Source organism: Pseudomonas kitaguniensis (assembly GCF_009296165.1).
Classification (GTDB): domain Bacteria; phylum Pseudomonadota; class Gammaproteobacteria; order Pseudomonadales; family Pseudomonadaceae; genus Aquipseudomonas; species Aquipseudomonas kitaguniensis.
In genome coordinates this window covers 1-45,754 of sequence record NZ_VUAZ01000138.1, presented here as the reverse complement: position 1 = coordinate 45,754, position 45,754 = coordinate 1, and the positions used below count along the sequence as shown (strand labels likewise).

The following is a 45,754-nucleotide window of genomic DNA, read 5'->3' as shown; positions in this document are numbered from 1 at the left end:
GTGGGGCGAGAGCGTTTTGGTCACTTTTGACTGGGCCGGCTTCCGGATCTATCAAAAGTGACTCGCTGTAAGAGCGAAACCGATATAAGCCATAACCCCAATACCGGATATATACCCAACCTGAAGAACATCCCAAGCCCGTTTGCCGCGCGACAGCGCGACATCAAAGATCCAGTAGGACCTCCCACAGACTTTGACCATAGTCGGGTGTATCGGCTACCGCACCGGGTTATACTGCCGCGCCTTTTTAGCGTCGCGCCTGCACCACTTTGGCGTGCCTTGGAAAGGTGGCTTCAGCCGACCGATGCAACACTGAAGCCACCTTTATTGAATGTTCCCTTATAGAGGAGCGCGACTCATGACCGTGATCAAACAAGACGACCTGATTCAGAGCGTTGCCGACGCCCTGCAATTCATTTCCTATTACCACCCCGTTGACTTCATCCAGGCGATGCACGAAGCCTACCTGCGCGAAGAATCGCCGGCAGCGCGTGACTCCATTGCGCAAATTTTGATCAACTCGCGCATGTGCGCCACCGGCCATCGTCCGATCTGCCAGGACACCGGTATCGTCACCGTGTTCGTGCGCGTGGGCATGGACGTACGTTGGGACGGCGCCACCATGGGCCTGGACGACATGATCAACCAAGGCGTGCGCCAGGCGTACAACCTGCCGGAAAACGTGCTGCGTGCATCGATCCTCGCCGACCCGGCAGGCGCGCGTAAAAACACCAAGGACAACACCCCGGCGGTGATCCACTACTCCATCGTCCCGGGTAACACCGTGGAAGTGGACGTGGCGGCCAAGGGCGGCGGTTCCGAGAACAAGTCGAAAATGGCCATGCTCAACCCGTCCGACTCGATCGTCGACTGGGTACTCAAGACTGTTCCGACCATGGGCGCCGGCTGGTGCCCACCGGGCATGCTCGGCATCGGCATTGGCGGCACCGCCGAGAAAGCGGCGGTGATGGCCAAGGAAGTGTTGATGGAGTCCATCGACATTCATGAGCTGAAAAAGCGCGGCCCCTCCAACCGTATCGAAGAGATGCGCCTGGAGCTGTTCGAGAAGGTCAACCAACTGGGCATCGGCGCCCAGGGCCTGGGTGGCCTGACCACCGTGCTCGACGTCAAAATCATGGACTACCCGACCCACGCCGCCTCGCTGCCGGTGTGCATGATCCCCAACTGCGCCGCCACCCGCCACGCGCACTTCGTGCTGGATGGTTCCGGCCCGGCCTCGCTGGAAGCGCCATCGTTGGACGCCTACCCGGAAATCGTTTGGGAGGCTGGCCCGTCGGCCCGCCGTGTCAACCTCGACACCCTGACCCCGGAAGACGTGCAGAGCTGGAAGCCGGGCGAAACCGTGTTGCTCAACGGCAAAATGCTCACCGGTCGCGACGCGGCGCACAAGCGCATGGTCGAGATGCTGAACAAGGGCGAAACCCTGCCGGTAGACCTCAAGGGCCGCTTCATCTACTACGTCGGCCCGGTTGATCCGGTGCGCGAAGAAGTGGTTGGCCCTGCTGGCCCGACCACCGCGACGCGGATGGACAAGTTCACCCGTCAGATCCTTGAGCAAACCGGCCTGCTGGGCATGATCGGCAAATCCGAGCGCGGCCCAACCGCCATCGAAGCGATCAAAGACCACAAAGCGGTGTACTTGATGGCCGTCGGCGGCGCGGCTTACCTGGTGGCGCAAGCTATCAAGAAGTCGCGCGTCGTCGCGTTCGCCGAACTGGGCATGGAAGCGATCTACGAGTTCGACGTGAAAGACATGCCGGTCACCGTTGCGGTGGACAGCAAAGGCGAATCCGTACACATCACCGGTCCTGCCATCTGGCAGAAAAAAATCAGTGAAAGCCTGGCGGTAGAAGTGCAGTAAGCACCTCACCCGCTAGGACAAACGCTGAACGCAGTAAATGTGGGAGGGGGCTTGCTGCCGATGAGTGAGTGTCAGTCAGCCTGTGCGCAGCTGACACACTGCCATCGGGAGCAAGCCCCTTTCCACATAAGCCCCCACACAAGCCCCCACACAAAAGCCAGGCCCCACAAGATCCAGGCCGCGCATGCTATGGTGCCCACCCCTTACCGTGCCTGCCCATCACCGTATGATCGTGATCCCTCGCCCGCTGCGCCTGACCTTCTACTCGCTGCTGATCATCGCCGGCGCGGTGCTGGCCGCTGCCTTGGCCACGCGCCATGCCGAGCGCCAGGCGTTGGTCGACGACGCCGCCCGCGCCCATCAACAGCTCACGCTGTACGGCAACTCGCTGCACACCCTGATCGAACGCTACCGCGCCCTCCCCGCCGTATTGGCGCTGGACTCGGAAATGATCAGCGCGTTGAAAAGCCCGCTGGATGCCACCACCCAAGACGTGCTCAACCGCAAACTGGCGCGCATCAATGGCGCCGCGCAATCTTCTACCCTCGAACTGATGGACCGTACCGGCCTGGCCGTGGCGGCGAGTAACTGGAACCTGCCGAGCAGCTACGTCGGGCACAACTACGCGTTTCGGCCTTATTTCAGCCAGACCTTGAGCCAGGGCACCGGGCGCTTTTATGCGGTGGGGGTGACCACCGGCATTCCGGGTTACTTCCTCTCAAGCGCCGTGGTCGATGAACATGAACAGTTCCTCGGCGCCATGGTAGTCAAGCTGGAATTCCCCGAACTTGAACGCGAGTGGGCTCAAGGCAACGACCTGCTACTGATCAGCGATGCGCGCGGCATTGTGTTTATCGCCACCCAGCCCGGCTGGCGTTATCGCAACCTGCGTGCGTTGACGGCCGACGACCTCGCCGACCTTGCGGCCACCCGCCAATACGACAAAAAACACCTGCAACCGCTGGAGGCTCAAACGTTGCAGCGTTTTGACGAAAACAGCCACCTGATGCGCGTCAACGGCCCGGACGGCAGCGCCAATTATCTCTGGCAATCTTTGCCCTTGAAGGCCGAGGGCTGGACCTTGCACCTGCTGCGCAAACCGCAGTTCGCCTTTGAAGACCAGCGCAACGCCGGCCTCGCCGCTGCGGGTTCCTGGCTGGCACTGGTGTTTCTGGCGCTGCTCCTGACCCAACGCTGGCGCCTCGGCCGTTTACGCCAACGCAGCCGCGAAGAGCTTGAACAGCTTGTCGAAGAGCGCACTCAAGCGCTGCGCACCGCCCAGGATGGCCTGGTGCAATCGGCCAAGCTGGCGGCATTGGGGCAGATGTCGGCCGCCCTCGCCCACGAAATCAACCAGCCGCTGACCGCCCAACGCATGCAGTTAGCAACTCTGCGGCTGCTGCTCGACCACGGCCGCGTGGAAGACGCCTACAAGGCGCTGACGCCACTGGACGAGATGCTCACGCGCATGGCCGCACTCACCGGCCACCTCAAGACGTTCGCGCGCAAGAGCCCGAGCGGCCTGCGCGAACGTCTTGACCTGGCGACCGTGGTCGACCAGTCCCTGCACTTGCTCGACGCGCGCCTGCGCGATGAAGCCATCGGCGTGGTGCTGGACCTGACTCGCCCGGCCTGGGTACGTGGTGATGCAATCCGCCTGGAACAGGTGTTGATCAACCTGCTGCGCAACGCCCTTGATGCAATGGCCGGCAAGCCGCGCAAACGCCTGGAAATCCGCCTGCACGGCGATGAGCAACTGTGGCAGCTTAGCGTCAGCGACAGCGGCGGCGGGATTGCCGAGGCACACCTGAACAACGTGTTCGACCCGTTCTTTACGACCAAACCCGTGGGTGATGGGCTCGGCCTCGGGTTGGCGGTGTCCTACGCCATCGTGCACGAACTGGGCGGGCGCTTGGTCGCCGGCAACCATGGCGACGGCGCCGTATTTACCCTGACCTTGCCTATTGCGCTGGAGACGCCCGAACCATGTTGAACGCAGTGATTGTGGTGGATGACGAAGCCAGCATTCGCACGGCCGTCGAACAATGGTTGAGCCTGTCAGGGTTTGACGTGCAGCTGTTCAGCCGCGCCGAGGAATGCCTGGCGCAACTGCCCAAGGATTTCCCCGGCGTGATTCTGAGCGACGTGCGCATGCCGGGGCTAAGCGGCCAGGACCTGCTGGCCGAAGTTCAGCGCCGTGATGCCGGCTTGCCGGTGATATTGCTCACCGGGCACGGCGATGTGCCAATGGCCGTCGAAGCCATGCGCGACGGTGCCTACGACTTTTTGGAAAAGCCCTTCAGCCCGCAGGACTTGCTCAACAGCCTGCGCCGCGCCCTCGACAAACGCGGGCTGATTCTGGAAAACCGCCGCCTGCATCAACAGGCCGACCACCGCGCGCAACTGGAGTGCAGCCTGTTGGGTGTGTCGCGCAGCGTGCAAAACCTGCGACGCCAGGTGCTGGACCTGGCGACCTTGCCCGTCAACGTGTTGATTCGTGGCGAGACCGGCAGCGGCAAGGAATTGGTCGCGCGCTGCCTGCATGACTTTGGCCCACGCGCCAAAAAGCCCTTTGTGGCGCTCAATTGCGCCGCCATCCCGGAGCAACTGTTTGAAGCCGAGCTGTTCGGCCACGAAAGTGGCGCGTTCACCGGCGCGCAAGGCAAGCGCATCGGCAAACTCGAATATGCGCATGGCGGCACACTGTTCCTCGATGAAATCGAAAGCATGCCGCTGGCCCAGCAGGTCAAACTACTGCGCGTGTTGCAAGAGCAGAAACTTGAACGGCTGGGCTCCAACCAAAGTATTCAGGTGGATTTACGCATTATTGCGGCCACCAAGCCCGACCTGCTGGAAGAAGCCCGCGCCGGGCGTTTTCGCGAAGACCTGGCCTATCGCCTGAATGTCGCGCAACTGCGCCTGCCGCCGCTGCGCGAGCGTCGCGAAGATATTCCGCTGTTGTTCGAGCACTTTGCACACAGCGCCGCCGAACGCCTGGGCCGCAGCGTCGAGCCGTTGAGCGGCGCGCAACTCGGGCGGCTGCTCAGCCATGACTGGCCGGGCAATGTGCGCGAGCTGGCGAATGTCGCTGAACGCCAGGTGCTGGGCCTCGGCGAGCCGGAGCCGGAAGGCATTGAGGCAGGGCAATCGTTGGCGGCGCAGCAGGAAGCCTTCGAAGCCCACTGCCTGAAAGCGGCGCTGATGCGGCACAAGGGCGACATCAAGGCGGTGCTGGCCGAACTGCAACTGCCGCGTCGCACCCTCAATGAAAAAATGCAGCGGCATGGGTTGGTGCGCGAGAGGTTTATCTAGGCTGGTTTGTGTGTTGCCTGGCAGGACGCCATCGTGAGCAAGCCCACTCCCACATTTTGGCCTGTGAATACGTTCCAGTGTGGGAGCGGGCTTGCTCGCGATGAGGCCCTCAACCATAAGCGGATTTCCGCTCACACCCCCAAAACCATCAGCGACTTTCCGCTCAAAAATATTCTGCAACCCTTCCAAACCGGGCCTTCATCTACTTGGCACAGCTCCTGCTATAGCCCGAACCAGGCAGCGTTCGCGCCGCTCCACAAAAACAATTAGATGAAGGATCCTTCAATGGATAACTCCAACACCTTGCCTTTGGGGTCGGCGGCTGCGCCGGCAAAAGAACGCACGACGTCCAGCCGGATCAAATCGATCTTCAGCGGCTCCGTCGGCAACATGGTCGAGTGGTATGACTGGTACGTCTACGCGGCCTTCTCGCTGTACTTCGCCAAAGCCTTCTTCCCCGCCGGCTCCTCCACTGCTCAGTTGATGAACACCGCCGCGATCTTCGCCGTGGGTTTTATCATGCGCCCGATCGGCGGCTGGCTGATGGGCCTCTATGCTGACTACAAAGGCCGCAAGGCCGCGCTGATGGCCTCGGTATTGCTGATGTGCTTCGGCTCGCTGCTGATCGCGTTAACGCCGGGTTACGACACCATCGGCATCGGCGCACCGATCCTGCTGGTGTTCGCACGCTTGCTGCAAGGCCTGTCGGTCGGCGGCGAGTACGGCACCTCGGCCACCTACCTGAGTGAAATGGCGACCAAGGAACGTCGCGGGTTCTTCTCCAGCTTCCAGTACGTGACCCTGATCTCCGGCCAACTCATAGCGCTGGCGGTACTGATCGTGCTGCAACAAACGCTGACCACCGAGCAGTTGTATGCCTGGGGCTGGCGCATCCCGTTTGCCATCGGCGCGTTGTGCGCAGTGGTCGCGCTGTTCCTGCGGCGCGGCATGGAAGAAACCGAGTCGTTCACCAAAAAGGAAAAATCCAGGGAAAGCGCCATGCGCACCTTGATGCGCCACCCCAAGGAAGTGTTGACCGTGGTCGGCCTGACGATGGGCGGCACGCTGGCGTTCTACACTTACACCACTTACATGCAGAAATACCTGGTGAACACTGTCGGCATGAGCATCTCCGACTCCACCACCATTTCGGCGGCCACGCTGTTTCTGTTCATGTGCCTGCAACCACTGGTCGGCGGGCTGTCGGATAAAGTCGGGCGGCGGCCGATCCTGATCGCTTTCGGCATCCTCGGTACGCTGTTTACCGTGCCGATCCTCACCACGCTGCACACCATTCAAAGCTGGTGGGGCGCGTTCTTCCTGATCATGGCAGCGCTGATCATCGTCAGCGGCTACACCTCGATCAACGCGGTGGTGAAAGCCGAGCTGTTCCCGACCGAAATTCGCGCCTTGGGCGTAGGCCTGCCGTATGCGCTGACCGTATCGATCTTCGGCGGTACGGCTGAATACATCGCGCTGTGGTTCAAGAGCATTGGCATGGAAACCGGTTATTACTGGTATGTGACGGCGTGTATCGCGGTGTCGCTGGTGGTTTATGTGACCATGAAAGACACCCGCAAACATTCTCGGATCACCACGGACTAACGCTGCGACGCGGTAAAAAGTGGGAGCGGGCTTGCTCGCGATGAGGGTGTGACAGCCAACACATCAATTGACTGTTACACCGCCATCGCGAGCAAGCCCGCTCCCACATTTCGGGCAGTTCAGTACAGCTCTACAGAGCTCAGTCTTTCAGTGGGCCGACTTATACGGGGCTGTCGACCTGGCGGGCAGACTGAACGTGGCGCTGTGAAAAATAGGTGGGCAATCAATGAAAATTCCATACAGTCGATGGAAATTCGCCGCCATGGCTTGCAGTATGAGCCCCTCACCGAACTGACTAGCAGGAACCCCGGCCATGCCTGACGATATTCACTTTTACGAACCCGCCAACGGCCACGGCCTGCCGCACGACCCGTTCAACGCCATCGTCGGCCCACGGCCCATCGGTTGGATTTCGTCCCACGACAGCGAAGGCCGCCTGAACCTGGCGCCCTACAGCTTCTTCAATGCGTTTAACTACATTCCGCCGATCATTGGGTTTTCCAGCGTCGGGCGCAAAGACAGCCTGAACAATATCGAACAGACCGGCGAGTTTGTGTGGAACCTGGCCACCCGCCCGCTGGCCGAGCAGATGAACCAGAGTTGCGCGGCGGTAGCACCCCAAGTGAATGAATTCGAGTTGGCCGGCCTGACGCCGGTGGCCTCAAGAATTGTCGGCGTACCGCGCGTGGGCGAGAGCCCGGTGTCGTTCGAGTGCAAGGTGACGCAGATCATTCAGCTGCAACGTGCCGACCAACAGTTGGTGCCAAGTTGGCTGGTGCTCGGCGAGGTGGTCGCGGTGCACATCGCCAAGTGGCTGCTCAAGGATGGGGTGTACGACACCGCCGCGGCCGAGCCGATCTTGCGCGGCGGTGGCCCGGCGGATTACTTCCAGTTGGGGCCGGAGGCGTTGTTCAAGATGTATCGCCCTGGCGCCAGCAAAAGCTGACAGCAGAGCCATAAAAATCCTGGGGCGGCTTGCCGCCTCCAGGATTGGGTTAGTTGGCCGCTGTGGCCCAGGCCAACTGGCCTTCTTCATCCACATCCAGCAGCCGTTCAAGCTGCACGGCAGCCGCATCGTCAGCGTCGGAGGCGGTCTTGAAGGTCTGCCCTTCAAGGATTTTGTGAAAGCGTGGCGCGCCCATGCCATCCAGTGCCTTGACGGCGATGGCTGCGCTGTAGCCACCCTCTTCTTCACGCACCAAGGCGGAAACGGCTTCGTGGTGGGCAAACTCTTTACGTGCCATGTTGCAGGTCCTGGCCAATGGGAAAGCCGACCATTCTAAACCTTAACCGGCGAGTTGCAGGTACTCGCCGTACGCATTCGCGGCGGATGCATCGGTAAAGGTCTGGAAGTCGATGCTACGGACCACGCCGTCGTTCAACAGCTCGGTAAAGATCATCAGGGCCGGGGAATTGAAGTAGGCGCTCATCGCCTGCTCGCTGCTCCAGAAACCCGCGACCAGCCACACATCGGGGTCGACCTGGGAATGCTGCAACGAAAATTGCAGGCAGCCCTGCGCCTCGCGGCCAGGTTCAAGCAAGCTGCTCAAGCGTGCACCGAGTTCGGTGCTGCACCCGGTACGGGCGCGGACAAAGGCCATATGGCTCGCGGGAATGGGGGTTGGCATGTTCGACTCTCCCGTTGAGAAGTGATGCTCGGCAAACACTGTGAGGGCGTGTTGCCACAGGATCAAAGATAACGGCGCGGCGGTGGGCGCGGTTAGTCAATTCCTGCAGGCTTATTGCACAATCCTGCCGTACGCGTAGATAAGCCGTGCAGCCGGCTGTTTTTATTCCCGCCACAGGCTCAATGTTTCAGGCAGATGACAGGCGCCAAACTTGCCTGATTCACGCTTTATCGCAGGATCAGGCAAGCATTAGGCAGAATCGAAGTAACACCTTTTGAAACTCCGCCGCTAATCTGGGCGCATTAACGCAACTCGCAGAGGACGCCTCATGTCGTCGAATGCCCCTAACGCCATGCCCCTCGATACCGAGATGGAAAAACAGCGCGCCGAACTGGCCAGCATCGTGCAGCGCCACACGTGGGAAGATGGCTCTTACGGCACGGCGATTACCTCGCTGTTTCTGAATCGCCACAACGCGCCGCGCAACTTCATGCCGGTGCTGGTGGAGCCGGCCTTGTGCATCCTGGCCAGCGGCAGCAAGGAAGTGCGCCTGGCCGACGAGATTTTTGCCTACGACCCGCTCAACTATTTAGTCTTCTCGGTGGCGATGCCGGTGGCCGGCCGGATCATTGAGGCCACGCCAGAAGCGCCTAACCTCTCGGTGCGCATCAACATCGACACGGCGCAGCTCACTGCGCTGATCGCCGAAGCCGGGCCGATGGGCGTGCCTTCGCGCCCGACATCGCGCGGCATGTACGTCGACCGCATCGACAGCCAATTGCTCGATGCCGTGCTACGCCTGGCGCGCCTGCTCGACACACCGAAAGACGTGGCAATGCTCGCGCCGCTGATCAATCGTGAAATTCTTTACCGTTTACTGCGTGGCCCGCAGGGTTATCGGCTGTATGAAATCGCCGTGGCCAACAGTCAGAGCCATCGCGTGAGCCAGGCGATCAAGTGGTTGAACGGCAACTACGAGCAACCCCTGCGTATTGATGACTTGGCCAAGGAAGTGAACCTCAGCGTCTCGACGTTGCACCACCGCTTCAAGGCGATCACTGCCATGAGCCCGCTGCAATACCAGAAGCAACTGCGCTTGCAGGAAGCGCGACGGCTGATGATTGCCGAAGGGCTGGAAGCCTCGGCGGCGGGGTATCGGGTGGGGTATGAAAGCCCGTCGCAGTTCAGCCGCGAATACAGCCGGCTGTTTGGTGCACCGCCGTTAAGAGATTTGGCCAGAATGCGCCAGAGTATCTGACCAAAACAAGGTCAACAGATGGAAGGGTGTTTGCTCCCGAGGGTGGTGTGTCAGCTAGAGATGAGTTGGCTGGCCCAAGGCTATCGGGAGCAAGCCCCCTCCCACATTTGATCTCCAGAACTCTGGCGTGCAGCGTTTTTTTGCCCAGCGTTGTTTGGCGCTGCGGTTTAGCGCTGTTTAGTCCAGGGTTCGGGGCAGTTGCAGGGTGACGCGCAACCCACCCTCGCGCAAATTCTGCAAGCTCACTTCACCGCCGTGGCTGTGGGCGATGTTGCGCGCAATGCCCAGCCCCAAGCCGTAGCCTTGCTGCTGGCCGGAGAGGCGAAAGTGCGGCTCGAAGACTTGCTCAAGGCGCTGCTGCGGTACACCCGGACCTTCGTCGTCGACGTGCAGGATGAATTCTGCGCCGTCGTCCTCGATATACAAATGCGCGTTCTGCCCGTACTTCAACGCGTTGTCGATCAGGTTGCCGATGCAGCGTTTAAGCGCCAGTGGCTTGCCCGCGTACGGCGCCAACGCGCGGCCGTGCTGGGTGATGCGGCCATTGCCGTTGGGCGCCAGGTACGGTTCCACCAAGCAGTCGAGCACGTGATTAAGGTCGACCGGTTCAATGTTTTCGTGGATGTCGGTGTCTTTCACGCATTGCAGCGCGCCTTTCACCAGCAGCTCCAATTCGTCCAGGTCACGGCCGAATTTGGCTTGCAGGTTCTCGTCTTCAAGCAGCTCAACGCGCAGGCGCAGACGGGTAATGGGGGTGCGCAAATCGTGGGAAATCGCGCTGAACAATTGGCTGCGCTCCGTCAGGTAGCGGCTGATCCGTTCGCGCATCGCGTTGAACGCTCGGCCCACTTCGACCACTTCACTGCCACCGCCTTCGGCCACCGGCTCTACATCGGCGCCCAATGACAGGTCGCGCGCCGCCCGCGCGAGGCGTTTGAGCGGCCGGCTCTGCCAGTGCACCAACAGGCCGATAAACAACAACAGAAAACCACTGGTCAGCACGATGAACCACACCTGCTGCGACGGCAGGCCTTGTTCTTCAAGGCTGGTGTAGGGTTCGGGCAGCAGCGAGGCGATGTACAGCCACTCGCCCGCAGCAAGTTGAATCTGCGTGACCAGCACCGGCGGGTTGACCGGCTCAAGGGTCAGCGCGTAATGCGCCCACGAACGCGGCAGTTCATCAAGCTTCAAACCGGCGTTGAAAATGCGCAGGTCTTCTGCGCTGACGAACTCCACCGAAATATCCACGTCGCTGCCGAGGGTCTGGCGCAGCACTTCGTCCACCACGTTGAGCACCGCGAGTTTGCGCGGGGTCTGCGGCAGCAGCTGCATGTCCAGCGGGCGGTCATTGAGCGTCACCACAAAACGGGTGCCGCCCATGCTGCGCAACTGATCAAGGACTAACGGGCGATAGGCCACCGGCAGCGAGCGGAAGTAACTCACGCTGGCGGTCATCGAATGCGCCAGGCTGCGTGCGCTGGTGACCAGACCTTCAAGCTGGGTGGCGCGCAATTGCGAGACCCAGATCACGCTGGACAGCGTTTGCGCGAACAGCACCGCGAGCAAGGTCAGCAGCAACATCCGCCCCAGCAGCGAGCGCGGCACCGGGAAGCGTCGGCGGCGCTCGGTCAGATGCTCAGTGGGCATTGCCGGCAACCACGCTGGCTGCCAACTGATAACCGCTGCCGCGTACCGTGCGGATCAGCCTTGGAGGTTTTTCGGTATCGCGCAGGCGTTGACGCAAACGGCTGACGGCCATGTCGACGATACGGTCCAGCGGCATCAGATCGCGGCCACGGGTGGCGTTGCCGATGGTGTCGCGGTCGAGAATTTGTTGAGGGTGGTCAAGAAACAGTTTGAGCAGGGCAAAGTCGGCGCCGGAGAGAATCACCTCTTCGCCGTCAGCGTGAAACAGGCGATGGCTGATCATGTCCAGGCGCCACTCATCAAACACCCACACATCGCCGGCGCTGCTGCGTTCCTGGCCGAATTGGGCACGGCGCAACAAGGCCTTGATGCGCGCCTGCAACTCGCGGGGGCTGAACGGCTTGCCGATGTAGTCATCCGCGCCCAGCTCCAGGCCGATCACGCGGTCGGTTTCGTCGGAGCTGGCGGTGAGCATGATGATCGGCACCTGCGCCTGGCGCGGGTGCTGGCGAATCCAGCGGCAGAGGCTGAAGCCGTCTTCGTCCGGCAACATCACATCGAGGATGACCAGGTCGCACGGCGCCTCGTTCATTGCCTGGCGGAACCGCGCGCCATCCGGCACGCCACGCACCTGGAAACCGGCGCGACTGAGGTAGGTTTGCAGCAATTCGCGGATTTCCTGGTCGTCGTCGACCAGAAGAATCGATTTACTGATTACGCTCACGGGTCCCCCTTGTTGTTATGGCCAAACCTGAGTCATGTGTTGCTTTCAAGGACCCCTTCGCGAGCAAGCCCGCTCCCACATTTAAACTCATTCCAGCTGATGAATGCGGTTGAATGTGGGAGCGGGCTTGCTCGCGAAGAGGCCATCATTGCCTACGCAAAAGCCTGCTCAAGTGCCACACCCGCCCCGGTCAATCCCGAATACGGCGCGGTCACCAACCACACCGGAATGCCTTTGAAATAATCGCTCATGCAGCCTTTGTCGCTGAAGCTCTTGGCAAAACCGCTGTTGATAAAGAAGTCGGCGAACCGTGGGATGACCCCGCCGACGATATACACGCCACCGCGTCCACCGGTGGTCAACACGTTGTTGCCGGCCACGCGGCCCAGCCAGATGCTGAACTGGTTCAACACTTCGATCGCCACCGGGTCCCCTGCCAGGCCCGCCGCCGTAATGGCTTCAGGCGTGTCCAGCACCGGCGTGTGCCCATCAACCGCACAAATGGCGCGGTACACGCGTGGCAGCCCGCCGCCGCTCAAGGCGGTCTCGGCGCTGACGTGGCCGATTTCTGCGTGAATATGCTGCCACAACTGGGTTTCACGCGGGCTGCTCAGCGGCAGGTCGACATGCCCGCCCTCCCCCGGCAGCGCCGCCCAACGGCCTTCACCCAGGTTCAGCAAGGTGCCGACACCGAGGCCGGTGCCTGGGCCGATCACCACCGCCGGGCGCAACGGTTCCGGCGTGCCCTCACAGACCACGCGGAATTCGTCGGGTTTGAGCCGGGTCATGCCCAAGGCCATGGCCGAGAAGTCATTGATCAGCAGCAACTCGTCGACCTGCAAGGTCTTGCAAAACGCCGCCTTGCTCAGCCGCCAGTGGTTGTTGGTGAATTTGAATTCATCGCCACTCACTGGCCCCGCGACCGACAGGCACACCGCGCCGATGTCGCCGATTGGCAGGCCTTCTTCCTTCAGGTAAGCCTTGATCGCTTCCTCAGGGCTGGTGTGATCCACCGTGGCATGCACACGAATCGAATGCAGTTGCTGGTCCCGCCACAACGCAAAACGCGCGTTGGTACCCCCGATGTCACCGACCAGCGCTAGCTTCACTTAAGCGTCTCCAAGGCACAGGTAAAGGCGCTGGCGCCTTGCTCTGCGGAGCTTGCGGCCAAGCGCATAAATGCAAACAGCTCGCGACCGGCACCCACGTTGTTGCCCAACAGGCCCGTGGCAGGAATGCGCGCTGCAAATTCTTCGGCGTCCACTTTAAGCTCCAGGGTGCCCTTCACGCCATCGACGCGAATAATATCGCCATCTTTGACGCGTGCCAGCGGCCCGCCACTTTGGGCTTCGGGGTTAACGTGAATCGCCGCAGGGATCTTACCCGAGGCGCCGGACATACGCCCGTCTGTCACCAACGCTACTTTGAAACCGCGGTCCTGCAACACCCCAAGAAACGGCGTCATCTTGTGCAGTTCCGGCATGCCGTTGGAGCGCGGGCCCTGGAAACGCATCACCGCGACGAAGTCTTTTTCCAGCTCGCCCGCTTTGAACGCATCGGCCAAATCCTGTTGATCCTGGAACACCACTGCCGGTGCTTCGACGATCTGGTGCTCCGGCGCCACGGCCGAGACCTTCATCACGCCGCGCCCGAGGTTGCCTTCCATCACACGCAGGCCACCTTCGGGCGAAAACGCACGGGCCACCGGGCGCAGGATGGTTTCGTCGAGGCTCTCAATCGGGCCATCGCGCCAGACCAACTCGCCGTCGACCAAAAACGGCTCTTGGGTGTAACGACTCAAGCCCTTGCCCGCCACGGTGTTGACGTCTTCGTGGAGCAGGCCGGCCTCAAGCAGTTCGCGGATCAGGAACGACATGCCGCCCGCCGCCTGGAAGTGGTTAATGTCGGCCTTGCCGTTGGGGTACACGTGGGACAGGGTCGGCACCACCTCGGAGAGGTCGGCCATGTCTTGCCAGGTGAGGATGATGCCCGCCGACATCGCGATGGCCGGCATGTGCAGGGTGTGGTTGGTGGAACCGCCGGTCGCGTTGAGGGCGACGATGGAGTTGACGATGGATTTTTCGTCGACTATTTCGCCAATCGGCGTGAAGTTGCCGTTGGCCTTGGTCAAGCGGGTGACCTGGTGCGCCGCTTCGCGGGTCAGCGCATCACGCAGCGGCGTGTACGGGTTGACGAACGAAGCGCCCGGCAAGTGCAGGCCCATCACTTCCATCAGCAATTGGTTGGTGTTGGCGGTGCCATAAAAAGTGCAAGTGCCGGGGCTGTGGTAGGACTTCATCTCCGATTCCAGCAGTTCTTCGCGGCTGGCTTTGCCTTCCGCATAGCGCTGGCGCACGTCGGCTTTCTGTTTGTTGGAGATGCCCGAGGGCATTGGGCCGCCGGGTACGAAAATCATCGGCAGGTGGCCGTAACGCAGGGCACCCATCATCAGGCCGGGGACGATTTTGTCGCAGATGCCCAGCATCAGCGCGGCGTCGAACATGTTGTGGGACAGCGCTACCGCCGTGGACATGGCAATCACTTCACGGCTGAGCAGGCTCAGCTCCATGCCGGGCTCGCCTTGGGTCACGCCGTCGCACATGGCGGGGGTGCCACCGGCAAACTGGCCGACCGAGCCGACTTCACGCAGGGCTTTTTTGATCTGTTCAGGAAAATGTTCGTACGGCTGATGCGCCGAGAGCATGTCGTTATATGAAGAAACAATTGCCACGTTGGCGGCATTCATCATGCGCAGGCTATTTTTATCTTCAGTGCCACAACCGGCCACGCCATGGGCAAAGTTGGCGCATTGCAGCTTACCGCGCATCGGACCGTCGCTGGCTGCGCCGCGAATGAGCGCAAGGTAAGCCTCGCGGGTTGCACGACTGCGGGCGATAAGCCGTTCGGTGACCTCAATAACGCGGGGATGCATGTGTAGAACTCCAGGCTAACGGATGTGGCGACCCTGGATCCTTTGCGGGTCAAAAGCGCGCGGCGCAGGTGCTGGCAGCGTTTCTTTTGACTCATCGGACCAGTTGATTCAGGTCACTAATTGTAGATTGAACAAAATATTGCCACTAAAAAGGCTTGTTTTCTATTTTTATGCGAATAATCTTGTAATTCTTACAACAAATCGACGATAGGCACTTTCCAATGACTCTTCGTATCGCAATCAACGGTTTTGGCCGTATCGGCCGTAATGTCCTGCGCGCACTGTATACCCAAGGCTACCGCCAGGATTTGCAGATCGTCGCCATCAATGACCTGGGCGACAGTTCGATCAATGCCCACTTGCTCAAATACGATACCGTGCACGGTACTTTCGATGCAGAGGTCGCCCACGATCAGGAAAGCCTGACCGTGAATGGTGACCGGATTGCTGTCAGTGCCATTCGCAACCCTGCCGACCTGCCGTGGGCTGCGCACAAGATCGACGTGGTGTTCGAATGCACCGGTCTGTTCACCGACCGTGACAAGGCCGCCGCGCATATTACCGCTGGCGCGCGCAAGGTGATCATCTCGGCCCCGGCCAAGGGCGCCGACGCCACCGTGGTGTACGGCGTCAACCATGACATCTTGCGTCAATCCCATCAGATCATCTCCAACGCCTCGTGCACCACCAACTGCCTGGCGCCGGTGGCCCAAGTGCTGCACCGCGAACTGGGGATCGAAAGCGGCTTGATGACCACCATTCACGCCTACACCAACGACCAGAACCTGACCGATGTTTACCACACCGACCCGTACCGCGCGCGCTCGGCCACCCAGAACATGATCCCGAGCAAGACCGGCGCGCCGAAGCGGTGGGCCTGGTGTTGCCGGAACTGGCGGGCAAGCTGACCGGCATGGCCGTGCGTGTGCCGGTGATCAACGTGTCGCTGGTCGACCTCACCGTGCAGCTGAAAAAAGAAGCCACGGCCGAGGAAGTCAACGCGCTGCTCAAAGAAGCCAGCCAGCACTCTAAAATTCTCGGCTACAACACCCTGCCGCTGGTTTCGAGTGACTTCAACCACAACCCGCTGTCGTCGATCTTCGACGCCAACCACACCAAGGCGAGCGGCAAGCTGCTCAAAGTGCTGGCGTGGTATGACAACGAGTGGGGTTTCTCCAACCGTATGCTGGATAACTGCCTGGCGCTCTGCAACGCAGAATAACCCTGTAGAAGGCGGCTTTTGTGGGAGCGGGCTTGCTCGCGAATGCGGTGGTTCAGTGGGCATATTCGTCGACTGACACGCCGCATTCGCGAGCAAGCCCGCTCCCACATGGGTTATGTGCATGCCCTTGCACCTGGGCAGGCTCAGAGGAATAGCCACTTGCCATTTGTGTTGATGATAAGCATTATCATTCACTGCAAATCGAGCTGGTATCACTGTGAGCCAATCCCGCTTTAACCAAGTCTTTCTCACCCAACGGGTGATTCTGCTACGCACCTTGCAGCGGATGGTGAACAACCACAGCACCGCCGAGGACCTCCTGCAAGAGACCTACCTGCGCGTCACCCGAGCGCTCAGCGAGCGGCCGATCGAGCACCTCGAACCCTTCGTCTACCAAACCGCGCGCAACCTGGCGCTGGATCACCTGCGCTCACGCAGGATTCAAGCCCGCACGCTGCAGGAAGATGTGCCGCTGGACATCCTGCAAAGCGTCGCCGCCCCCGTCAGCACCCCGGAAGATGCCACCCAGGCCGAGCAATTGCTTGAGCACCTGAGTGTCAGCCTCGGCCAGTTGAGCGCCCGCCAGCAGCAGATTTTTATCCTCAGCCGCCTGCACGGTTACAGCTACCAAGAGATCGCCGATCAACTGCAAGTGTCCCTGAGCACCGTGCAAAAGGAACTGAAATTGATCATGGCCATCTGTGTAGGTGTGGCCGAACGCCTGGATCGGCCTTAAGCTTCACCTGACAGCTATATCGATCCAGCCTGTAGGAAAGATCAATAAAACGTGGCGAAGACCCGAGGAACACCGTGACCGACCCGAATAAACTGCGCCCCCATGAGCTGGCTCATGAGGTGTTGCAAGACACGGCTATGGACCAGGCCCTCGACTGGCTGATCGTCTTGCAGTGCCCGCAACCCGGGCAGCAGGCCGAATTCGACGCGTGGCTGGCCAGCGACCCGGCGCACGTCCACGCGTTTAACAAAGCCCAGGCGGCTTGGGGTGGCGCGCCTGTGCACAGCGCCGCCGTGGCCCTGGCCGCGCCGCGCAAGCCTTCAGCCTGGCGCCGCATCAAGCCGCATTGGAAACCGCTGGCCACCGCCGCCGTGCTGGTGCTCGGCCTGTTCAGCTTCAGCAATTTGCCCGTGCGTTTGCAGGCCGACCACCTCACCGTGGTCGGCGAACGCCAGCGTGTGCAGTTGGACGATGGCGCAAAGGTGCTGTTGAACACCGACTCGGCGTTCTCCAGCAGCATCAAGGATCACCAACGCGTCGCGAAGCTGTACCAGGGCGAGGCTTTTTTTGAAATCACCCCTAACCGTGGCCTGCCGCTGGAGATCGACGCCGGCCCGGTGCGTGCCAGCGTGCGCGACACCGATTTTGCCGTGCGCTACCTCAACGGCGAGGCGCAAGTGCAGGTGCAGCGCGGCGATGTCGACCTGAGCAACACCTTCAACGATGCACGCGTGCGCCTGAGCGCGGGTGAGAGCATCCGCATCGGCCCCAAAGGCTTCGGGCCACCGGCCAAGCTGGACGCCGGCAAAGACCTCGCTTGGGTTCAGGGTCGGCTGGTGTTTGAAAACTGCCCAATGAGCGAAGTGCTCGCCGAGTTGCGCCGCTACTACCCCGGCTGGATCGTCAACACCAACGACACGCTCGCAAGCACCGCCGTCACCGGCAATTATCGCCTCGACCAGCCGCTGGACGTGGTGCGTTCGCTGGCGCACATCACCTCGGCCAAACTGTCGGAATACCCGGCACTGGTCATCTTGAACTAAATGAGAATTATTTTTACTCGATAGCTGTCGGTGGTACGTCTCGTCTTAGCCAATGCAACTGATTCCTATTTGATTCGGTTCGCACCTATAAGATTCGTATCCCCGGAGCGCTCTCGATGTCGTCTTGTTTCAACCCCCGGTCTTCTTCACCCGTGCTGTCCTTGCTGACCGCCGCCCTCCTGTTGGCCAGCGCGCCAGCCATGGCTGCCACCGCCGCCGAACCGGTCGCGCGCAGCCACGGCAATTACACCTTCAGCATCGAGCAGCAGCCGCTGGTCTCGGCACTCAATGCCTTTACCGCCGTGACCGGCTGGCAAGTCGGTTTGCCGGCGCAATTGGGCCAAGGTGTGTCGTCGCCTGGCGTGCGTGGTGCGTTGTCGCCGGAAAAAGCCCTGGACCGGCTGTTGGTGGGGACCAACCTGAGCTACCGCAAACTGGGCAATAACAACATCGTGCTGGAAAAACGCGCTGCAGGCAGCACCCTCAATCTGCAACAAGTCACGATCAGCGCGACGCGTAACGCGCAAGACGTCAGCAGCGTGCCGAGCACCGTCAGCGTGCATGACCGCGAGACGCTCGACCGCCAGACCGTCAGCACCACTCGCGAACTGGTGCGCTATGAGCCCGGCGTGTCCGTGGGCGGCGCCGGCACCCGCTCCGGCAACGCGGGCTACAACATTCGCGGCATAGACGGTGATCGCATTCTGACGCAGGTGGATGGCGTAGAAGTGCCCGACAATTTCTTCAACGGCCCTTATGCCAAGACGCGCCGCAACTACGTTGACCCGGAGATCGTCAAGCGCGTCGAAATCCTGCGCGGTCCGGCTTCGGCGTTGTATGGCAGCAGCGCCATCGGCGGTGCAGTGAGCTATTTCACCCTCGACCCGGACGACATCATCAAGCCCGGCGAGGACGTCGGCGCCCGCCTGAAAACCGGCTACAGCTCGGCCGATGAAAGTTGGCTGACCTCTGGCACCGTCGCCGGCCGTGTGCAGGATGTTGACGGTTTGCTGCACCTGAGCCAGCGCAACGGCCATGAAATGCAGGCCTACGACGGCAATAACGCCACGGGCCTGGCCCGCACCGGCGCCAACCCGGAAGATGCGCGCACCACCAACGTACTGGCCAAGTTGGGCTGGAATTACGGTGAAGATAATCGCTTGGGCTTGACCTATGAAAAGTACAAGGATGATCGCGACGTCAACTTGAAGAATGCGGTCGGCGGCCCGTTCGTCGGTGGTCAGGGCTTCAACCTTTATCGTGACCGTCGCGGTAACGACACCATCACCCGTGAGCGTTTCGGCCTGGAAAACACCTTGGCGCTTGAATCGCCGATCGCCGACCGCATCAAAACCAGCCTCAATTACCAGATCGCCAAGACCGACCAGACCACTGCCGAAATCTACCAGCCAGGCCGCCGTGTACTGCGCACCCGCGACACGCTTTACGAAGAAAAACAGTGGGTCTTCGACGCTCAGTTGGACAAGGCATTCAGCCTCGGCGAAACCGACCACCAAGTGACCTACGGCACCACCCTCAAGCAACAAAAAGTCACCGGGTCACGCGAAGGATCAGCCACCTGCCTCGCCGTCGGTGCCGGTTGCACCGCCATCGGCGCGCCCAGCCCATCAGCCAGCGACAGTGTGAAGAAGGTCAGCGATTTCCCGGACCCGACCATCAACACGTATTCGTTATTCGCGCAGGACCAAATCAGCTGGGGCAAATGGACCTTCCTGCCTGCCGTGCGCTACGACTACACCCAGCTCAAACCCAAGCTGACGCAGGAATTTCTCAGCGGCGTCGACCCGACCGGCCTGTTACCGGTCAGCGACAAGGAAAAAACCTGGCACCGCGTGACCCCAAAGTTCGGCCTGACCTATGCGCTGACCGATCAATACACGCTGTTTGGCCAATACGCCGAGGGTTTCCGCACGCCATCGGCCAAGGCGCTGTACGGGCGCTTTGAAAACCTCAACCAGGGCTACACCGTCGAGCCCAACCCCGACCTCAAGCCGGAAACCAGCAAAGGCATCGAAACCGGGATTCGCGGCAAGTTCGATGCGGGTTCCTTTGACATCGCGGTGTTTTACAACAAGTACCGCAACTTTATCGATGAAGACAACGCCGTGGTCGGCGGCACCGTCGAGCAGTTCCAGGCAGTCAATATCAAGCGTGCCACCATCAAGGGTGCAGAGGCCAAGGGCCGCTTGAACCTGGATGCATTCGGTGCGCCGCAAGGCCTGTATAGCCAAGGCGCGGTCTCGTACGCCTACGGCCGCAACGACGCCAACGGCAAGCCGCTGAACAGCGTCAACCCGCTCAAGGGTGTGTTCGGCCTGGGCTACGATCAGGACAATTACGGCGGCCTGCTGAGCTGGACCCTGGTGAAAAAGCAGAACCGCGTCGACAGCACGACCTTCCACGCGCCCGACGGCAGCACCGACGGCCCGTTCAAAACCCCAGGCTTCGGCATCCTCGACCTTACGGCGTTTTACAAAGTCACCCACGACATCACTGTCAACGGCGGCCTGTATAACCTCACCGACAAAAAGTACTGGAACTGGGATGACGTGCGCAGCTACGACAGCGTCGGCGAGGCGGCAGTGACCGGCCCGGCCAACCTGGACCGTTTGACCCAGCCCGGCCGTAACTTTGCGATCAACGTGATCTGGGACATCTGATAAAACCCACACTCACCTCGCCGACCTTTCAGCGGCGGGGTGAGGTTTTTTTACTGTGCCACGTCTCCTTGTTCGTCTAGTTGATAACCCCTCTGCACCCCGTCAGAGCATCAAGGCGCTCCCCTTCTAAAGGACTTTTCATGACCGCTTCCAATACCGCAGAACGCCCAAGCCTGCGCTCGCAGCGCCTGAACCAGATCACTCACGTGCCGCACACCAAGCTGGATGCGCTGGTCAAGGCCCACGCCCCGTTTGAAACACAAGCCAACTTCGCGCGTTTTGTGGTCGCGCAATACCTGTTCCAATCGGAGCTGGTGGCGCTGTACAACGACCCGGAGTTGATCAAAATCGTGCCTGACCTGGCCGAGCGCTGCCGCGCCGACGCCGCCAAGCTGGACCTCGCCGACCTGCACACCGACGTGCCAGCTCCGGTCGCCGGCGCCGTAAACAACCCCGGCAAGGCCGAAGCCCTGGGCTGGCTGTTCGTGTCCGAAGGCTCCAAGCTGGGCGCCGCCTTCCTGATCAAACGCGCCGTGGGCCTGGGTCTCAGCGAAACCTTCGGCGCGCGCCACCTGGGCGAGCCAGCCGGTGGTCGCGCCGAAGGCTGGAAGCGCTTCACGCGTACCCTCGACGGCCTGCACTTCAACGCCGAGGAAGAAGCCGCAGTAGAAAAAGGTGCAATCGACGCGTTCGTGCGCTTCACCGTGCTGCTGGAACAGGCGTACGCTAAGCGCCCAGAACTGGCCTGATTCCCGGATTGAAACGCGGCCACCTGTGGGAGCAAACCCTCCCACATTGGGCTACTCTTTCAAATTGATTTTTTGATCCCTTTACATTGCCTAAGCCCATGACCCGCAACACCCAATCCAGCTCAAAAATCGCACGGGTCCTCTTTGGCCTGCTGGCCTATGTCAGCCTGGGCATTGGGTTGGTCGCGATTGTGATACCGGGTTTGCCCACCACCGAATTCATCCTGCTCGCCGCCTGGGCGGCGACCAAGAGCTCGCCGCGCCTCAGCGCCTGGCTGGAAAACCACCGGTTGTTCGGGCCGATCCTGTGCAACTGGCGCAATGGCAAAATCATCGCGCGACGCGCCAAAATCAGCGCCACCGTAAGCATGCTGCTGTGTGCCGGGTTGATGCTGGTGATGCTCAATCACGGCTGGCCGATCTACTTGGCGATTGCCGGCATGAGCCTCGGCAACCTGTGGATATGGTCCCGCCCGGAACGGCTTGCGGCCCATCCATAGCGTTGCATGCAGGCATTTAGCTACCGCTCATCGCCTTCTCCTCACGAAACATATTGTTACGCCGATGTTTCAGACATAGCGCCGAATGGACTTGGCTCGCCCTGCTTGCCCTTTAGAAAAGTCCAATCGCGAGTGACTCTATGTTCGACACCCTCTCTATCCGCCTGAAAATCGTGCTGCTGTCCGGCCTGTGCCTGTTGGGGGTGATCGCACTGATTGTCGGCATCAACCTGCACGAGGCCGATAAAAATAACCGCCTGGTCAGCGATTCAAGCTCGCGAATGCTCACCACCAGTGTGCAAAACCTGTTGCAAGCCAAAGCCGGCGAACAAGCGGTACAACTGCAAAAAAACTTTGGCGAAAACCTCGTCGCACTCACCGCCTTGGCCGACCAGATCAAGGGGCTGCGCATTACGGCCGCCAAACGTGGGTTGGACGCTGGCGCGCTGCGTGAAGAACTTAACCAAAGCCTGAAGACCGCCTTTGAACGCAACAACAAGGTACTCGGCATCTGGCTGTCATTTGAGCCCAATGCCCTGGATGGCAAGGACAGCGAGTTCGTTGACGACAAAGCCCGCGTTTCGAATCAGAGCGGCCGCTTCGCCAGCTACTGGAGTCGTGCGGGCGGCGATGGCCTGAACACCGTGATGGTCGAAGAAGACCTGACCAAAACCGCGCCCACTCCCAGCGGTACGCCCTACAACATTTGGTACACCTGCCCACGCGACACCCGCGCTACGTGCCTGCTGGAACCGTACGAAGACACGGTAGCCGGCAAACCGGTATTGATGACCACGATTTCCGTGCCATTGCAGGTGGACGGTAAGGTTATCGGCGTGGTGGGTGTCGACATCGCCCTCAACGCGCTGCAAGCCACCACTGACAACGCACAAAATGACCTGTTCGACGGGGCCGCGCATTTGGAGATTCTCTCCAGCAGCGGCGTGATCGCGGCCTACAGTGGCGAACCGGCCAGAGTCGGCAAAAACCTCAGCGACATCATTGGCGCTGAAGGCAAAGAGATCGTGCAACTGTTAGCCAACGATACGCGCAAGGTCCGCGAGCAGGACGACACCATTCGCGCGGTGTACCCGGTCAAGCCGATTGCCGATGCCAAGTCGTGGGGTGTGGTGATCAAGCTGTCAAAAGCCGTGATGCTGGCTGATACCGTAAAGCTGCAAGCGGTACTCAACCAGGCCCAAGACGCCGCCACGCTCAAGGCATTGCTGGTCGGCGCCGCTGCTGCCCTGTTGGGTTTGCTGTTGATCTGGCTGACCGCTACCGGCGTGACCCGCCCTATCAACAACGTGGCCGCGATGCTGAAGAATATCGCCAGCGGCGAAGGCGACCTCACCCAGCGCCTGACTTACGCCAAAAAAGACGAATTGGGCGAGTTGGCGAACTGGTTCAACCGCTTCCTCGACAAGCTGCAACCGACCATCGCGCAGATCAAGCAAAGCATCACCGAAGCGCGCGCCACGGCAGATCAATCCTCAGCCATCGCACGCCAGACCAGCGAAGGCATGCAGGTGCAGTTCCGCGAAATCGACCAGGTGGCCACCGCCTCTAATGAAATGAGCGCCACCGCGCATGACGTCGCCAGCAGCGCGTCGAACGCCGCCAGCGCGGCACGCGGCGCGGACCAGTCGGCACGTGAAGGCATGTCGATCATTGAACAGAGCACCCGCGACATCACCACGCTGGCTGAAGAAGTCAGCAAAGCGGTCACCGAAGTCGAGGCGCTGGCGGTTAACAGCGAGCAAATTGGCTCGGTGCTGGAAGTGATCCGCAGCATTGCCGAACAGACCAACCTGTTGGCGCTCAACGCCGCCATCGAAGCTGCGCGCGCAGGCGAAAGCGGGCGTGGTTTTGCGGTCGTGGCCGACGAGGTGCGCAACCTCGCCAAACGCACACAGGACTCCGTGGAAGAGATTCGCCTGGTGATCGAACGCATCCAAAGCGGCACGCGTGGCGTGGTTGCGACCATGCATTCCAGCCAACAGCAGGCCCAAAGCAATGCCGGGCAGATTCATCAAGCGGTGCAGGCGTTGGGCAAGATCAGTGATGCGGTGACGGTGATCAGCGACATGAACCTGCAAATCGCCAGCGCCGCCGAAGAACAAAGCGCCGTGGCCGAAGAGGTCAACCGCAACGTCTCGGCGATCCGCACCGTGACCGAAACCCTCACCGGGCAGGCTACCGAGTCAGCGGCTGTCAGTAGCCAACTCAACGCGTTGGCCAGCCAGCAGATGAAGTTGATGGATCAATTCAAGGTGTAAACCGGACTGCTGTGGCGAGGGGGGCTTGCGCCCTCGCCACAATCCTTTTAGAGCCCGGTCCAGGCCTTAACAAACGGCGCCAGCTGTTCTTTCGGCGCAGTACGCGGCGGGTTCTGCGGCGTGCCCAAATAGAGGAAGCCAATCACTTGCTCCTCCGCCGTCAACCCCAAGCCGTTGGCGACGTGGGCCGAGTAGGACAGTTCGCCAGTTCGCCACACCGCACCAATCCCTTGCGCATAAGCGGCCAGCAGAATGCCGTGGGCTGCACAGGCGGCCGCGAGTAACTGCTCGGATTTGGGCACTTTGAAGTGCTCCTGCAAACGCGCAATCACCACCACCACCAGCGGGGCACGCAGCGGGCCGTTCTGGGCCTTGTCGATGGCGGCTTGCGGGGCTTGGGCGTCGTGCAGGCGCGCAGCCTCGGCCAGCAGCGTGCCCATTTGCTCACGCGCGGCGCCTTCCACGGTCAGGAACCGCCAAGGGCGCAACTGCCCGTGGTCGGGCGCACGCATGGCGGCGGCGAACAGCACATCGCGCTGCTCTTGGGTCGGCGCCGGTTCCAGCAAACGCGGCACGGAAACACGGTTGAGCAAAGCGTCGAGAGCCTGCATTGGCCACCTCCAGAAAAAAATGTGAGGTCATTCTAGCGGGAATGAATCGGATTCCACCAAACGATAATTGCTCTTATTCAATCTGGCCCGCCCTGTTAGACTTTGCGGCCTGATTTTTCGCCTCCGCTCGGGAAACTCGATGTTCCGTTCGCTTTTTCGCCTGTCCGCAGCGTTGATGGCCTTGTGCCTGACCGCCTGCGACGACGCCCCGCGCTTCACCAAGGCAGAGCCCGGTGAAGCGCGAGCCGGCGGCGCGACGACCGTGAACAAGCGCGACCAGAATGCGTTTTCCCTGCCCTCGGCCAACCTTGCGCCCACGCGCCGCCTGGATTTCAGCGTCGGCAACAGTTTTTTTCGCAGCCCGTGGGTGATCGCGCCCTCCACCACCACAGCGCGCGACGGCCTCGGCCCGCTGTTCAACACCAACGCCTGCCAGAACTGCCACATCAAGGACGGCCGCGGCCACCCGCCGCTGCCCGATGCGCCCAACGCGGTGTCGATGCTGGTGCGCCTGTCGATCCCGGCGCCAGCATCGGATCTGCCGCACTACGCCAAGCTTATCGAGCAGATCGGCGTAGTGCCCGAGCCGGTTTACGGCGGGCAGTTGCAAGACATGGGCGTGCCTGGCGTAGTGCCCGAAGGCAAAGTGCGGGTCGACTACACGCCCGTCACTGTGACCTTCAAAGACGGCACTGTGGTTGAGCTGCGCAAGCCGGACCTGCAAATCACCCAACTCGGCTACGGCCCGATGCACCCGGATACACTTTTTTCTGCGCGCATCGCCCCGCCGATGATCGGCCTCGGCCTGCTCGAAGCAATTGCCGATGCCGATGTGCTGCGTAATACCAACCCTGAAACCGCCGATAAAGACGCCATCATCGGCCGCGCCAACTGGGTCTGGGATGACGCGCAGCACAAAAGCGTACTCGGGCGTTTTGGCTGGAAAGCCGGGCAACCCAACCTCAATCAACAAAATGTTCACGCGTTCTCTGGTGATATGGGCCTCACCACGTCGCTGAGACCGTTTGATGACTGCACCGACGCCCAGCTGGCCTGCAAACAGGCGCCCAATGGCAATGGCCCCGAGGGCGAACCGGAAGTCAGCGATAACATCCTGCGCCTGGTGCTGTTCTACACGCGCAACCTGGCGGTGCCGGCACGCCGTGGCGTCGACACGCCGCAGGTGCTGGCCGGGAAAAACCTGTTCTACCAAGCCGGTTGTCAGGGCTGCCACAAGCCGACCTTCACCACGCGGCAAATGCCGCCGAACCCGAACTGGCCAATCAGGTGATTCGCCCCTACAGCGACCTGTTGTTGCACGACATGGGCGCCGGCCTGGCCGACAACCGCAGCGAATTCAAGGCCACTGGCCGCGACTGGCGCACCCCGCCGTTGTGGGGCATTGGCCTGACGCAAACCGTCAGTGGTCACACGCAGTTTTTGCATGACGGCCGCGCCCGCAACCTGTTGGAAGCCGTGCTGTGGCATGGCGGTGAAGCGCAAGCGGCGCAGCAACATGTGTTGTCTTTTAATGCCGAGCAGCGCGCTGCGTTGTTGGCGTTCCTGAATTCTTTATAAGCTGTGCCCCACTTACAGAAGGGAGCTCGACATGTTCCGTCCCAAGTTGTTGTTCACCAGCCTGGCGGCCCTCGCCCTCGGCGCCTGCTCGCCGCAGGACCCGCAAGCGGTGACCTCGGCGGCCATCGCCAAGCAAGTGATCCTGCCGACCTACAGCCGCTGGGTTGACGCCGACCGTCAACTGGCGGTCAGCGCCCTCGCCTACTGCCAGGGCACTCAGAGCCTGGACACCGCCCGCGCCGACTTCCTCCACGCGCAAAAGGCCTGGGCCGAGTTGCAACCCTTGCTGATTGGCCCGCTGGCCGAGGGCAACCGCTCGTGGCAAGTGCAGTTCTGGCCGGACAAGAAAAACCTCGTGGGCCGTCAAGTCGAGCAACTGGTCAGCGCCCAGCCGCAAATCGATGCCGCCGCCCTGGCCAAGTCCAGCGTGGTGGTGCAGGGCCTGTCGGCCTACGAATACATTCTGTACGACGCCAAGACCGACATCGCCGAGCCAACCCAAAAGGCCCGTTACTGCCCACTGTTGATGGCCATCGGCGAGCGTCAGAAAGCCCTGGCTGAAGAGATTCTGGCGAGTTGGAACAGCACCGACGGCATGCTCGCGCAGATGACCACGTTTCCCAACCAGCGCTACGCCGATTCCCACGAAGCCATCGCCGATCTGTTGCGCGTACAAGTGACGGCACTCGACACCCTGAAGAAAAAGCTCGGCACGCCGATGGGCCGCCAGACCAAGGGCATTCCGCAACCGTTCCAGGCCGATGCATGGCGCAGCCAATCGTCCCTGCAAAGCCTGCAAGCCAGCCTCGCGGCGGCCCAGACCGTGTGGGCCGGGGTCGACAACAAAGGCCTGCGCGGCCTGTTGCCGTCGGACCAGAAACCCTTGGCTGACAAGATCGACGCCGCGTATGCCGCCTCCCTGAAACTGTTCGCCAGCACCCAACGCACCCTCAACGAATTGTTGGCCGACGATGCCGGGCGCCAGCAACTCAACGACCTCTATGACAGCCTTAACGTCGTCCACCGCCTGCACGAAGGTGAGTTGGCCAAGGCGCTGGGCATCCAACTGGGCTTTAACGCCAACGACGGTGACTGATGATGCTCAGGCGACAGGCTTTGGCCGTTGGCAGCGTGCTGCTCAGTGCACTCACATTGGGTGGCTGGACGCTTTTCAAGCAAAAGGACAAAGGCCCGCTGCTGCTGTCGGCGCGCGATGACGCCGACGGCAAGCACTACGCCGTCGGCTTCCGCCTGGACGGCAAACGTGTGTTTGCCACCGAAGTTGGCCAGCGCTGTCATGACATCATCAACCACCCGACGCTGCCGATTGCGCTGTTCGTCGCCCGGCGCCCAGGCACCGAGAGTTACCTGATCAACCTGCGGGATGGCGCGCTGCTGCAAACCATCACCTCTAAGCCTAATCGCCATTTTTACGGGCACGCGGTCATTCACAAAAGCGGCGACTGGCTGTACGCCACCGAGAACGACACGTCTGACCCTGGTCGCGGCTTGCTCGGCGTATACCGGTTCGAGGGCGAACGGCTGGTGCACAGCGGCGAAATATCTACCCACGGCATTGGGCCACATCAAGTGTCGTGGATGCCCGATGGCGAAACCCTGGTGGTGGCCAACGGCGGCATTCGCACCGAGGCTGAAAGCCGTGTGGAGATGAACCTCAACGCCATGGAGCCAAGCCTGGTGCTGATGCAACGTGACGGCACGCTGATCAGCAAGGAGACGTTGGGCCAGCAGATGAACAGCGTGCGTCATATGGGAATCGCCAGCGATGGCACCATTCTTACCGGGCAGCAGTTCATGGGGCCGTCGCAGGAGCGTTCCGAGTTGCTTGCGATCAAGCGGCCGGGGCAGCCGTTTGTGGCGTTTGCGGTGGCGGACGCGCAGTTGCAGGCGATGGGGCACTACACCGCCAGCGTCGCGGTGCACAGTGAATTGCGGCTGGTGGCGTTGACTGCGCCACGCGGCAATCGTTTTTTTATCTGGGACATGGACAGTGGTGAGTTGCGGCTGGATGGGCCTTTGCCCGACTGTGCCGGCGTCGGCGCGGTCGAGGATGGGTTTGTGGTGACTTCAGGGCAAGGCCGTTGCCGCTTTTACGATTGTCGCCAGACAGCGCTGGTGGCGAAGCCATTGGAGTTGCCATCGGGGTTTTGGGATAACCATCTGCATCTGGTCTGACGGCATCCTTTACCCCAGCCAAAAAAAAGGCCTCGCATCGCAAGGCCTTTTCAGGGGGTTTGAATCTTCAACGCTTTAATCAACTCTGCGGCCGCATGCCTTGAGACATACCGAACATGAACAACAACAAGTCATGATCAGGCTGGGCCGCCACACTGGCCTTGGCGATGCGCGGCAGCAGGCATTGCCCACCACCCTGCGCCGCACTGAGCACTTGTGTGCGAGGTTGTTCCCACGCCGCCAGGGCGAGGGCTGCAACGCCCAACGCCCCGACCAGAAACAAACCTCGTGCTGTTTCTAGCTTCATCTGGTTAAACCCTTGATAGCGCTGCCAAACGCCGTCTCATAAAAGTAGCTCAGTTTTTTCCAGTCGGTATCATTCCACGACGAATGGCGGCGCAGTTGCAGCATGTCGTGGGAGGCCGCGCGATAAGCGGTCAAACGCTGACGGCACTTCTCGAAATCCAATAACGCGACTTCCACGTTGGCCGAATCGCGCTCGCCGGTTACGCGTACAAAAATATGCTTGATGTAGAGGCAGCCATGCTGCCAGCGGCCCTTGTGCATACGTGCAAGGGTGCCCGCCAACTCTTTCAGTACACGCTCGTGTACCTGCTCGCCATACTGCTCACGGCCACCTGCGGCGTACCAGTTTTCGATTTCGTCGAAACCGTCGAGGGACGCGGTTACCAACAGCGCTTTCCATTGGTGCTCAGGGTCGCGACGCGCCTCGCAAAACACCAATTCCGGCACACGTACATCCAGTGAACGCAGGCCTTTCAGGGCATCGCGTTCACGCAACACGGTCGGGCGACCAAACGGGTGCAGCCAACTGCGGTAGATATGGCCGGTCTGGCGCTTGCAATAGAGCAAACGACCATTTGGGCTCTTCACGCGTTGCACACCGCTTTCACCACCACGTCGACGATTGGGTTCTTCGACCCACTCGCCCTGCTGGCGCCAAAAAAAATCAAATCGTTCTTCGGGAGCTACATGACTGCCAACTGCGCACTCAATTGCCATCCTGTTACCTCTTGCGCAAGACATAAACTCGCCACATGGCGTAGAGCGGTATGAAGTCCAGGGATTCCTGAACACGGAAACCGGCCTGCTCAAACTCTGCCTCGACAGTAGCAGCCGGTAACACGAACCGGTTTTGGTAACCTTCCTGCTCACCTTTATTACGACGTTTCACTTCGGCACGCTTGCGTTTCCAGGCCTTGAAATTGCCATCTACCCACAGCGAAAGAATCACGCTGTCACGCGTAACTCGCTGAAATTCCCGCAATATCGTCAGTCTATGCGCCGGGTCACCAATATGGTGCATCAAGCGCATACAAAAAATGCTGTCGACCGAATTATCGGGCAAATCGATATCGAAGGCAGATGTTTGCAAAGGCCGTACCCGTTTCACCACATCGGCAGGCTGAGCGGTGGTTGCGACCTTTAACATCGATGCCGAATTATCGGCGCCGATAATCACACGGTTGGGCTTTTCAGCCAACAGCGGCCAAAAACGTCCGGCCCCGCAGGGCAGGTCCAACACCAGGCCAGGTTCGCCAGCCATGGCCAGCGCACCGCGTGCCAGTTGCTCGTCGCGCTTGTGGGACAACCGGCGAGCCAGATTGTCCTGATGTTTGAGCAAATAATTCTGCGCGTGCTGATCGTCGTACTTTTCAGAAAAATCGAGCTTGATCGGGGTAGGCATCAACGGATCTCCAGTAGCTGATGCCTACAACCTTAAGCAGCAAACTGTGATCAACAGGTCAACTCGTTGTGAAAATCTTGTCCTGTCCAATCTCATACATTTCAAGACTTTACAGACACAAGCGGTGGCATGGGGCCATCTTCGCCGAAAAACGCGGCATCTGCCACAGGGTAGTGGCAGGGTGTACGTTCAGGGGTTGACCTGGCTCAACTCGACGTGAAAACGGCAGCCGTTAGGCTCCATGTTACTCAGGCTGACGCTCCAGCCCTGGCTTTCGCAGATCCGTTGTACCAGCGACAGGCCAAGGCCCAGGCCTTCACCGCGTTTTTCGCTGCCGCGTACGAAAGGCTCGAACATCGCTTCACGCTTGTCTTCGGGAATACCCACGCCGGAGTCTTCCACCACAAAACCGCTGGGTTCGAGGGTCAAGCGGATAAACCCGTGTTCGGTGTAATGCAGGGCGTTGCGCAGCAAGTTGCCCATCACCGCGTGCAAGAAGGTGGTGTTGTAGCGGGTATCCAGCGGCGCACCCGGCTGGTAAATCAGTTCGAGGCCCTTTTGCTTAACAGGCTCGCGCCAGATGCCGAGTAAGTCCTCTGCCACCTGCGTCAACGTGACTTGGGCCGACATCGCCGAATCATCATGTTTGGCGCGGGCCAGCATCAGGAACGTTTGCACCAGTTCACGCATCTCTTCGCAGGCACGGGCAATCCGTTCGACTTGGTTACGGCCGCGCTGATCAATCGCCGGGTTTTCCAACAGCAGTTCGCATGAACTGGCCAGCACCATCAACGGCGTGCGCAATTCGTGGCTGACGTCACTGGTAAACAATTGCTCGCGAGACAACGCCTGGCGCAAGCGGCCCAGCGTGGCGTCGAAGGCCACCGCCAGCTCGCCGACTTCATCGGCCGCGTAATCCGGCGCCAGCGGCGGCGCCAACCCCAGCAACTGATCGCGATGACGCACCTGGCGGGCCAGGCGCACAACCGGAGCCATCACCTTGCGCGCAAGCACCCATCCGAGGAACACCGCCAGCGCCAAGCTGAGCACGAAGCCCACCAGCACCACGGCAAACAGAACGCGCTCGCGCTCTTCGAAATCACTTTGGTCCTGCAACAGCACATAGCGCCGACCATCCACCACTTCAACCATGGCGTGGTACGACAGCGCCTCGCGAAACACTTCATGAAAACCCGGTTCGAGGTGGCGCAGATCTTTGGGCAGCTCGAAATCGCCACGCCCGCCGCTGAAATAGAACAGTTGATCCGGCTCCGGGCGATGGCTCCAGTCCTCAACGCTGTCCATCAACAGCAGGCGTTGCAAGTCGCCACCGAGGCCCGCCGAGATCAGTTTTTCTTCCACCAGGTGCACGGTGGCAACGATGCCCATGGCGAACGCCCCCGCCACCAGCGCACTCATCAAGGCAAAGGCGATGATGATCCGCTGGGCAAGGCTTTGCTTAAACTCCATCTCGACCCTCGGCCAGGCGATAACCCACACCGTGCACGGTTTGCAGCAGTGGTTTGGCGAAAGGCTTATCGATGACCTGGCGCAATTGGTGAACATGGCTGCGCAGGCTGTCACTGTCCGGGCAGTCATCGCCCCACAGCGCTTCCTCAAGAATTTCGCGACGCAGCACGTGCGGGCTCTTCTGCATCAACACCGCGAGCAGTTTCAGGCCCACCGGGTTGAGCTTGAGCAGGCGCCCTTCGCGGGTGACTTCGAGCGTATCAAGGTCGTAGGTCAAGTCGCCAACTTGCAGGGCACGGCGCCCGCCGCCTTGGGCACGGCGCAGCACCGCTTCGATGCGGGCGGCCAGTTCCGACAAGGCAAACGGTTTCAGCAGGTAATCATCAGCGCCGGACTTGAAGCCCTGCAGCCGGTCGTCCAGTTGGTCGCGGGCGGTGAGCATGATCACCGGCGTGTCGCGGCGCGCGTCCTCACGCAGGCGTTTGCACAAGGTGTAGCCGTCAATGCCAGGCAGCATGATGTCGAGCACGATCAAGTCGTAATGCTCGGTGGCGGCCAGGTGCAGGCCCGACAAACCGTCCTGCGCACAGTCGACGGTGTAGCCTTTTAGCCCCAGGTAATCGGCCAGATTGGCCAGAATATCGCGGTTGTCTTCAACCAATAAAATTCGCATGGGCAGTGTCTCCGTACGCGGTAGCCGCCGTGTTGGCTCGCGCAGCTTAAGGCCAAGCGGGGCTCAGGGATAGACCTCAAAGGCCCGCCGATACAGGTTTTCAACCAATCGTACAAACCAACAAGTTTTTCACTATAGCTTCACAAACTGACTACAGTGTCAGGCCGAAGATCACCGCCCATCGATATAAGGAACATGGACATGGGGTTTCTCAAAACTGCGCCTATGCGCTTTCTGCTGCTCGTCACCAGCACCTGGCTGGTTATTTTCCTGCTCACGCGCAGCGTGCTGCTGATCACCCACCTCAACGAAGTAGACGGCAACCTGCTGCCGGTGTTTGGCGTCGGCTTGCTGTATGACCTGGGTTTTTTGGCCTATGCAGCGTTGCCGCTGGGCCTGTATTTACTGCTCTGCCCGCCCGCGTTGTGGCGCCGCCGTGGCCATCGCTGGTTCCTGCAAGCGGTACTCAGCGTCAGCCTGTTCGCGATGCTGTTTACCTCGGTGGCCGAATGGCTGTTCTGGGATGAGTTCGGCGTGCGCTTCAACTTTATTGCCGTCGACTACCTGGTGTACTCCAATGAGGTGCTGAACAACCTGCTGGAGTCGTACCCGATCGGCAAACTGCTGAGCCTGCTGGCGATGCTCGCAATTGTCTTGAGCCTGGCACTGCGCAAACCTTTTAATGCCGCGATGAGCGCGCCGTTGCCGCCGATGCGTGGTCGCCTGTTGAGCGCCCTGAGCCTGCTGGTGGTCGCTGGCCTCAGCCTGCAACTGATCAGCCAGGACAGCCCGCGTGCCCAAGGCGGTAACGCCTACAAAAACGAACTGGCAAGCAACGGCCCGTATCAGTTTTTCGCGGCCTTCCGCAACAACGAGCTCGATTACACGCAGTTTTACAAAAGCCTGCCGGACGCGGTGGTCGCCAAGCAAATACGCGCTGAACTCAGCGAACCGAATGCTCGTTTCATCGGCACAGACCCGCTGGACATTCGCCGCGCCATTGATAACCCGGGCACGCTGCGCAAACCCAACATCGTGCTGGTGACCATCGAAAGTTTCAGCGCCAAATACATGGGCAGCAATGGCGACGGGCGCAACCTTACGCCCAACCTCGACGCCCTGCGCAAACAGAGCCTGTACTTCAATAACTTCTATGCCACCGGCACCCGCACGGACCGAGGCCTGGAGGCGATTACGCTGGCGATTCCGCCTACGCCTGGCCGCTCAATCGTCAAGCGCATTGGCCGTGAAAGCGGTTTCGCCAGCCTCGGCCAACAACTCGGCGCCATCGGCTACGACAGCGTGTTCGTCTACGGCGGGCGCGGCTACTTCGACAACATGAACGCGTTTTTCAGCGGTAACGGTTACCGGGTCGTAGACCAGAGCAGCGTGCCTGAAGCAGAAATCTCCTTCAAAAACGCGTGGGGCATGGCCGATGAAGACCTCTACCGGCAAACCCTGAAACTGGCCGACGCTGATTACGCCAAGCAGCAGCCGTTCTTGCTGCAACTGATGACCACCTCCAACCATCGCCCCTACACCTACCCGGACGGGCGCATCGATATAAAGTCCGGCAATGGCCGTGATGGCGCGGTGAAATACACCGACCACGCGATCGGCGAGTTCCTTGACGCAGCACGCCAGAAGCCGTGGTTCGATAACACGATTTTCGTGTTTGTCGCCGACCACACCGCCGGCAGCGCGGGCAAGGAAGACCTGCCAATCGAGAACTACCAGATCCCGCTGTTCATCTATGCACCCAAGCTGATCAATGCGCGTGAAAGCGCGCAATTGGCCAGCCAGATCGACCTTGCGCCGACCTTGCTGGGCCTGATCAACCTGAGCTACGAGTCGACCTTCTTTGGCCGCAACCTGTTGCAAGACAACCCGCTGCCACCGCGCGTGGTGGTCGGCAACTACCAGCACCTGGGGTTGTTTGACGGCACCGACCTGGCGATTCTCAGCCCGCGCCAGGGCTTGCGTCGCCACGACCAAGCCTTGGGCGAAAGCCAGGAGCGACGGGTAGACAGCGATGACCCGTTGATACAACGCGCAATTACCTACTACCAGGCCGCCAGCTATGGCTTCAAGCAACAGTTGCTGAGCTGGAAAGCACAAAGGCCGCGGTGCCACAACTGAGCGAACGCTAAGGTCGCAGCCAGACGGCGCATAAAAAAACCCCGCCTGCATCACTGCAGGCGGGGTTTTTTAGTGCTGGGTAAGGCTGGCTTACATCATGCCGCCCATGCCACCCATGCCGCCCATGTCTGGCATACCGCCGCCAGCCGAGCCTTCAGCCTTAGGCTTGTCGGCAATCGCAGCTTCGGTGGTCAGGATCAGGCCACCGATGGAGGCTGCCGCTTGCAGCGCGGAACGGGTCACCTTGGTAGGGTCCAGGATGCCCATTTCGATCATGTCGCCGTAGACGCCAGTCGCAGCGTTGTAACCGTAGTTACCTTTGCCGTTCTTGACTTCGTTGACCACAACGCTCGGCTCGTCGCCGGAGTTGGCAGCGATCTGACGCAGCGGCGCTTCAACAGCGCGGCGCAGCACAGCGATACCAACGTCTTGATCGGCGTTGTCGCCTTTCAGACCGGTCAGGGCTTCCAGAGCACGGATCAGCGCAACGCCGCCGCCAGGTACCACGCCTTCTTCAACGGCTGCACGGGTTGCGTGCAGGGCGTCTTCAACGCGGGCCTTTTTCTCTTTCATTTCAACTTCGGAGCCAGCGCCAACCTTGATCACTGCAACGCCGCCGGACAGCTTGGCCAGACGCTCTTGCAGTTTTTCACGGTCGTAGTCGGACGAAGTTTCGGCAACCTGGGCACGGATCTGAGTGATGCGAGCCTGGATGTCTTGCTCTACGCCGGCACCGTCAACGATGATGGTGTTTTCTTTGGAGATGGTCACGCGCTTGGCGCTGCCCAGGTTTTCCAGGGTGGCGCTTTCCAGGCTCAGGCCGATCTCTTCGGAGATGACGGTACCGCCGGTCAGAACAGCGATGTCCTGCAGCATGGCCTTGCGACGGTCGCCGAAGCCTGGAGCCTTGACGGCTGCGACTTTAACGATGCCACGCATGTTGTTCACAACCAGCGTCGCCAGGGCTTCGCCTTCAACGTCTTCGGAAACGATCAGCAGTGGGCGGCCGGCTTTGGCAACGGCTTCCAGCACTGGCAGCATTTCGCGGATGTTCGAGATCTTTTTGTCGACCAGCAGGATCAGCGGGCTGTCCAGCTCGGCAACCATGGTCTCTGGCTTGTTGACGAAGTACGGGGACAGGTAGCCACGGTCGAACTGCATGCCTTCTACAACCGACAGTTCGTTTTCCAGGCCAGAGCCTTCTTCAACGGTGATCACGCCTTCTTTACCGACTTTTTCCATGGCTTCGGCAATGATGTCGCCGATGGAGCTGTCGGAGTTGGCGGAGATGGTGCCTACCTGAGCGATGGCCTTGGTGTCGGCGCAAGGCTTGGACAGGTTTTTCAGCTCGGCAACAACAGCGATGGTCGCCTTGTCGATGCCGCGCTTGAGGTCCATCGGGTTCATGCCGGCAGCGACGGCTTTGTAGCCTTCGTTGACGATAGCCTGAGCCAGAACGGTAGCGGTGGTAGTGCCGTCGCCTGCGTCATCGTTGGCACGGGAGGCAACGTCTTTGACCAGCTGCGCGCCCATGTTCTCGAAACGGTCTTCCAGTTCGATTTCTTTTGCGACCGAAACGCCGTCCTTGGTGATGGTCGGAGCGCCGAAGCTCTTCTCGATGATCACGTTACGGCCTTTTGGACCCAGGGTCGCTTTTACTGCGTCAGCCAGGACGTTAACACCGGTGAGCATTTTTTTACGGGCGGAGTCGCCGAATTTAACTTCTTTAGCAGCCATGATCGATAATCCTTAAATACTTTGGAGTAACGGGAAAATGAGCGGGAAAATCAGCCTTCCAGAACAGCCAGAATCTCGTTCTCAGCCATTACCAGCAGGTCTTCGCCGTCGATTTTCACCGTGTTGCTGCCGGAGTAAGGGCCAAATACAACCTTGTCACCGACTTTAACGGCCAGCGCACGCACTTCACCGTTTTCCAGAGTCTTGCCTGGGCCTGCAGCGACGATCACACCGTGGTTGGCTTTTTCAGCAGCCGAACCTGGCAGAACGATACCGCCAGCGGTTTTCTTTTCTTCTTCGCTGCGACGGATAACGACGCGGTCGTGCAGAGGACGAAGCTTGCTCATTGTCGATCTCTCCTAATTGTGTTTTTCATCGGCCGGTATCAGTACCGGCGGTTTGTATTCCGGCGGTGCCGGTCGCGCTTCGCCAAGCGAAACGCGGAAGTCTGTCTGGTGTCGCCACCAGAAACCTTGCGGTGACCGTTACATAAGGGCGTATGCGCCTATTACAAGGGGCCGCGGCGTAAATTTTTTGTGTTTTTGCGGTGGTTAAAAGCAACACGGCACCCGAAGGTGCCGTGCCAGTAAGCGGGTTATTTGCTGTCGCGGTGTTCGAACTCGCCTTCGATCACATCACCTTCACGCCCCAGCGGCTGGCGCGGCGCGGGGCCACCGCGCGGTTGCAGGTCATCGGCAAACGCACGCTGGCGAATAGCCGCCTCTTCGGCGCGTTTACGCATCTTGTTCGCCAGCACTTTGCGGGTGATCGGCAGCAGCATGACCAAACCGACAACGTCGCTGACAAAGCCCGGCAGAATCAACAGACCGCCCGCCAAAGCCATCATCAGGCCTTCAAGCATGGTCTGGGCTGGCAGTTCGCCGCGATTCAGGCTTTCACGCGCACGCAGCGCCGTGGCCAGGCCGGCGACACGCAGCACCAGAACGCCGAGCATCGAGCCGAGAATAATCAGCAGCAGCGCCGGGAAGAAGCCGATCGCGCTGCTGACTTTGACGAATACGAACAGCTCCAACACCGGGAACAGCAGAAAGAGCAATAAAAAAGGGCGCATCAAATGGTTCCTCAACGCAAGAATGCCTTGCCAGTCCACCTTAGATGACGTCGCCATTTCGTGAATTCAAGCGTTAGCGGCCTCTTTTTTCGGCCATGCCTCGGCGTGAGCCAATGAAACCAGGGCTTCGCGTACTTGTGTCGGCGTATTGCAAGGCGCGGCAAACGGCAGCCAATGCAAGGATTGATCGATACGCAGGTGCATGCCTTCGCTGTCGATACCGGCCAATTGAGCGGGTTGCCGGGCAGGCAAGCCCGTCAGCGCGACGTAATGCGCGATGGCCTTGGCGTGGTCGCTGTTCATGTGTTCGATCATGCTGCGCTCGACCTTGCCGGCAAACGGGTTGGCCAACGTTAGCTGGTCGACCCAGTGAATCGCGCCAAACCCGCCGATATAACGGTGACGTACCGGCTTGAGCACCCAGAAATCGAAATCGTGGGCCTTGTGATAGTTGGCCGAATCGGGAAAGTAGCGGTAATAACGCTCGGCGGCCGCTTCAATGGCGCCCGCGTCTTCGAGTTTTTCGGCTTCGGCCAAGTACGTCAAGCGCCCCACCGCTTGCACATCATCAGCCTCGCGCTCACCCACCAGCAGCGAACATTTGGGATCTTTTTGCAGGTTGTGGGTGTGTTGAGCGATGCGACTGATCAGGATAATCGGGCGGCCCTGATCGTCGAGGCAGTACGGCACCACCGACCCGAAGGGAAACCCCGGCATGGCTTTGGACAGTGTGGAGAGTGCCCCACGGTATTCCTTGAGCAGCAGCTCTCGGGCGTTTTTGGCAACGTGCGCGCTCAACGTATGACTCCTTGGGTATTGCACCGCCCATAGCCTGGGATGTCTATGGGAATCAATCTCAACACAAGGTAATCAATAAGCGCGCAGGTTGCCAGTGGCGGCCCGCGAGGTTTTGTCGGGTTTTATTACCAAGCCACGCCAAAGCCTGCGGTGTAGCGCGTCTTGCTCAAATTGCTTTGCGAGTCGCCACTGATGATGTCGCGTTCCGCCTTGAGGTTGAGTGACGCCCACTCGGTGACCTTGTAGCGCAGGCCCATTTCCGCATCCAGGGAGTAATCAGCCGGCCCGGCAAGTGGTTTGCCCACTTCACCGTTGGTGAAGAATTCGACCTTCTTGCCGATCAGGTAGCGGTTGTAGTTCCACTTCATGGCCAGGGAATAGAAGTTGGTCTTGCGGTCGTCGCTGTATTGGTAATCGGTGCGGTTGACCAGCGAGCCGAGGGAGAACGCGCCCAGCTCATCATCCCAGAACTGGTAGCCCGGGCCGGTACCGACGGTGCGCTGGCGAGACAGGTCTTCAACCTTGTCGCGCTTGTAGGTCAAGCGGCCTTGCCAGAACCAATGTTCGGTAAGGAAACGGTCCAGGTCATATTCCAGTGCCCAGTTGTCAGTCGTGGTCACATCATCCTGAAACTCGCGGTTGTACTCGCCCTGGCCGGTATGCCGCCATTGGCCATGACGCGCGGTAGTCTTGAAGTCGACATCGTAATCATTGGTGTCTTTATCGGCGCGCTTGTAGTCCAGCGCCATGTCGACATTGCCCTTCCACACCAGATCTTCAATAACCGGCTTGGGCTTGAGAATCTGCTGGATACTCGCCAACTCCACAGTCTTGGGCGCCTCGCCATTGGCCAGCACTACCTTGCCGTCATCCGCGGGTTTCAGCGATTTAGCCTTCTCGCCGGAATAAGCGTCCTGCCTGACCAATAACTCCTGGTCGCTTTCGAGGGTTTTGACCTGCTTCCAATCCACCGGAATCGCGCCGGCGTAATCGGTCTGGATCAGCAGTTTGCCACCGTCGAAGACCTTGATCTTGCCGGTCAGGCGGTCACCGTTCTTCAACCAGACGGTGTCAGCCATCAACGGCGTGGAGGCACTGAAAACAGCAAGGCACAACAGGGTTCTGGACAACATAAGCGGATTCGGGGCTCAAGTTTGACAAAAAGGGCAGCATTATCGTGTTAGATAACGTCTTAGCAACCACTGACTCAGGTATTTGTATTCGGTTCACTGCTCAGGAGCCTATTTACAGACGTTTCTTACACTTACGCAGACAATTTCAACGGATATACCCACAGTGAAGCAACCCGCAGAACCCCCGCAAAGCCCTGCCGACATCCGCCGCACGGCGCTCTACCTGACCCTGGCGCAAGTGCCCGCAGGTTGCGTGGTGAGCTATGGCGAGTTGGCACATCTCGCCGGGCTCGGCCGCGCCGCCCGCTGGGTCGGGCGTACGCTAAGCCAACTGCCCGAGGACACCCGCTTGCCCTGGCATCGGGTGCTGGGTGCCGGCGGTCGGATAAGTTTGCCGGTAGGCAGTGCCTCAGGCGACGAGCAACGTGCGCGTTTACGCGGCGAAGGTGTCAGTATCCTGAACAATCGCGTTGATATTCAGCGTCATGGCTGGCGCCCGGTAGAGCACAGCGGTTAGAGTGCGCGCTTTGTTTCCGCAAACCTGAGGCAGACTCCAGCCCATGCCCCGTAAAACCTGGCGCGCCGCGCTCGCCGCCTATGCCAGCCCCTCGACGTTGGTCCTGTTGTTGCTCGGCTTCGCCGCCGGCTTGCCTTACATGTTGGTGTTCTCGACGCTTTCGGTGTGGTTGCGTGAGGCCGGTGTGGCCCGCGAGACCATCGGCTATGCGAGCCTGATCGGTTTGGCCTACGCCTTTAAATGGGTCTGGTCGCCGCTGCTCGACCAATGGCGCCTGCCGCTGCTCGGTAAACTCGGACGCCGTCGTTCCTGGCTGGTACTGGCCCAGACGCTGGTGATCCTCGGGTTGATCGGCATGGGGTTCTGCGACCCGCAAAAACACCTGTCCTGGCTGATCGCCATTGCCGTAATTGTCGCGTTCGCTTCGGCCACGCAAGACATCGCGGTGGACGCCTATCGCCTGGAAATCGCCGACGACAGCCGCCAGGCTGCACTCGCCGCCAGCTATATGTCCGGCTATCGTATCGCCGCGCTGCTGGCCACGGCCGGTGCACTGTTTTTTGCCGAAGGCTTCGGCTCGACCGGTTTTAACTACAAACACTCGGCGTGGACCGGCACTTACGTGTTGTTCGGCCTGCTGATGATTCCGGCGCTGTTGACCACCCTGTTCATGCGCGAACCGAATGTGCCACTGCGCACCCAATTGCAGGCAGGTCGCTACACCTTCGTGCATCAGTTGGTTTCGGTGTTTGTGCTGATCGTGCTGCTGGTATCAGTCCCGGCGATGTTCACCCAGCTGTACAACACCGATTTCGCCAGCGTGCTGTTCCACGGCGTCAGCCTGTGGGAATTGCTGATGGAAGATCGCGCCTTCCTGCGCGCCATCCTCTATATCATCCTCACCGCGCTATGCCTGTCGGCCATGGGCCGTCGGGGTTTGGCGCCGGTATTAACGCCGGTCAACGACTTTATCCTGCGCTACCGCTGGCAGGCATTGCTGCTGCTCGGGCTGATTGCCACCTATCGCATGTCCGACACGGTGATGGGCGTGATGGCTAACGTGTTCTACATCGACCAGGGCTTTACCAAGGACCAGATCGCCGGAGTCAGCAAGATCTTCGGCCTGATCATGACCTTGCTCGGCGCCGGTATGGGCGGCCTGCTGATTGTGCGGTTCGGCATTTTGCCGATTCTGTTTATCGGCGGCATCGCCTCGGCCGGCACCAACCTGTTGTTCGTGATGCTCGCCGACATGGGCCCCGATCTGCAGATGCTGATCTTCACTATTTCCCTGGATAACTTCAGCTCGGGCCTGGCCACGTCGGCGTTTGTCGCCTACTTGTCGAGCCTGACCAACCTCAAGTTTTCCGCGACCCAATATGCACTGCTCAGCTCGATCATGCTGTTGCTGCCACGCTTGATAGGTGGGTATTCGGGCGTGATGGTAGAGAAGTTCGGTTACCACAATTTCTTCCTGATCACCTGCTTGCTGGGGCTGCCGACGTTGTTTCTGATTGCCTTGCACTGGTTTCAGGAAAACCGCCGAATTCGGCTGAATCCTCCCAAAGAAGACTGACACACCGCGTCAATGTGGGAGCCAGCTCCCACATACCCCTGTGCATTCTGATGCCTGTACTCCAGCAGCCAGCGCCCGTACAATCCCAAGTCATTTCAAGTCCAAGCAACCGACAACGGCCTACCATGCGTACCAGTCAATATTTGCTCGCCACACAGAAAGAAACGCCTTCCGACGCGGTCGTCATCAGCCACCAGCTGATGCTGCGCGCCGGCATGATCCGCAAACTGGCCTCCGGCCTGTACACCTGGCTGCCCATGGGCTTGAAGGTGATGCGCAAGGTCGAAGCGATCGTTCGCGAAGAGATGAACGCCGCCGGCTCTCTGGAAGTGTTGATGCCGAGCACCCAACCGGCTGAGCTGTGGCAGGAATCCGGGCGCTGGGAAGAGTACGGCCCCGAGTTGCTGCGCTTCAAGGATCGTCATGGCCGCGATTTCTGCGCCGGCCCGACCCATGAAGAGGTCATCACCGACCTGATGCGCAACGAGCTGAGCAGCTATAAACAGTTGCCGCTGAACCTGTATCAGATCCAGACCAAATTCCGTGACGAAATCCGCCCACGCTTCGGTTTGATGCGCGGCCGCGAATTCATCATGAAGGACGCCTATTCGTTCCACGCCGACCAGGCGTCCTTGCAGGTCACTTATGACCGCATGCACCAGGCCTACTGCAACGTGTTTACGCGCCTGGGCCTGAAATTCCGCCCGGTTGAAGCGGACAACGGCTCCATCGGCGGCGCCGGCTCCCACGAATTCCACGTGCTGGCAGAATCCGGCGAAGACGACATCGTATTCAGCAACGGTTCCGACTACGCGGCGAACATCGAGAAAGCCGAAGCGGTGCCACGCGAAACGTCGCGCCCTGCGCCGTCTGAAGAACTGCGCCTGGTAGACACGCCTGAGACCAAGACCATCGCGGCCCTGGTGGAAAAATTCAATCTGCCGATTGAAAAGACCATCAAGACCCTGATCGTGCGCGCCGAGGAAGAAGGCAAGCTGATCGCCCTGGTGATCCGTGGTGACCACGAACTCAACGAAATCAAAGCCGCCCAGCAGCCAGGCGTGGCCAGCCCGCTGGTGATGGCCAGCGATGCCGAACTGCGCGACGCCATCGGCGCAGGTGCCGGTTCCCTCGGCCCGCTGAACCTGCCGTTGCCGATCATCATCGACCGCTCGGTCGAGCTGATGAGCGATTTTGGTATCGGCGCGAACATCGACGACAAGCATTACTTCGGCGTGAACTGGGAGCGCGACCTGCCGGTTCCGACCGTGGCCGACCTGCGTAACGTCGTGGCCGGTGACCCTAGCCCGGACGGCAATGGCACGCTGGAAATCAAGCGCGGCATCGAAGTCGGGCACATCTTCCAGCTGGGCAACAAGTACAGCCAGGCGATGAATTGCAAAGTGCTGGGCGAGAACGGCAAGCCGGTCATCCTCGAAATGGGCTGCTACGGCATTGGCGTATCGCGCGTGGTTGCTGCTGCCATCGAGCAGAACAACGATGAGAACGGCATTATCTGGAGTGACACCCTGGCGCCGTTCCAAATCGCCCTGGTGCCGCTGCGTTATGAAACCGAGCAAGTACGCGAAGCCACCGACAAGCTGTATGCCGAACTGACGGCGGCCGGTTTTGAAGTGTTGCTGGATGACCGGGACAAGAAAACCAGCCCGGGCATCAAGTTCGCCGACATGGAACTGATTGGCATCCCGCACCGGATCGTGGTCAGTGACCGCGGCCTGGCCGATGGCAACCTGGAATACAAAAGCCGGACCGAAGCCAGCGCCCAACCGTTGCCGGTGGCTGACGTGCTGTCTTTCCTTCAGGCGCGTATTCGTCGCTGAAAACCAGATCAAGAGAAGTCATGTTCAAGCGAAACACCAGAGCCCTGGGGGGCGCCGCCTTGTGCGGCGCCCTGCTCGTCAGCGGCTGCGCCAACCAGATGTCGCAACGCAGTGAGCACGAGGAGCGGGTCGAGCGCAAATTGCTCGATCACAGCCTGCAAATAGATGTAGGTGAGCCCAAAGTGCTGGACCTGCCGCAACGCCGGGTGCGTATTCACGAACAAAAGACCTTTGAGGTCACCGAATTCGACGTCACCCGCCGTTACGATCGCTACACGCCCTACCAGCCCTGGCGCAAAGTCTATGAGATGCCGCTGGGCGCGGTCGCATTGGTGGCGGGCGCCGGAGCCAACGTGGCGAATATCTTCGCCCTCGGCAACCTGCCCACCAGCATGACCCACGACTGGCTGAGCTACGGCGTGGACGGCATCAACCCGTTCATGAACGTGCAATCCCACGGCCGTGCGCAACAGAACCTGGCGGGCATCGATGAAGTCCAGCGCGACAAGCGTGTGGAGTATTCGAGCCTGCCCTGGAGCGAACGCCCGGTACAGGTCACCGCCGGCAAGCAGACCCATGAGCTGACCACCGACCGCAACGGCGTACTGCGCCTGAACCTGTTGGACAGCCCGTTTGCCGAACAAGACCTGAACCGCGTCAGCACGCTGAAAATCAGTGTGGAAGATGGCCAGGACGACGTGCACACAGACTCAACCCTGGCGATCAGCAATACCCTGCGCGGCAAATTGCTGGAGGCCCACGGGCTGATCTACGACGACTTGGAAGACGACGAAGTCAACCAGTGGGTACACCGGGTCAAGCGCTTGGCTGAGTTGGGTCTGGAAGAAGAAGCCAGTGAACTGGAACAAAGCCTGATCGAACTGACGCGCAATGATCCCGAGTTGCAGCAGGAATTCCTGCAAGCACTGACCAAGGATGCAGGGCGATTGGTAGCGGACCCCGGCGCGCGCTGAGTGTTCAGCGCCGAGTAAACATCCAAATGTGGGAGTGGGCTCCCACCTTTTTGGGCTCCGGTTTTTACCAGCAGAACTCGAGCTGCTCGTTACCGCTGCTGAGGTCCAGCAACCTGACCCCAATCCCCAACAACCGAACCGGTTTGCCGCCGCGATTGAACGCTTGGGTCAACAGCTGTTGATAACTTTCCAGGTCGCGCCCTGCCCCGGCTTGCTCCAGCGTGGTCTGGGTAAAGTCATGAAACTTCACTTTGACAAACGGTTTGCCCGCGCGATAACTGCTGTCGATGCGCGCTATGCGCCCGGCGAGGGTTTCCATCAGTTCGGGCAACTTTGCCAGGCAGCTTGAGAGGTCCGGCAGGTCCACATCGTAGGTGTTTTCGACACTGATGGATTGCCGACGGCTGTCGTTCTGCACCACGCGGTCATCAATCCCACGGGCCAGGCTCCAAAGCCGTTCGCCAAAACTGCCGAACTCGCGCACCAGCGCCAGCTTGTTCCATTCGCGCAGTTGCAGGCAGTCTTCAATGCCCAGGCGCGCGAGCTTATCGGCGGTGACCTTGCCGACGCCATGCAGCTTCTTCACCGGCAACTGCGACACAAAATCTTCGATCTGATCGGGGGTGATCACAAACAGGCCGTTGGGCTTCTTCCAGTCGCTGGCGATCTTGGCCAGAAACTTGTTCGGCGCCACGCCCGCAGACACGGTGATATGCAACTGGTTGGAAACCCGACGGCGAATGTCTTGGGCAATACGCGTGGCACTGCCACCAAAATGCGGGCTGTCAGAAACATCCAGGTACGCTTCATCCAGCGACAACGGCTCGATCAGGTCGGTGTAGTCGCGAAAAATCGCCTGAATTTCCTTCGACGCTTCTTTATAAGCATCCATGCGCGGCTTGACGATGGTCAGGTCCGGGCACAGCTTCAAGGCGTGACGCGAGGACATGGCCGAGCGCACCCCGTAGGCTCGCGCCTCGTAGTTGCAGGTAGCGATCACGCCTCTGCGATCCGCCGAGCCGCCAACCGCCAATGGCTTTTGCGCCAGGTTGGGGTCGTCGCGCATCTCGATGGCGGCGTAGAAGCAATCACAGTCGACGTGGATGATTTTGCGCTGCGTCATATAAACGGGGGGTGTAATCCTACGGGCAGCCAGTATCGCACTCACCCCTGTATATAGCACCAGTAGTTTGAATCTTCCGTTTGAGCGGTAGGAAAACTCGCCGATGGATTTATTTTTTCAATCGAACCTGGACTACCGATAGAGCTGAAACCCTCGGCCCGACTGGCCCTGCGCCACTTCAGAGCCTGCTTTTCGGCGCTAACCGATTGAACCACAAGCGCTTTTCTTCAATTCACGGGTTGACACACCTGCGTTCCTCTGTAGAATGCCGACACACAGACGCGGGATGAGCAGTCTGGTAGCTCGTCGGGCTCATAACCCGAAGGTCGTCGGTTCAAATCCGGCTCCCGCAACCAAACATCAAAAAAGGCTACTCGAAAGAGTGGCCTTTTTTGTGCGACGTGGTTTTT

The 45,754-nt window shown here is 60.2% G+C and carries 37 protein-coding genes, 1 tRNA gene and 3 pseudogenes; 23 read left to right on the top strand and 18 right to left on the bottom strand.

Features of this window, described 5'->3' with window-relative positions; all coding sequences use genetic code 11:
- Window positions 1-358: 358 nt before the first annotated feature.
- The 5 genes from F0169_RS22275 to F0169_RS22255 all read left to right on the top strand — a co-directional run bounded on the left by F0169_RS22275 (window position 359) and on the right by F0169_RS22255 (window position 7,745).
- Window positions 359-1,882 carry a fumarate hydratase gene (locus F0169_RS22275; RefSeq protein ID WP_048727135.1) on the top strand — a complete coding sequence of 508 codons (1,524 nt, stop codon included), beginning with the start codon at window positions 359-361 and terminating at the stop codon, window positions 1,880-1,882.
- Window positions 1,883-2,108: 226 nt separating this feature from the next.
- Window positions 2,109-3,875 (top strand): ATP-binding protein, encoded by a 1,767-nt coding sequence (locus tag F0169_RS22270; protein WP_152747632.1) that lies wholly within the window; start codon window positions 2,109-2,111, stop codon window positions 3,873-3,875.
- A complete protein-coding gene (locus F0169_RS22265; RefSeq protein ID WP_122250638.1) occupies window positions 3,869-5,194 on the top strand; it encodes a sigma-54-dependent transcriptional regulator in 1,326 nt (441 codons plus the stop codon). Before F0169_RS22270 ends, F0169_RS22265 begins: the two co-directional genes overlap by 7 nt.
- A gap of 285 nt (window positions 5,195-5,479) precedes the next feature.
- Window positions 5,480-6,799 (top strand): MFS transporter, encoded by a 1,320-nt coding sequence (locus F0169_RS22260; protein WP_099239878.1) that lies wholly within the window; start codon window positions 5,480-5,482, stop codon window positions 6,797-6,799.
- A 313-nt stretch (window positions 6,800-7,112) separates the two neighbouring features.
- The gene (locus F0169_RS22255; protein WP_058414761.1) at window positions 7,113-7,745 is read left to right on the top strand and encodes a flavin reductase family protein; all 633 of its coding nucleotides are present in this window, start codon (window positions 7,113-7,115) and stop codon (window positions 7,743-7,745) included.
- A 49-nt stretch (window positions 7,746-7,794) separates the two neighbouring features.
- Here F0169_RS22255 and F0169_RS22250 read toward each other — a convergent pair whose 3' ends face one another.
- Window positions 7,795-8,043, bottom strand: a complete 249-nt coding sequence (locus tag F0169_RS22250) for a hypothetical protein (RefSeq protein WP_058414762.1) — start codon at window positions 8,041-8,043, stop codon at window positions 7,795-7,797.
- A 42-nt stretch (window positions 8,044-8,085) separates the two neighbouring features.
- Complete coding sequence (locus F0169_RS22245) at window positions 8,086-8,427, bottom strand: antibiotic biosynthesis monooxygenase family protein (protein WP_099239874.1); 342 nt, start codon at window positions 8,425-8,427, stop codon at window positions 8,086-8,088.
- A 328-nt stretch (window positions 8,428-8,755) separates the two neighbouring features.
- Here F0169_RS22245 and F0169_RS22240 point away from each other — a divergent pair, with 328 nt between their 5' ends.
- Complete coding sequence (locus F0169_RS22240) at window positions 8,756-9,685, top strand: AraC family transcriptional regulator (RefSeq protein ID WP_058414764.1); 930 nt, start codon at window positions 8,756-8,758, stop codon at window positions 9,683-9,685.
- Between the two features lie 177 nt (window positions 9,686-9,862).
- On the opposite strand, the gene F0169_RS22235 is transcribed toward F0169_RS22240, so the two are convergent.
- From F0169_RS22235 to edd, 4 genes are all read right to left on the bottom strand, one after another.
- Window positions 9,863-11,290: an ATP-binding protein gene (locus F0169_RS22235; RefSeq protein WP_425274315.1), complete on the bottom strand. Its 1,428-nt coding sequence runs from the start codon at window positions 11,288-11,290 to the stop codon at window positions 9,863-9,865.
- A gap of 31 nt (window positions 11,291-11,321) precedes the next feature.
- Entirely contained in the window at window positions 11,322-12,056 is a 735-nt protein-coding gene (locus tag F0169_RS22230) for a response regulator (RefSeq protein WP_058414766.1), read from the bottom strand.
- 152 nt (window positions 12,057-12,208) lie between these two features.
- Window positions 12,209-13,165, bottom strand: coding sequence for a glucokinase (locus F0169_RS22225; RefSeq protein WP_172979517.1), 957 nt, complete (start codon window positions 13,163-13,165; stop codon window positions 12,209-12,211).
- Window positions 13,162-14,988 carry a phosphogluconate dehydratase gene (edd, locus tag F0169_RS22220; RefSeq protein ID WP_152747630.1) on the bottom strand — a complete coding sequence of 609 codons (1,827 nt, stop codon included), beginning with the start codon at window positions 14,986-14,988 and terminating at the stop codon, window positions 13,162-13,164. The genes F0169_RS22225 and edd overlap by 4 nt, the downstream gene beginning before the upstream one ends.
- A gap of 221 nt (window positions 14,989-15,209) precedes the next feature.
- Here edd and gap point away from each other — a divergent pair.
- The 8 genes and pseudogenes from gap (at window position 15,210) to F0169_RS28530 (ending at window position 24,198) form a co-directional block, all read left to right on the top strand.
- Window positions 15,210-16,210, top strand: a pseudogene (gap, locus tag F0169_RS22215) (type I glyceraldehyde-3-phosphate dehydrogenase).
- A 217-nt stretch (window positions 16,211-16,427) separates the two neighbouring features.
- Window positions 16,428-16,946, top strand: a complete 519-nt coding sequence (locus F0169_RS22205; protein ID WP_058414770.1) for an RNA polymerase sigma factor — start codon at window positions 16,428-16,430, stop codon at window positions 16,944-16,946.
- A gap of 74 nt (window positions 16,947-17,020) precedes the next feature.
- Window positions 17,021-17,989, top strand: coding sequence for a FecR domain-containing protein (locus F0169_RS22200; RefSeq protein ID WP_172979516.1), 969 nt, complete (start codon window positions 17,021-17,023; stop codon window positions 17,987-17,989).
- 116 nt (window positions 17,990-18,105) lie between these two features.
- Window positions 18,106-20,670: a TonB-dependent receptor gene (locus tag F0169_RS22195; RefSeq protein ID WP_152747629.1), complete on the top strand. Its 2,565-nt coding sequence runs from the start codon at window positions 18,106-18,108 to the stop codon at window positions 20,668-20,670.
- 140 nt (window positions 20,671-20,810) lie between these two features.
- Window positions 20,811-21,419 (top strand): biliverdin-producing heme oxygenase, encoded by a 609-nt coding sequence (locus F0169_RS22190; protein WP_122250643.1) that lies wholly within the window; start codon window positions 20,811-20,813, stop codon window positions 21,417-21,419.
- A 98-nt stretch (window positions 21,420-21,517) separates the two neighbouring features.
- The gene (locus tag F0169_RS22185; protein WP_058414774.1) at window positions 21,518-21,919 is read left to right on the top strand and encodes a YbaN family protein; all 402 of its coding nucleotides are present in this window, start codon (window positions 21,518-21,520) and stop codon (window positions 21,917-21,919) included.
- 140 nt (window positions 21,920-22,059) lie between these two features.
- Window positions 22,060-23,340 (top strand): annotated as a pseudogene (locus tag F0169_RS28535) (methyl-accepting chemotaxis protein); the annotation flags it as partial.
- A gap of 102 nt (window positions 23,341-23,442) precedes the next feature.
- Window positions 23,443-24,198: a methyl-accepting chemotaxis protein gene (locus tag F0169_RS28530; protein ID WP_371918676.1), complete on the top strand. Its 756-nt coding sequence runs from the start codon at window positions 23,443-23,445 to the stop codon at window positions 24,196-24,198.
- Between the two features lie 47 nt (window positions 24,199-24,245).
- Here F0169_RS28530 and F0169_RS22175 read toward each other — a convergent pair whose 3' ends face one another.
- Entirely contained in the window at window positions 24,246-24,809 is a 564-nt protein-coding gene (locus tag F0169_RS22175) for an NAD(P)H nitroreductase (RefSeq protein WP_152747627.1), read from the bottom strand.
- Between the two features lie 139 nt (window positions 24,810-24,948).
- Between F0169_RS22175 and F0169_RS22170 the strand changes: the two are divergent.
- The 3 genes and pseudogenes from F0169_RS22170 to F0169_RS22160 all read left to right on the top strand — a co-directional run bounded on the left by F0169_RS22170 (window position 24,949) and on the right by F0169_RS22160 (window position 28,583).
- Window positions 24,949-26,387 (top strand): annotated as a pseudogene (locus F0169_RS22170) (di-heme oxidoreductase family protein).
- A 31-nt stretch (window positions 26,388-26,418) separates the two neighbouring features.
- Entirely contained in the window at window positions 26,419-27,483 is a 1,065-nt protein-coding gene (locus F0169_RS22165; RefSeq protein ID WP_099239853.1) for an imelysin family protein, read from the top strand.
- A 2-nt stretch (window positions 27,484-27,485) separates the two neighbouring features.
- Window positions 27,486-28,583: a DUF1513 domain-containing protein gene (locus tag F0169_RS22160; protein WP_152747634.1), complete on the top strand. Its 1,098-nt coding sequence runs from the start codon at window positions 27,486-27,488 to the stop codon at window positions 28,581-28,583.
- A 79-nt stretch (window positions 28,584-28,662) separates the two neighbouring features.
- On the opposite strand, the gene F0169_RS22155 is transcribed toward F0169_RS22160, so the two are convergent.
- From F0169_RS22155 to colR, 5 genes are all read right to left on the bottom strand, one after another.
- A complete protein-coding gene (locus F0169_RS22155) occupies window positions 28,663-28,890 on the bottom strand; it encodes a hypothetical protein (RefSeq protein ID WP_058414780.1) in 228 nt (75 codons plus the stop codon).
- Entirely contained in the window at window positions 28,887-29,606 is a 720-nt protein-coding gene (locus F0169_RS22150) for a lipopolysaccharide kinase InaA family protein (protein ID WP_058414781.1), read from the bottom strand. The genes F0169_RS22155 and F0169_RS22150 overlap by 4 nt, the downstream gene beginning before the upstream one ends.
- Before the next feature lie 4 nt (window positions 29,607-29,610).
- Entirely contained in the window at window positions 29,611-30,291 is a 681-nt protein-coding gene (locus F0169_RS22145) for a class I SAM-dependent methyltransferase (RefSeq protein ID WP_152747626.1), read from the bottom strand.
- Window positions 30,292-30,480: 189 nt separating this feature from the next.
- Complete coding sequence (locus tag F0169_RS22140; RefSeq protein WP_122250650.1) at window positions 30,481-31,761, bottom strand: sensor histidine kinase; 1,281 nt, start codon at window positions 31,759-31,761, stop codon at window positions 30,481-30,483.
- Window positions 31,751-32,434 carry a two-component system response regulator ColR gene (gene colR / locus F0169_RS22135; RefSeq protein ID WP_058414784.1) on the bottom strand — a complete coding sequence of 228 codons (684 nt, stop codon included), beginning with the start codon at window positions 32,432-32,434 and terminating at the stop codon, window positions 31,751-31,753. Before colR ends, F0169_RS22140 begins: the two co-directional genes overlap by 11 nt.
- Window positions 32,435-32,635: 201 nt before the next feature.
- Here colR and F0169_RS22130 point away from each other — a divergent pair, with 201 nt between their 5' ends.
- Window positions 32,636-34,573: an LTA synthase family protein gene (locus F0169_RS22130; protein WP_152747625.1), complete on the top strand. Its 1,938-nt coding sequence runs from the start codon at window positions 32,636-32,638 to the stop codon at window positions 34,571-34,573.
- A gap of 90 nt (window positions 34,574-34,663) precedes the next feature.
- On the opposite strand, the gene groL is transcribed toward F0169_RS22130, so the two are convergent.
- The 5 genes from groL to F0169_RS22105 all read right to left on the bottom strand — a co-directional run bounded on the left by groL (window position 34,664) and on the right by F0169_RS22105 (window position 39,313).
- On the bottom strand, window positions 34,664-36,310 hold the full coding sequence (groL, locus tag F0169_RS22125; protein ID WP_058414786.1) for a chaperonin GroEL: 1,647 nt from the start codon (window positions 36,308-36,310) through the stop codon (window positions 34,664-34,666).
- Window positions 36,311-36,360: 50 nt separating this feature from the next.
- The gene (locus F0169_RS22120; RefSeq protein ID WP_058414787.1) at window positions 36,361-36,657 is read right to left on the bottom strand and encodes a co-chaperone GroES; all 297 of its coding nucleotides are present in this window, start codon (window positions 36,655-36,657) and stop codon (window positions 36,361-36,363) included.
- A 248-nt stretch (window positions 36,658-36,905) separates the two neighbouring features.
- Window positions 36,906-37,382: an FxsA family protein gene (locus F0169_RS22115; protein ID WP_058414788.1), complete on the bottom strand. Its 477-nt coding sequence runs from the start codon at window positions 37,380-37,382 to the stop codon at window positions 36,906-36,908.
- 66 nt (window positions 37,383-37,448) lie between these two features.
- Window positions 37,449-38,180: a HugZ family pyridoxamine 5'-phosphate oxidase gene (locus F0169_RS22110; RefSeq protein ID WP_152747624.1), complete on the bottom strand. Its 732-nt coding sequence runs from the start codon at window positions 38,178-38,180 to the stop codon at window positions 37,449-37,451.
- 125 nt (window positions 38,181-38,305) lie between these two features.
- Window positions 38,306-39,313, bottom strand: coding sequence for a DUF481 domain-containing protein (locus tag F0169_RS22105; RefSeq protein ID WP_058414790.1), 1,008 nt, complete (start codon window positions 39,311-39,313; stop codon window positions 38,306-38,308).
- A gap of 142 nt (window positions 39,314-39,455) precedes the next feature.
- Here F0169_RS22105 and F0169_RS22100 point away from each other — a divergent pair, with 142 nt between their 5' ends.
- From F0169_RS22100 to F0169_RS22085, 4 genes are all read left to right on the top strand, one after another.
- Window positions 39,456-39,830, top strand: a complete 375-nt coding sequence (locus F0169_RS22100) for an MGMT family protein (protein ID WP_425274314.1) — start codon at window positions 39,456-39,458, stop codon at window positions 39,828-39,830.
- Window positions 39,831-39,873: 43 nt separating this feature from the next.
- Window positions 39,874-41,406, top strand: coding sequence for an AmpG family muropeptide MFS transporter (locus F0169_RS22095; protein WP_058414792.1), 1,533 nt, complete (start codon window positions 39,874-39,876; stop codon window positions 41,404-41,406).
- Window positions 41,407-41,531: 125 nt separating this feature from the next.
- Complete coding sequence (locus F0169_RS22090; protein WP_152747623.1) at window positions 41,532-43,247, top strand: proline--tRNA ligase; 1,716 nt, start codon at window positions 41,532-41,534, stop codon at window positions 43,245-43,247.
- Window positions 43,248-43,267: 20 nt separating this feature from the next.
- Window positions 43,268-44,221, top strand: a complete 954-nt coding sequence (locus tag F0169_RS22085) for a hypothetical protein (protein WP_152747622.1) — start codon at window positions 43,268-43,270, stop codon at window positions 44,219-44,221.
- Window positions 44,222-44,285: 64 nt separating this feature from the next.
- On the opposite strand, the gene dinB is transcribed toward F0169_RS22085, so the two are convergent.
- Window positions 44,286-45,344, bottom strand: a complete 1,059-nt coding sequence (gene dinB / locus F0169_RS22080; protein WP_058414795.1) for a DNA polymerase IV — start codon at window positions 45,342-45,344, stop codon at window positions 44,286-44,288.
- 280 nt (window positions 45,345-45,624) lie between these two features.
- Between dinB and F0169_RS22075 the strand changes: the two genes are divergently transcribed.
- Window positions 45,625-45,700, top strand: a tRNA-Met gene (locus F0169_RS22075).
- Window positions 45,701-45,754: the final 54 nt, after the last annotated feature.

What these genes read in the sequence shown, in the direction of transcription:
- F0169_RS22275 (WP_048727135.1), top strand. Translation starts at nt 359, where the DNA reads ATGACCGTGATCAAACAAGACGACCTGATTCAGAGCGTTGCCGACGCC.
- F0169_RS22270 (WP_152747632.1), top strand. Translation starts at nt 2,109, where the DNA reads ATGATCGTGATCCCTCGCCCGCTGCGCCTGACCTTCTACTCGCTGCTG.
- F0169_RS22265 (WP_122250638.1), top strand. Translation starts at nt 3,869, where the DNA reads ATGTTGAACGCAGTGATTGTGGTGGATGACGAAGCCAGCATTCGCACG.
- F0169_RS22260 (WP_099239878.1), top strand. Translation starts at nt 5,480, where the DNA reads ATGGATAACTCCAACACCTTGCCTTTGGGGTCGGCGGCTGCGCCGGCA.
- F0169_RS22255 (WP_058414761.1), top strand. Translation starts at nt 7,113, where the DNA reads ATGCCTGACGATATTCACTTTTACGAACCCGCCAACGGCCACGGCCTG.
- F0169_RS22250 (WP_058414762.1), bottom strand. Translation starts at nt 8,043, where the DNA reads ATGGCACGTAAAGAGTTTGCCCACCACGAAGCCGTTTCCGCCTTGGTG.
- F0169_RS22245 (WP_099239874.1), bottom strand. Translation starts at nt 8,427, where the DNA reads ATGCCAACCCCCATTCCCGCGAGCCATATGGCCTTTGTCCGCGCCCGT.
- F0169_RS22240 (WP_058414764.1), top strand. Translation starts at nt 8,756, where the DNA reads ATGTCGTCGAATGCCCCTAACGCCATGCCCCTCGATACCGAGATGGAA.
- edd (WP_152747630.1), bottom strand. Translation starts at nt 14,988, where the DNA reads ATGCATCCCCGCGTTATTGAGGTCACCGAACGGCTTATCGCCCGCAGT.
- F0169_RS22195 (WP_152747629.1), top strand. Translation starts at nt 18,106, where the DNA reads ATGTCGTCTTGTTTCAACCCCCGGTCTTCTTCACCCGTGCTGTCCTTG.
- F0169_RS22190 (WP_122250643.1), top strand. Translation starts at nt 20,811, where the DNA reads ATGACCGCTTCCAATACCGCAGAACGCCCAAGCCTGCGCTCGCAGCGC.
- F0169_RS22185 (WP_058414774.1), top strand. Translation starts at nt 21,518, where the DNA reads ATGACCCGCAACACCCAATCCAGCTCAAAAATCGCACGGGTCCTCTTT.
- F0169_RS28530 (WP_371918676.1), top strand. Translation starts at nt 23,443, where the DNA reads ATGCAGGTGCAGTTCCGCGAAATCGACCAGGTGGCCACCGCCTCTAAT.
- F0169_RS22175 (WP_152747627.1), bottom strand. Translation starts at nt 24,809, where the DNA reads ATGCAGGCTCTCGACGCTTTGCTCAACCGTGTTTCCGTGCCGCGTTTG.
- F0169_RS22165 (WP_099239853.1), top strand. Translation starts at nt 26,419, where the DNA reads ATGTTCCGTCCCAAGTTGTTGTTCACCAGCCTGGCGGCCCTCGCCCTC.
- F0169_RS22160 (WP_152747634.1), top strand. Translation starts at nt 27,486, where the DNA reads ATGCTCAGGCGACAGGCTTTGGCCGTTGGCAGCGTGCTGCTCAGTGCA.
- F0169_RS22155 (WP_058414780.1), bottom strand. Translation starts at nt 28,890, where the DNA reads ATGAAGCTAGAAACAGCACGAGGTTTGTTTCTGGTCGGGGCGTTGGGC.
- F0169_RS22150 (WP_058414781.1), bottom strand. Translation starts at nt 29,606, where the DNA reads ATGGCAATTGAGTGCGCAGTTGGCAGTCATGTAGCTCCCGAAGAACGA.
- F0169_RS22145 (WP_152747626.1), bottom strand. Translation starts at nt 30,291, where the DNA reads ATGCCTACCCCGATCAAGCTCGATTTTTCTGAAAAGTACGACGATCAG.
- F0169_RS22140 (WP_122250650.1), bottom strand. Translation starts at nt 31,761, where the DNA reads ATGGAGTTTAAGCAAAGCCTTGCCCAGCGGATCATCATCGCCTTTGCC.
- colR (WP_058414784.1), bottom strand. Translation starts at nt 32,434, where the DNA reads ATGCGAATTTTATTGGTTGAAGACAACCGCGATATTCTGGCCAATCTG.
- F0169_RS22130 (WP_152747625.1), top strand. Translation starts at nt 32,636, where the DNA reads ATGGGGTTTCTCAAAACTGCGCCTATGCGCTTTCTGCTGCTCGTCACC.
- groL (WP_058414786.1), bottom strand. Translation starts at nt 36,310, where the DNA reads ATGGCTGCTAAAGAAGTTAAATTCGGCGACTCCGCCCGTAAAAAAATG.
- F0169_RS22120 (WP_058414787.1), bottom strand. Translation starts at nt 36,657, where the DNA reads ATGAGCAAGCTTCGTCCTCTGCACGACCGCGTCGTTATCCGTCGCAGC.
- F0169_RS22115 (WP_058414788.1), bottom strand. Translation starts at nt 37,382, where the DNA reads ATGCGCCCTTTTTTATTGCTCTTTCTGCTGTTCCCGGTGTTGGAGCTG.
- F0169_RS22105 (WP_058414790.1), bottom strand. Translation starts at nt 39,313, where the DNA reads ATGTTGTCCAGAACCCTGTTGTGCCTTGCTGTTTTCAGTGCCTCCACG.
- F0169_RS22095 (WP_058414792.1), top strand. Translation starts at nt 39,874, where the DNA reads ATGCCCCGTAAAACCTGGCGCGCCGCGCTCGCCGCCTATGCCAGCCCC.
- F0169_RS22090 (WP_152747623.1), top strand. Translation starts at nt 41,532, where the DNA reads ATGCGTACCAGTCAATATTTGCTCGCCACACAGAAAGAAACGCCTTCC.
- F0169_RS22085 (WP_152747622.1), top strand. Translation starts at nt 43,268, where the DNA reads ATGTTCAAGCGAAACACCAGAGCCCTGGGGGGCGCCGCCTTGTGCGGC.
- dinB (WP_058414795.1), bottom strand. Translation starts at nt 45,344, where the DNA reads ATGACGCAGCGCAAAATCATCCACGTCGACTGTGATTGCTTCTACGCC.